The 51,757-nt window shown below is 68.5% G+C and carries 63 protein-coding genes and 1 riboswitch (2 of these 64 only partly in view); of the genes, 40 read left to right on the top strand and 23 right to left on the bottom strand.

Translation table 11 applies throughout. From position 1 onward, the window contains the following. The 3 genes in view from AC07NI_RS21930 to AC07NI_RS21920 are tightly spaced (at most 35 nt apart) and all read left to right on the top strand, a layout consistent with a single transcriptional unit that may run on beyond the window. Window positions 1-1,013 carry the 3' portion of a M16 family metallopeptidase gene (locus AC07NI_RS21930; protein ID WP_494623057.1) on the top strand. It extends 256 nt beyond the left edge of the window, so 1,013 of the gene's 1,269 nt are visible here — the last part of the coding sequence; its start codon lies off the left edge, out of view; its stop codon occupies window positions 1,011-1,013. Between the two features lie 17 nt (window positions 1,014-1,030). Further along, entirely contained in the window at window positions 1,031-1,609 is a 579-nt protein-coding gene (locus AC07NI_RS21925; RefSeq protein ID WP_494623055.1) for a GNAT family N-acetyltransferase, read from the top strand. 35 nt (window positions 1,610-1,644) lie between these two features. Continuing rightward, window positions 1,645-3,312 carry a putative bifunctional diguanylate cyclase/phosphodiesterase gene (locus tag AC07NI_RS21920; protein WP_494623053.1) on the top strand — a complete coding sequence of 556 codons (1,668 nt, stop codon included), beginning with the start codon at window positions 1,645-1,647 and terminating at the stop codon, window positions 3,310-3,312. On the opposite strand, the gene AC07NI_RS21915 is transcribed toward AC07NI_RS21920, so the two are convergent. Then, window positions 3,309-3,893, bottom strand: a complete 585-nt coding sequence (locus tag AC07NI_RS21915) for a YqgE/AlgH family protein (RefSeq protein ID WP_494623341.1) — start codon at window positions 3,891-3,893, stop codon at window positions 3,309-3,311. The genes AC07NI_RS21920 and AC07NI_RS21915 overlap by 4 nt on opposite strands. 127 nt (window positions 3,894-4,020) lie before the next feature. Here AC07NI_RS21915 and AC07NI_RS21910 point away from each other — a divergent pair, with 127 nt between their 5' ends. Continuing rightward, complete coding sequence (locus AC07NI_RS21910; RefSeq protein ID WP_494623051.1) at window positions 4,021-4,503, top strand: peroxiredoxin; 483 nt, start codon at window positions 4,021-4,023, stop codon at window positions 4,501-4,503. A 34-nt stretch (window positions 4,504-4,537) separates the two neighbouring features. Here AC07NI_RS21910 and AC07NI_RS21905 read toward each other — a convergent pair whose 3' ends face one another. Then, window positions 4,538-4,984, bottom strand: coding sequence for a MarR family winged helix-turn-helix transcriptional regulator (locus AC07NI_RS21905; RefSeq protein ID WP_494623049.1), 447 nt, complete (start codon window positions 4,982-4,984; stop codon window positions 4,538-4,540). A 127-nt stretch (window positions 4,985-5,111) separates the two neighbouring features. On the opposite strand from AC07NI_RS21905, the gene AC07NI_RS21900 reads away from it, so the two are divergent. Continuing rightward, window positions 5,112-6,077 carry an alpha/beta fold hydrolase gene (locus tag AC07NI_RS21900; protein WP_494623047.1) on the top strand — a complete coding sequence of 322 codons (966 nt, stop codon included), beginning with the start codon at window positions 5,112-5,114 and terminating at the stop codon, window positions 6,075-6,077. On the opposite strand, the gene AC07NI_RS21895 is transcribed toward AC07NI_RS21900, so the two are convergent. Both AC07NI_RS21895 and AC07NI_RS21890 read right to left on the bottom strand, forming a co-directional pair. Further along, complete coding sequence (locus tag AC07NI_RS21895) at window positions 6,074-6,589, bottom strand: hypothetical protein (protein ID WP_494623045.1); 516 nt, start codon at window positions 6,587-6,589, stop codon at window positions 6,074-6,076. The two genes, AC07NI_RS21900 and AC07NI_RS21895, sit on opposite strands and share 4 nt — an antisense overlap. A 2-nt stretch (window positions 6,590-6,591) precedes the next feature. Beyond that, the gene (locus AC07NI_RS21890) at window positions 6,592-8,349 is read right to left on the bottom strand and encodes an acyl-CoA dehydrogenase family protein (protein ID WP_494623043.1); all 1,758 of its coding nucleotides are present in this window, start codon (window positions 8,347-8,349) and stop codon (window positions 6,592-6,594) included. Window positions 8,350-8,530: 181 nt separating this feature from the next. On the opposite strand from AC07NI_RS21890, the gene AC07NI_RS21885 reads away from it, so the two are divergent. The 5 genes from AC07NI_RS21885 to AC07NI_RS21865 are packed head-to-tail and all read left to right on the top strand — an operon-like array spanning window position 8,531 to window position 13,162. Continuing rightward, window positions 8,531-9,163: a YceI family protein gene (locus AC07NI_RS21885; protein WP_494623041.1), complete on the top strand. Its 633-nt coding sequence runs from the start codon at window positions 8,531-8,533 to the stop codon at window positions 9,161-9,163. 31 nt (window positions 9,164-9,194) lie between these two features. After that, complete coding sequence (locus AC07NI_RS21880) at window positions 9,195-10,478, top strand: YceI family protein (RefSeq protein WP_494623039.1); 1,284 nt, start codon at window positions 9,195-9,197, stop codon at window positions 10,476-10,478. Beyond that, window positions 10,409-11,386: an L-threonylcarbamoyladenylate synthase gene (locus AC07NI_RS21875; protein WP_494623037.1), complete on the top strand. Its 978-nt coding sequence runs from the start codon at window positions 10,409-10,411 to the stop codon at window positions 11,384-11,386. Before AC07NI_RS21880 ends, AC07NI_RS21875 begins: the two co-directional genes overlap by 70 nt. 4 nt (window positions 11,387-11,390) lie before the next feature. Further along, complete coding sequence (locus AC07NI_RS21870; protein WP_494623035.1) at window positions 11,391-11,714, top strand: 1-deoxy-D-xylulose-5-phosphate synthase; 324 nt, start codon at window positions 11,391-11,393, stop codon at window positions 11,712-11,714. A gap of 26 nt (window positions 11,715-11,740) precedes the next feature. Then, window positions 11,741-13,162, top strand: a complete 1,422-nt coding sequence (locus tag AC07NI_RS21865) for an FAD-binding oxidoreductase (protein WP_494623033.1) — start codon at window positions 11,741-11,743, stop codon at window positions 13,160-13,162. On the opposite strand, the gene AC07NI_RS21860 is transcribed toward AC07NI_RS21865, so the two are convergent. Beyond that, window positions 13,137-13,463 (bottom strand): hypothetical protein, encoded by a 327-nt coding sequence (locus tag AC07NI_RS21860; protein WP_494623032.1) that lies wholly within the window; start codon window positions 13,461-13,463, stop codon window positions 13,137-13,139. The genes AC07NI_RS21865 and AC07NI_RS21860 overlap by 26 nt on opposite strands. 9 nt (window positions 13,464-13,472) lie before the next feature. Continuing rightward, window positions 13,473-14,276 carry a hypothetical protein gene (locus AC07NI_RS21855; RefSeq protein WP_494623030.1) on the bottom strand — a complete coding sequence of 268 codons (804 nt, stop codon included), beginning with the start codon at window positions 14,274-14,276 and terminating at the stop codon, window positions 13,473-13,475. A 128-nt stretch (window positions 14,277-14,404) separates the two neighbouring features. Here AC07NI_RS21855 and AC07NI_RS21850 point away from each other — a divergent pair, with 128 nt between their 5' ends. Then, on the top strand, window positions 14,405-15,412 hold the full coding sequence (locus tag AC07NI_RS21850; RefSeq protein WP_494623028.1) for a hypothetical protein: 1,008 nt from the start codon (window positions 14,405-14,407) through the stop codon (window positions 15,410-15,412). Here the strand turns inward: AC07NI_RS21850 and AC07NI_RS21845 are convergent. Together AC07NI_RS21845 and AC07NI_RS21840 are read right to left on the bottom strand one after the other, a co-directional pair. Then, complete coding sequence (locus AC07NI_RS21845) at window positions 15,409-15,705, bottom strand: transcriptional regulator (RefSeq protein ID WP_494623026.1); 297 nt, start codon at window positions 15,703-15,705, stop codon at window positions 15,409-15,411. The two genes, AC07NI_RS21850 and AC07NI_RS21845, sit on opposite strands and share 4 nt — an antisense overlap. Continuing rightward, a complete protein-coding gene (locus AC07NI_RS21840; RefSeq protein WP_494623024.1) occupies window positions 15,702-16,154 on the bottom strand; it encodes a hypothetical protein in 453 nt (150 codons plus the stop codon). Before AC07NI_RS21840 ends, AC07NI_RS21845 begins: the two co-directional genes overlap by 4 nt. Window positions 16,155-16,280: 126 nt before the next feature. On the opposite strand from AC07NI_RS21840, the gene AC07NI_RS21835 reads away from it, so the two are divergent. The 9 genes from AC07NI_RS21835 (at window position 16,281) to AC07NI_RS21795 (ending at window position 22,817) form a co-directional block, all read left to right on the top strand. Beyond that, entirely contained in the window at window positions 16,281-16,679 is a 399-nt protein-coding gene (locus tag AC07NI_RS21835; protein WP_494623022.1) for a DUF1801 domain-containing protein, read from the top strand. A gap of 41 nt (window positions 16,680-16,720) precedes the next feature. Then, a complete protein-coding gene (yaaA, locus tag AC07NI_RS21830) occupies window positions 16,721-17,488 on the top strand; it encodes a peroxide stress protein YaaA (RefSeq protein ID WP_494623020.1) in 768 nt (255 codons plus the stop codon). A gap of 96 nt (window positions 17,489-17,584) precedes the next feature. Then, window positions 17,585-18,382 carry a 3-hydroxybutyrate dehydrogenase gene (locus tag AC07NI_RS21825; protein ID WP_494623018.1) on the top strand — a complete coding sequence of 266 codons (798 nt, stop codon included), beginning with the start codon at window positions 17,585-17,587 and terminating at the stop codon, window positions 18,380-18,382. Between the two features lie 10 nt (window positions 18,383-18,392). Continuing rightward, a complete protein-coding gene (locus tag AC07NI_RS21820; RefSeq protein ID WP_494623016.1) occupies window positions 18,393-19,454 on the top strand; it encodes a patatin-like phospholipase family protein in 1,062 nt (353 codons plus the stop codon). Then, window positions 19,451-19,873: an NUDIX hydrolase gene (locus AC07NI_RS21815; RefSeq protein ID WP_494623014.1), complete on the top strand. Its 423-nt coding sequence runs from the start codon at window positions 19,451-19,453 to the stop codon at window positions 19,871-19,873. The genes AC07NI_RS21820 and AC07NI_RS21815 overlap by 4 nt, the downstream gene beginning before the upstream one ends. Before the next feature lie 32 nt (window positions 19,874-19,905). Then, a complete protein-coding gene (locus tag AC07NI_RS21810) occupies window positions 19,906-20,667 on the top strand; it encodes a site-2 protease family protein (protein WP_494623012.1) in 762 nt (253 codons plus the stop codon). Between the two features lie 61 nt (window positions 20,668-20,728). After that, window positions 20,729-21,511, top strand: a complete 783-nt coding sequence (locus AC07NI_RS21805; RefSeq protein WP_494623010.1) for an SDR family NAD(P)-dependent oxidoreductase — start codon at window positions 20,729-20,731, stop codon at window positions 21,509-21,511. Between the two features lie 135 nt (window positions 21,512-21,646). Next, window positions 21,647-21,784, top strand: coding sequence for a hypothetical protein (locus AC07NI_RS21800; protein WP_494623008.1), 138 nt, complete (start codon window positions 21,647-21,649; stop codon window positions 21,782-21,784). 67 nt (window positions 21,785-21,851) lie between these two features. Next, window positions 21,852-22,817 (top strand): NAD(P)H-dependent flavin oxidoreductase, encoded by a 966-nt coding sequence (locus AC07NI_RS21795; protein WP_494623006.1) that lies wholly within the window; start codon window positions 21,852-21,854, stop codon window positions 22,815-22,817. Here the strand turns inward: AC07NI_RS21795 and AC07NI_RS21790 are convergent. Continuing rightward, window positions 22,814-23,572, bottom strand: a complete 759-nt coding sequence (locus AC07NI_RS21790; RefSeq protein WP_494623004.1) for a Crp/Fnr family transcriptional regulator — start codon at window positions 23,570-23,572, stop codon at window positions 22,814-22,816. The two genes, AC07NI_RS21795 and AC07NI_RS21790, sit on opposite strands and share 4 nt — an antisense overlap. A gap of 110 nt (window positions 23,573-23,682) precedes the next feature. Here AC07NI_RS21790 and AC07NI_RS21785 point away from each other — a divergent pair, with 110 nt between their 5' ends. Beyond that, on the top strand, window positions 23,683-24,225 hold the full coding sequence (locus tag AC07NI_RS21785; RefSeq protein WP_494623000.1) for a hypothetical protein: 543 nt from the start codon (window positions 23,683-23,685) through the stop codon (window positions 24,223-24,225). A gap of 9 nt (window positions 24,226-24,234) precedes the next feature. Here AC07NI_RS21785 and AC07NI_RS21780 read toward each other — a convergent pair whose 3' ends face one another. Then, entirely contained in the window at window positions 24,235-24,444 is a 210-nt protein-coding gene (locus tag AC07NI_RS21780) for a hypothetical protein (protein ID WP_494622997.1), read from the bottom strand. A 176-nt stretch (window positions 24,445-24,620) separates the two neighbouring features. Here AC07NI_RS21780 and AC07NI_RS21775 point away from each other — a divergent pair, with 176 nt between their 5' ends. The 5 genes from AC07NI_RS21775 (at window position 24,621) to AC07NI_RS21755 (ending at window position 28,347) form a co-directional block, all read left to right on the top strand. Beyond that, window positions 24,621-25,037, top strand: a complete 417-nt coding sequence (locus AC07NI_RS21775) for a TIGR02301 family protein (RefSeq protein WP_494622995.1) — start codon at window positions 24,621-24,623, stop codon at window positions 25,035-25,037. A gap of 87 nt (window positions 25,038-25,124) precedes the next feature. Then, a complete protein-coding gene (locus AC07NI_RS21770; protein WP_494623339.1) occupies window positions 25,125-26,066 on the top strand; it encodes an SPFH domain-containing protein in 942 nt (313 codons plus the stop codon). A gap of 4 nt (window positions 26,067-26,070) precedes the next feature. After that, window positions 26,071-26,532 carry an NfeD family protein gene (locus AC07NI_RS21765; protein WP_494622993.1) on the top strand — a complete coding sequence of 154 codons (462 nt, stop codon included), beginning with the start codon at window positions 26,071-26,073 and terminating at the stop codon, window positions 26,530-26,532. Between the two features lie 103 nt (window positions 26,533-26,635). Next, a complete protein-coding gene (locus tag AC07NI_RS21760; protein WP_494623337.1) occupies window positions 26,636-27,589 on the top strand; it encodes an ABC transporter ATP-binding protein in 954 nt (317 codons plus the stop codon). Continuing rightward, the gene (locus AC07NI_RS21755) at window positions 27,586-28,347 is read left to right on the top strand and encodes an ABC transporter permease (RefSeq protein ID WP_494622991.1); all 762 of its coding nucleotides are present in this window, start codon (window positions 27,586-27,588) and stop codon (window positions 28,345-28,347) included. The genes AC07NI_RS21760 and AC07NI_RS21755 overlap by 4 nt, the downstream gene beginning before the upstream one ends. Here AC07NI_RS21755 and AC07NI_RS21750 read toward each other — a convergent pair. Together AC07NI_RS21750 and AC07NI_RS21745 are read right to left on the bottom strand one after the other, a co-directional pair. Continuing rightward, a complete protein-coding gene (locus AC07NI_RS21750) occupies window positions 28,344-28,811 on the bottom strand; it encodes a recombinase family protein (RefSeq protein ID WP_494622989.1) in 468 nt (155 codons plus the stop codon). The genes AC07NI_RS21755 and AC07NI_RS21750 overlap by 4 nt on opposite strands. A 62-nt stretch (window positions 28,812-28,873) precedes the next feature. Beyond that, window positions 28,874-29,719 (bottom strand): SDR family oxidoreductase, encoded by an 846-nt coding sequence (locus AC07NI_RS21745; RefSeq protein ID WP_494622987.1) that lies wholly within the window; start codon window positions 29,717-29,719, stop codon window positions 28,874-28,876. Window positions 29,720-29,798: 79 nt separating this feature from the next. On the opposite strand from AC07NI_RS21745, the gene AC07NI_RS21740 reads away from it, so the two are divergent. After that, a complete protein-coding gene (locus AC07NI_RS21740) occupies window positions 29,799-30,200 on the top strand; it encodes a winged helix-turn-helix transcriptional regulator (RefSeq protein ID WP_494622985.1) in 402 nt (133 codons plus the stop codon). On the opposite strand, the gene AC07NI_RS21735 is transcribed toward AC07NI_RS21740, so the two are convergent. Beyond that, complete coding sequence (locus tag AC07NI_RS21735; protein WP_494622983.1) at window positions 30,156-31,001, bottom strand: LysR family transcriptional regulator; 846 nt, start codon at window positions 30,999-31,001, stop codon at window positions 30,156-30,158. The two genes, AC07NI_RS21740 and AC07NI_RS21735, sit on opposite strands and share 45 nt — an antisense overlap. Window positions 31,002-31,102: 101 nt before the next feature. On the opposite strand from AC07NI_RS21735, the gene AC07NI_RS21730 reads away from it, so the two are divergent. Continuing rightward, the gene (locus tag AC07NI_RS21730) at window positions 31,103-32,059 is read left to right on the top strand and encodes an alcohol dehydrogenase catalytic domain-containing protein (protein ID WP_494622981.1); all 957 of its coding nucleotides are present in this window, start codon (window positions 31,103-31,105) and stop codon (window positions 32,057-32,059) included. On the opposite strand, the gene ftrA is transcribed toward AC07NI_RS21730, so the two are convergent. Beyond that, window positions 32,056-33,012, bottom strand: coding sequence for a transcriptional regulator FtrA (ftrA, locus tag AC07NI_RS21725; RefSeq protein ID WP_494622979.1), 957 nt, complete (start codon window positions 33,010-33,012; stop codon window positions 32,056-32,058). The two genes, AC07NI_RS21730 and ftrA, sit on opposite strands and share 4 nt — an antisense overlap. 87 nt (window positions 33,013-33,099) lie before the next feature. On the opposite strand from ftrA, the gene AC07NI_RS21720 reads away from it, so the two are divergent. Next, window positions 33,100-33,513, top strand: coding sequence for a rhodanese-like domain-containing protein (locus AC07NI_RS21720; protein ID WP_494622977.1), 414 nt, complete (start codon window positions 33,100-33,102; stop codon window positions 33,511-33,513). Here the strand turns inward: AC07NI_RS21720 and rnhA are convergent. The 3 genes from rnhA to ispH are packed head-to-tail and all read right to left on the bottom strand — an operon-like array spanning window position 33,510 to window position 35,912. Further along, the gene (gene rnhA, locus AC07NI_RS21715) at window positions 33,510-33,959 is read right to left on the bottom strand and encodes a ribonuclease HI (protein ID WP_494622975.1); all 450 of its coding nucleotides are present in this window, start codon (window positions 33,957-33,959) and stop codon (window positions 33,510-33,512) included. The two genes, AC07NI_RS21720 and rnhA, sit on opposite strands and share 4 nt — an antisense overlap. Beyond that, window positions 33,956-34,909 carry a homoserine kinase gene (thrB, locus tag AC07NI_RS21710; RefSeq protein ID WP_494622973.1) on the bottom strand — a complete coding sequence of 318 codons (954 nt, stop codon included), beginning with the start codon at window positions 34,907-34,909 and terminating at the stop codon, window positions 33,956-33,958. The genes rnhA and thrB overlap by 4 nt, the downstream gene beginning before the upstream one ends. 43 nt (window positions 34,910-34,952) lie before the next feature. Continuing rightward, window positions 34,953-35,912 carry a 4-hydroxy-3-methylbut-2-enyl diphosphate reductase gene (gene ispH, locus AC07NI_RS21705; protein WP_494622971.1) on the bottom strand — a complete coding sequence of 320 codons (960 nt, stop codon included), beginning with the start codon at window positions 35,910-35,912 and terminating at the stop codon, window positions 34,953-34,955. Window positions 35,913-36,056: 144 nt separating this feature from the next. Here ispH and AC07NI_RS21700 point away from each other — a divergent pair, with 144 nt between their 5' ends. From AC07NI_RS21700 to AC07NI_RS21660, 9 genes are all read left to right on the top strand, one after another. After that, on the top strand, window positions 36,057-36,794 hold the full coding sequence (locus tag AC07NI_RS21700; RefSeq protein ID WP_494622969.1) for a Tat pathway signal sequence domain protein: 738 nt from the start codon (window positions 36,057-36,059) through the stop codon (window positions 36,792-36,794). After that, window positions 36,791-38,593 (top strand): arginine--tRNA ligase, encoded by a 1,803-nt coding sequence (argS, locus tag AC07NI_RS21695; protein ID WP_494622967.1) that lies wholly within the window; start codon window positions 36,791-36,793, stop codon window positions 38,591-38,593. The genes AC07NI_RS21700 and argS overlap by 4 nt, the downstream gene beginning before the upstream one ends. 82 nt (window positions 38,594-38,675) lie before the next feature. Beyond that, a complete protein-coding gene (locus AC07NI_RS21690; protein WP_494622965.1) occupies window positions 38,676-41,183 on the top strand; it encodes a zinc-dependent metalloprotease in 2,508 nt (835 codons plus the stop codon). Window positions 41,184-41,241: 58 nt separating this feature from the next. Then, window positions 41,242-41,331: riboswitch (glycine riboswitch) on the top strand. A gap of 152 nt (window positions 41,332-41,483) precedes the next feature. Next, a complete protein-coding gene (gene gcvT / locus AC07NI_RS21685; RefSeq protein WP_494622963.1) occupies window positions 41,484-42,593 on the top strand; it encodes a glycine cleavage system aminomethyltransferase GcvT in 1,110 nt (369 codons plus the stop codon). Beyond that, window positions 42,571-42,975: a glycine cleavage system protein GcvH gene (gene gcvH / locus AC07NI_RS21680; RefSeq protein WP_494623335.1), complete on the top strand. Its 405-nt coding sequence runs from the start codon at window positions 42,571-42,573 to the stop codon at window positions 42,973-42,975. The genes gcvT and gcvH overlap by 23 nt, the downstream gene beginning before the upstream one ends. A 25-nt stretch (window positions 42,976-43,000) precedes the next feature. Continuing rightward, a complete protein-coding gene (gcvPA, locus tag AC07NI_RS21675) occupies window positions 43,001-44,347 on the top strand; it encodes an aminomethyl-transferring glycine dehydrogenase subunit GcvPA (protein WP_494622961.1) in 1,347 nt (448 codons plus the stop codon). Continuing rightward, window positions 44,344-45,921 carry an aminomethyl-transferring glycine dehydrogenase subunit GcvPB gene (gcvPB, locus tag AC07NI_RS21670; protein WP_494622959.1) on the top strand — a complete coding sequence of 526 codons (1,578 nt, stop codon included), beginning with the start codon at window positions 44,344-44,346 and terminating at the stop codon, window positions 45,919-45,921. Before gcvPA ends, gcvPB begins: the two co-directional genes overlap by 4 nt. Before the next feature lie 132 nt (window positions 45,922-46,053). Beyond that, entirely contained in the window at window positions 46,054-46,473 is a 420-nt protein-coding gene (locus AC07NI_RS21665) for a hypothetical protein (protein WP_494622957.1), read from the top strand. Next, window positions 46,470-46,940, top strand: a complete 471-nt coding sequence (locus AC07NI_RS21660; RefSeq protein WP_494622955.1) for a hypothetical protein — start codon at window positions 46,470-46,472, stop codon at window positions 46,938-46,940. The genes AC07NI_RS21665 and AC07NI_RS21660 overlap by 4 nt, the downstream gene beginning before the upstream one ends. Here AC07NI_RS21660 and AC07NI_RS21655 read toward each other — a convergent pair. From AC07NI_RS21655 to AC07NI_RS21630, 6 genes are all read right to left on the bottom strand, one after another. Then, window positions 46,937-48,019 (bottom strand): 2OG-Fe(II) oxygenase, encoded by a 1,083-nt coding sequence (locus tag AC07NI_RS21655; RefSeq protein WP_494622953.1) that lies wholly within the window; start codon window positions 48,017-48,019, stop codon window positions 46,937-46,939. The two genes, AC07NI_RS21660 and AC07NI_RS21655, sit on opposite strands and share 4 nt — an antisense overlap. A gap of 137 nt (window positions 48,020-48,156) precedes the next feature. After that, complete coding sequence (locus tag AC07NI_RS21650; protein WP_494622951.1) at window positions 48,157-48,666, bottom strand: F0F1 ATP synthase subunit B; 510 nt, start codon at window positions 48,664-48,666, stop codon at window positions 48,157-48,159. Window positions 48,667-48,676: 10 nt separating this feature from the next. Continuing rightward, a complete protein-coding gene (locus tag AC07NI_RS21645) occupies window positions 48,677-49,210 on the bottom strand; it encodes a F0F1 ATP synthase subunit B family protein (protein ID WP_494622949.1) in 534 nt (177 codons plus the stop codon). Window positions 49,211-49,336: 126 nt separating this feature from the next. Continuing rightward, entirely contained in the window at window positions 49,337-49,561 is a 225-nt protein-coding gene (locus AC07NI_RS21640; RefSeq protein WP_035047292.1) for a F0F1 ATP synthase subunit C, read from the bottom strand. Window positions 49,562-49,609: 48 nt separating this feature from the next. Beyond that, window positions 49,610-50,371 carry a F0F1 ATP synthase subunit A gene (locus tag AC07NI_RS21635; protein WP_494622947.1) on the bottom strand — a complete coding sequence of 254 codons (762 nt, stop codon included), beginning with the start codon at window positions 50,369-50,371 and terminating at the stop codon, window positions 49,610-49,612. Window positions 50,372-50,376: 5 nt separating this feature from the next. Beyond that, entirely contained in the window at window positions 50,377-50,757 is a 381-nt protein-coding gene (locus AC07NI_RS21630; protein ID WP_494622945.1) for an AtpZ/AtpI family protein, read from the bottom strand. Between the two features lie 359 nt (window positions 50,758-51,116). On the opposite strand from AC07NI_RS21630, the gene AC07NI_RS21625 reads away from it, so the two are divergent. Together AC07NI_RS21625 and AC07NI_RS21620 are read left to right on the top strand one after the other, a co-directional pair. Beyond that, window positions 51,117-51,509, top strand: a complete 393-nt coding sequence (locus AC07NI_RS21625) for a DUF6481 family protein (protein WP_494622943.1) — start codon at window positions 51,117-51,119, stop codon at window positions 51,507-51,509. A 65-nt stretch (window positions 51,510-51,574) separates the two neighbouring features. Then, window positions 51,575-51,757: the 5' end (the start) of a TSUP family transporter gene (locus AC07NI_RS21620; protein ID WP_494622941.1), read on the top strand. 609 nt of this gene lie beyond the right edge of the window; the window shows 183 of its 792 coding nt (coding positions 1-183); the start codon lies at window positions 51,575-51,577; its stop codon lies beyond the right edge, outside the window.

The raw sequence follows: 51,757 nt of genomic DNA, 5'->3' as shown, positions 1-51,757 counted from the left end.
GCTTCCAGGTCCGCGCCCTGAAGGGCGGCCTCGACCTGGGCATGGACGTCATCGCCGACCTCGTCCGGCGTCCGACCTTCGACCCCGCCGACCTGACCCGCGAGAAGCAGGTGGTGAAGCAGGAGATCGCCGAGGCCGCCGACGCGCCCGACGACTATGTCTTCGACCTGATCCAGCGCGCCGCCTGGGGCGACCACCCGGTGGGCCGTCCGATCCTGGGCAGCGACGCCACGGTCGAGGCCGCCACGGTCGAGGCCCTGTCCGACTGGCGCGGCCAAGTCTACGCCGCCGACCGTCTGGTGGTCAGCGCCACCGGCGCGGTCGACGAGGCCGAGCTGATGGCCGCCGCCGAGCGCGCCTTCGGCGACCTGCCCGCCACCCCCGGCGCAAGCGTTCCGGAGGCGGCGGCCTTCATCGGCGGTCCGCAGGCCGAGACCCGCAAGCTGGAGCAGGCGCATCTCGTCTTCATGCTGCCGGCCTGTGGCGCGCGTGAACGGGACTATTTCGCCCTGCGCATCTTCGCCGAGACCCTGGGCGGCGGCATGTCTTCGCGGCTCTTCCAAGAGGCGCGGGAAAAGCGCGGCCTCGCCTACAATATCGACGCCTATGCCGACACCTATGCCGACCACGGCGCGCTGGGCATCTATGCCGGTTGCGCGGCCGGCGACGCGGTCGAGACCGCCAAGGTCTGCGCCGAGGAGCTGGTCAAGCTGGCCGAGCGCATCGACGACGCCGAACTGGCCCGCGCCAAGGCGCAGCTGAAGGCCCACATGTTCATGGCCCGCGAGCAGCCGCTGTCGCGGGCGGAGCAGGGGGCGGGGCAGGTGCTGCTGTTCGACCGCCTCTATCCGACGACCGAGCTGGCCGCCGAGGTCGATGCCGTGACCCCCGCTGACGTCGCGCGCCTGGGTCAGCGGCTGCTGAGCGGCCAGGCCGCCACCGCCGTGCTCGGCGCCAAGTCGTCCCTGAAGGCCGGCGAGGCGTTCAGCAAGGCGTTGTCCTCCAAGGCCTGACATCCGAAGGTGCGGTCGTGAGTGCTTTGCTGCCGTTCCTGAAAGCCCGCCCCCGTCTCCAGCTGGAGGGGCGCCAAGTCTATCTGCGGCCGCCGCGTCCGCAGGACCATCGCGCCTGGGCGGCCCTGCGGGCAAAGTCCCGTCCGTTCCTGGAGCCTTGGGAGCCGGCTTGGCCCGAGCATGACCTGACCCGGGCCGCCTTTCGCGCCCGACTCGGGGCCTATGCCCGCGAGCTTGAGCTGGGCGAAGCCTATCCGTTCTTCATTTTCCGCCGCGAAGACGACGCCTTCGTCGGCGCCGTGCGGCTTTTCCACGTGCGACGTGGCGTCGCTCAGACCGGATCGATCGGATACTGGATCGGCCAGTCCTATACTCGGCAAGGCTTGATGAGCGACGCCGTCCAGACCTTGATCCGCTTTGCTTTCACGGGTCTGAACCTTCACAGACTTGAAGCCGCGTGCATGCCGCAGAACGCCGCTTCGGCCGCCCTGTTATTGAAATGTGGGTTTTCTGAGGAAGGATATGCGCCCGCTTATTTGAAAATTAACGGCGGTTGGCGAGATCATCGTCTGTTCGGCATGGTCGCGCCCGAGTAGGCGCCGCGACCCGACCGACGATTTTTGGGACGGGCATGTCTTTCAAGACGAGTGAGCGACGGATCTGGGACACGACCGCCACGCTGGAAGCGTTGGGCGGCGCCGATGTCGCGCTGTGGATCTGGGAGCCGGAAGCCGACCGTCTGCGCCTGAACGGCGCCGCGCGCGCCTTGGGTCTGGGCCCGTTGGCCCCCGAATGTTCGTCCGCCGCCTTCCGCGCTCTGGCCCTGCCGCAAGATCGCGCCCAGGCCGAGGAAGTCCTGAAGCTCCGCGAACCCGGCCATGAGGTCGTCGCCCGCTTCCGCGTGCGCGGCGGCGAGACCTGCCTGTGGCGGGGCGTGTGGCTGGAAGAGGGCGTCCGCGCCGCCGGCGTCGTCGCCCCCGAAACCAAGTTCACCGCTTCGGAGCGCTGCGAGCTCACTGGGCTCCTGGATCGCCGCAGCTTCATCGCCCGCGCTCGCGAGCGCCTGCACCAGGACGGCATGCACGAGCTGGTCGTCGCCGACCTGGATCGCCTGCGCCGCCTGAACGAGGCCCTGGGCCACGAGCGCGCCGATTTGGTCCTGGCCGCCCTAGGCTCGCGCCTGGCCGCCGCCTTCCCGGGCGACGCCATCCTGGGCCGCATCGGCGAGGACGAGTTCGCCGTGCTGTGCGAGCCGCAGGGCTACGAGCCGTCCGAACTGCTGCGCCAGGCCCTGGAGCAGCCGCTCCGCGTGGCCGGCTTCGATATCCACCCGACCCTGTCGATCGGCGCGGTCTCGGCCGAAGGCGGGCTGGACGCCCCCGACGCCGCCGAGCTGCTGCGCCGCGCCGAGCTGGCCGTCGAGGCCGCCGCCGCCGCTGGCCGTGGCGGCGCTGCCGCCTATGGCCGCTCGATGGAGACCGACGGCCTGTCGCGCCTGGCGCTGGAGGCTGACCTGCGCGGCGCCATCGCCCGTGGCGAGATCAAGCCCTACTTCCAGCCGGTCGTGCGCCTGTCGACGGGCGCGCTGTCGGGCTTCGAGGCCCTGGCCCGCTGGATCCACCCGCGTCGCGGGATGCTGCCGCCCGACGAGTTCCTGCCGCTGATCGAAGAGATGGGGCTGATGAGCGAGCTGGGCGCGCACATGATGCACACCGCCGCCAAGCAGCTGGCCACCTGGCGCGACGCGCACCCGGCGATGGGCGCCCTGACCGTTTCGGTGAACCTCTCGACCGGAGAGATCGACCGCCCCGGCCTGGTGGCCGACGTGGCCGAGACCCTGCGTGTCAACCGCCTGCCGCGCGGCGCCCTGAAGCTGGAAGTCACCGAAAGCGACATCATGCGCGACCCCGAGCGGGCCGCCGTGATCCTGAAGACCCTGCGCGAAGCCGGCGCGGGCCTGGCGCTCGACGACTTCGGCACCGGCTTCTCGTCGCTGTCGTACCTGACGCGCCTGCCGTTCGACACGCTGAAGATCGACCGCTACTTCGTCCGCACCATGGGCAGCAACGCCGGCTCGGCCAAGATCGTCCGCTCGGTCGTCAAGCTGGGCCAGGACCTGGACCTGGAAGTCGTGGCCGAGGGCGTCGAGAACGCCGAGATGGCTCATGCCCTGCAGTCGCTGGGCTGCGACTACGGCCAGGGCTTCGGCTACGCGCCGGCGCTGTCGCCGCAGGAAGCCGAGGTCTATCTGAACGAGGCCTATGTCGACGGCGCGGCCCCGGTGAAGGCGCGCGGTTAGGCTCTGCCCGCCGTCGCCGACAGGTGGTCGGCGGTGATCCCCAGCTTGGCCAGCGCCCGGGTCCACTTGTGCTCGTGGTCCTCGTCGAACAGCAGGCCTTCGTCGGCGTCGCAGATCAGCCAGACGTTCTCGCGCAGCTCCTGCTCCAGCTGTCCCGGACCCCAGCCGGCATAGCCCAGGGCCAGCATCGCCTTGCGCGGACGCTTGGCGCTGGCCATGGCGTCCAGCACGTCCCGCGTGGCGGTCAGGCCGACGCCGTCGGCCACCGGCAGGGTCGAGTCCGGCGAGGTGAAGTCGTCGGTGTGCAGGACAAAGCCGCGCTCGCGCTCCAGCGGACCGCCTAGCAGGACGAGGTCGCCAGGGGCCTGGATTTCGGACTTCACGCCCAGCCGTTGCAGCAACTCGAACACGGTCAGGCCGTCGACCGGGCGGTTGACCGCCAGACCCATGGCCTGGTCCTCGTCGTGGGCGCACAGATAGAGCACGGTGCGCTCGAAACGCGGATCCTCGATGCCGGGCATGGCCACCAGGAGCCGCCCGATCAGGAACTCGCCGTCTTCATCGTCGGTGGTGCTGTCCATCATGAGAGCATTGGCACGAGGTGTGACGGTTTCAAGTCGCAGAACGTTTTAAAGCGTGCTTGGCGACCGCCCTCGCGAGGGATATTCGAGCAGGCGCAATTCAAACGCACACGAGGAAATACGGCCCATGGCGATCAAGGTTGGCGACACGCTGCCCGCGGCGACTTTCATGACCAGCACGGCCGAAGGGCCGGCGCCGATCAGCACCGACGACATCTTCAAGGGCAAGACCGTCGCCCTGTTCGCCGTCCCCGGCGCCTTCACCCCGACCTGCTCGGCCAAGCACCTGCCGGGCTTCAAGGAGAAGGCCGACGAGCTGAAGGCCAAGGGCGTCGACACGATCGCCTGCGTCTCGGTCAACGACGTCTTCGTGATGAAGGCCTGGGGCAAGGACCAGGGCATCGACGGCGAAGTGCTGCTGCTGGCCGACGGCAACGGCGCCTTCACCAAGTCGGTCGGCCTGGACTTCGACGGTTCGAAGTTCGGCATGGGCGAGCGCTCGCAGCGCTACTCGCTGATTGCCAAGGACGGCGTCGTGACCCAGCTGCACGTCGAGGAAGCCGGCCAGTTCAAGGTCTCGTCGGCCGAGTACCTGCTGGAACAGCTGTAAGACCCGAAGGGCGCGGCGGCAGCCGCCGCGCCCTTTATTCCTTCACGATCGCTTCGTGCAGCGCCTGGATCCGCTTGTTGAGCGCCCCCAGGTCAGCGCCTTCCATGCCGGACCGCTCCAGCAGCGTGTCGTTCAGGCATCCCGAGCGGCCCAGCAGGGCGCGCCCGGCTTCCGTCAGTGTCACCTCGACCTTGCGCTCGTCCTCGAGCCCGCGCCGCCGCGCGACCAGGCCGGCGGCTTCCAGGCGTTTGACCAACGGCGTCACGGTGCTGGACTCCAGGTCCAGGCGTTCGGCGATGCCGCCGATCGTTATCCCTTCACCAGCCTCGCCCAGCACGTTCAGCGTCAGGTACTGCGGATAGGTCAGGCCCAGCGCGTCGAGCAGGGGCTTGTAGGCGCGCGTGATCGCCATGCTGGTGGCGTACAGGGTGAAGCAGAGCTGCTGGTCCAGCGGGTACGGGGGCGGGGGCTTGGTCGTCATGCATCCTTCATACCACGAAAAATGATATCGCGATAAACAAAATGCTGGACAGAGTCGCGGTGGCGCTTTAGATCGCTTCTCGTTATCGCGATAATCATTATCGCGGTTAAGAAATGAGGGTTGATCCATGAGCCAGTCGAACCAAGCTTCCCGTCGCGGCGTGATGACCGCCGGCTTCGGTCTCGCCGCCGTGGCGGCCGCCTCGCTGGGCGCTTCCGCCCAAGCCGCGACCCCGAAGGCTACCGCCGCGAACCGCGCCCAGAGCGGTTTCGTCACCGTCCAGGACGGCGTCCAGATCTTCTACAAGGACTGGGGCCCCAAGGACGCCCAGCCGATCGTCTTCCACCACGGCTGGCCGCTCAGCGCCGACGACTGGGACGCCCAGATGATGTTCTTCCTGGGCAAGGGCTATCGGGTCATCGCTCATGACCGTCGCGGTCATGGCCGCTCGACCCAGACCGACACCGGCAACGAGATGGACACCTACGCCGCCGACGTCATCGCCCTGGCCGACCATCTGGACCTCAAGAACGCCATCCACGTCGGCCACTCGACGGGCGGCGGCGAGGCGATCCACTACGCGGCGCGCGCCAAGCCGGGCCGGCTGGCCAAGGTCGTGCTGATCGGCGCCGTGCCGCCGGTGATGCTGAAGTCGGCCAAGAACCCGGGCGGCCTGCCGATCGAGGTGTTCGACGGCTTCCGCACAGCCCTGCTGGCCAATCGCGCCGAGTTCTACCGCGCCATCCCGGCCGGGCCGTTCTTCGGCTTCAATCGTCCGGGCGCCAAGGTCAGCCAGGGCCTGATCGACAACTGGTGGCGCCAGGGCATGACGGGCGGCATCAAGGCCCACTACGACTGCATCACGGCCTTCTCGGAGACCGACTTCACCGACGACCTTAAGAAGGTCGATGTGCCTGTGCTGATCATGCACGGCGAGGACGACCAGATCGTGCCGATCGCCGACAGCGCCCACCTGGCCATCAAGCTGGTCAGGAAGGGCACGCTGAAGACCTATCCGGGCCTGCCGCACGGCATGGCGTCCACCCACCCGGAAATCATCAACGCCGACCTGCTGGCCTTCTTCAAGGCCTAGGGATAGGTGGGTTCCTCGTCGCGCCAGCAGGGCTCCAGGGCCGTGTTGGCGCGTCCCCACCAGGCACCGACCGTTCGACCGCTAAGGTCGTTGAGGGTCACGCCCATCATGTCCGGGCCCGACATCGACAGGCTCCAGCTGCCGCTGTGGACGGGCGGGGCGGCGATAAAGGCGTCCTTGATCTCGCGCCAGCGGTACGGCTTGACGGGCGGCAGGGCGTCGATGCTGTCCAGCACCTTGGCCAGGGCAGAGCATGTCCGGCCGTCGGCCCACTTCACGACCCTCTCCGTCTGGCCCGCGCGCTGGCCCATGGTCCAGCTCTGCATGGTCTCGCGGCGGACGACCCAGATCGGCGGCGGATCGGCCAGCACCTCGCCGTGCGCACCCACCGTGGTCCGGCGGCTGAACATGACCCGCACGCTGTTCGACCCATATGGGCCGCCGCCGCTGTTACTGACCGCGAACCACGGCGCGGACGGATGGGCCATGTCGAACGGCAGGTCCGCCAGCATGTCTAGGCGCCCAGCACTTCGGGGGTCATCGCCTCCAGATCGGCCGCGCCCAGCATGACGCCGGCCGCCGCGCCCGGGACCTGGGCCAGCACCGACTCGGCGAAGACCCGGGCCAGAGCCCGCTTGCTCTCGGCCCAGGCCGCATCAGCCTCGCCGGCAGCCGCCAGCGCGCCCTTGGCCAGCATCCAGCCACCGACCACATCGCCCAGCAGCTTCAGATAGGCCGTGGCGCCGCTCAGCGCGTCCGGCATGGATTTCGTACGACGCTCGATCAGCCAGGCGGTGGCCGAGGCGGCGGCGTCGAGGGCGGCCTCCAGGCGCAGCCCGACGGCCTTGAGATCGCCGGCAAGCAGCACGTCGATGGTGTCGCGGATGTCGTCCATCAGGTCGCCGACCGCCTGGCCCTCGCCCATCATCAGCTTGCGGCCGACCAGATCGATGGCCTGGATGCCGTTGGTGCCTTCGTAGATCGGGGCGATGCGGGCGTCGCGATAGTGCTGGGCCGCGCCGGTCTCCTCGATGAAGCCCATGCCGCCGTGGATCTGCACGCCCTGCGAGGCGACCCAGACGCCGACATCGGTCGACCAGGCCTTGGCGATCGGGGTCAGCAGCTCCTCGCGTAGCTTGGCGGCCGTGCGGGTCGCTTCGTCGGCGGCGGCGCGCGACAGGTCGGCGGCGACGGCGGTCGACAGGCAGATGCCCCGCGCGGCCTCGATATGGGCCTTCATCAGCACCAGCGAGCGGCGCACGTCCGGATGGTCGAACAGGCGGGCGGGGTAGGCGCCGGTCCAGGCCGAGCGGCCCTGGACGCGCTCCTGGCTGAAGTTCAGGGCCTGCTGGTAGGCGCGCTCGGCGATGGCCACCCCTTGCGCGCCCACCTGCAGGCGGGCGGCGTTCATCATCACGAACATGTTCGGCAGGCCTTGGCCCAGGCCCCCGACCAGCTCGGCCTTGGCGCCCTCGAACAGCATCACGCAGGTGGGCGAGCCGTGGATGCCCAGCTTGTGCTCCAGCCCGCCCACGCGCACGGCGTTGGCCTCGCCCAGCTTGCCGTCGGCGTCGACCAGCACCTTAGGCGCCAGGAACAGCGAGATGCCCTTCACGCCGGGAGGGGCGTCGGGCGTGCGGGCCAGGATCAGGTGGACGATGTTGTCGGTCGCGTCGTGGTCGCCCCACGTGATGAAGATCTTCTGGCCGGTGATCTTCCAGCCGCCGTCGCCATCGGGCGTGGCCATGGTCGTCAGGGCGGCCAGGTCCGAACCGGCCTGCGGCTCGGTCAGGTTCATGGTGCCGGTCCACTCGCCGGAGACCAGCTTCCCCAGATAGGTGTGCTTCTGGCTGTCGGTGCCGCACAGCTCCAGAGCCTCGATGGCCCCCAGGCTCAGCATCGGGCAGAGGCCGAAGGCCATGTTCGAGGCCTGGATCATCTCCAGCACCGCCACTTCCAGCGTCTTGGGCAGGCCCTGGCCGCCGTGCTCGACCGGCGCGGCGAGGCTGGCCCAGCCGCCTTGCGCGAACTGCTTGTAGGCGTCGGCGAAGCCGGGGGCGGAGCGGACCACGCCGTTCTCCAGCCTGGCGCCGACCAGGTCGCCCTGGCGGTTCAGCGGGGCCAGCACGTCCGCGGCGAAGGCGCCGGCCGCTTCCAGCACCGCGGCCACCGTGTCGGCGTCGGCTTCTGGGAAGGCGTCGGCCAGCCGCCCGAAATCCGCCGCATGTCGCAGCGAGAAGGTGAGGTCGCGAACAGGCGCGCGATAAGTCATGCCGGCTTACTCCAAAGGGACGCCGATCTGTTTAGGCGGGGTGACGCAGCGTCGCCAAGGCGTCTTTATGAGGGTGGATCACGGGCTCGTGATCAGCTGGGCCTTTAAAGCCGTGTTGGACTACTTAGATCGGGGAACTGCAACCAGTGCTGTTGTAATTCCTTTCCTGGAGCCCTCCCCGATGTATCGTCCTTACGCCTATGCCGCGCTCGCCGTGGCCCTCTTCACGGCCCCCGCCGCTCTGGCCGCCCCGGGCGTCTCGTCGGTGAAGCCGACCGACCTGCCCGCCGGCCACTACGTGCTCGACAAGACCCACGCCTCGGTCGTGGCCAAGCTCAAGCACATGGGCTTCTCGAACTACCAGTTCCGCTTCACCAAGGTGGACGCCGAGTTCCACTATGATCCGAAGACCCCGGAAGCCGCCAAGATCAACGTCACGATCGACCCGGCGTCGGTCGACACCGCCACGGGCGCCGACGCCTTCGGCCTGAAGTTCAACAAGGAACTGGCCGGCGACGGCTGGCTGGAAGCCGCCAAGTACCCGACCGTGACCTTCGCCTCGACCGCCGTGAACGTCGGCGACGGCCAGCACGGCACGGTGACCGGCGACCTGACCCTGCACGGCGTCACCAAGCCGGTGACCCTGGACGTCACCTTCAACGGCGTCGGTTCGGGCATGATCCCGCTGCAGACCCGCACGGGCTTCTCGGCCTCGACGACCATCAAGCGTTCGGACTTCGGCGTCAGCAAGTACGTGCCGCTGGTCGGCGACGACGTGACGCTGAACATCGAAGTCGAGTTCGAAAAGAAGTAAGCCAGAGCACTAGGGAATCTGGGAGATGTCCATGGCCGCGAGCCGTACGCGCTACACGACGGTGGCGATCGTCATCCATTGGCTGATCGCCGCGGCCATCATCTTCCAGATCATCCTGGGCTGGCGGATGGGCGACGGGCCCAAGGGCCCGACGACCTACGCCCTGTTCCAGCTGCACAAGTCGATCGGCATCACCATCCTGCTGCTCAGCCTGGCGCGGCTGGCCTGGCGGCTGTTCAACACGCCGCCGGCCCCGCCCGAGGGCCAGCCGAGGTGGGAGCGGACCGCCTCGCACATCGTGCACTGGGGCTTCTACCTGATCATGATCGGCCTGCCGCTGACCGGCTGGCTGATCGTCTCGACCAGCCGCGTGCCGATCCCGACCCTGCTGTACGGGGTGATCCCGTGGCCGCACATCCCGGGCCTGCCCGAGCTGGCCGCCGCGCCCAAGCACGCGTGGCATCAGGTCGGCGAGCTGGGCCACGGCCTGCTGGTCAAGACCACCTACCTGCTGCTGGCCCTGCACCTGGGCGCGGTGGCCAAGCACCAGATCCTCGACCGCGACGCGGTGTTCGGCCACATGGCCGCCGGCGCCAAGCCGGGGATCAAGGAGCCGCGCCTGTGGCTGGCCGCCGCCGGCCTCGCCGCCGTGGTCGCCGCCGGCTACCTCTACATGCCGGCCACCAAGGCCAAGCCCGTTGCGCCGGCTCAGGTCGCCGATCCGGCTCCTGCGGAAGCGCCGGCCCCAGCCGCCGCCCCGTCCGCCGAAGCCGCCCCGCCCGCCGTCGAGGCTCCCGCGCCGGTCGCCGAGTTCAAGGACCCCGTCGCCTGGGCCGTCCAGAAGGGTTCGACCCTGGGCTTCTCCGCCACCTGGTCGGAGAACGCCATCGAGGGCCGCTTCAAGACCTGGACCGCCGACATCTTCTTCTCGCCCGAAGCCCTGGATCGCTCGAAGCTGACCGTGGCCATCGACACGGCCTCGGTCGATACCGGCGACGCCCAGCGCGACCAGAGCCTGCCCAGCGGCGACTTCTTCGACACCGCCGAGCATCCGAAGGCCACCTTTACCGCCACGAAGTTCCGCAAGACCGGCGAAGGCAAGTTCATCGCCGACGGGACCCTGGACCTGCGCGGCGTGAAAAAGCCGCTCAGCCTGCCCTTCACCCTGAAGATCGACGGCGACACGGCGACCGCGCGGGGTGTAACGACCCTGGACCGGACGACGTTTGGAGTTGGGCAGGGCGAATGGGCGTCGACGGACGAAATCGCGGCGAAGGTGAAGGTCAGCTTCAGCCTGACCGCCAAGAAGAAATAGCAGCCGCCGCCGACGCCTTGCGCGCCGGCGGTCTGGTCATCCTGCCGACCGAGACGGTCTATGGGCTCGGGGCCGACGCCTCGAACCCGGCGGCCGTGGCGGCGATCTTCGAGGCCAAGGGCCGGCCGCGCTTCAACCCGCTGATCGCCCACGTCGCCGACCTGGAGACCGCCGCGCGGATCGCCAATTTCGACGACCGCGCCTGGGCCCTGGCCCGCGAATTCTGGCCGGGCCCGCTGACCATCGTCGCGCCGATCAAGGACACCGCCGTCGTCTGCGACCTGGCTCGCGCCGGGCTCGACACCGTGGCCATCCGCGTGCCGGGCCATCCCGTATCGCACGCGGTGCTGGAGGCGTTCGGCGGCGCCGTCGTCGCGCCCTCGGCCAACCGCTCGGGCCGGCCCAGTCCGACCACCTATGCCGACGCCGTCGCCGAGACCGGCGACAAGGCCGCCGCCGCCCTGGATGGCGGCCCCTGTGCCGTCGGCCTGGAATCCACCGTGGTGTCGGTCCTCGGCGGCGAGGCGCGTCTGCTAAGGCCCGGCGCTGTCACCCGCTTCCAGCTGCAACGGATCGTCGGTCCGCTGGCCGAAGCCGAGGACGACGCCAAGCGCTCGCCGGGCCGCCTGGCGCTGCACTACGCCCCGGACGCCCCCGTGCGGATCAACGCTAGGACCCCGGAGGCCGGCGAGGCCTATCTGGCGTTTGGCGACTGGCCGCAGAGCCCGCGCGTTTTCAACCTGAGCCCGGCCGGCGATCTCGCCGAAGCCGCCGCCAACCTTTTCGCGTACCTACGCGCCGCCGACCGTCTGCGCCCCTCGGCCATCGCCGTCGCGCCGATCCCGGAAGACGGCCTGGGCGAAGCGATCAATGACCGGCTGCGTCGCGCCGCCGGCTTCGTAGGATAGACCAATGAAGAGCAAGTCCCGGATCATGTATGTCGAGGACAAGTCCAAGGGCATCAACGGGCCGGCGCGGATCGGGCGGGTCGTCTCGTCCAAGAGCGGCGAAACCCTGCACTATGCCGGCCAGACGTTCTTCGCGCTGCGCCATTCGGGCCTGAAGGCCAATTTCCAGGACAGCGTCACCGGCCATCCGTACTGGATCGCCCGGGCGCGCAAGGACGGCGCTGACCGCCTCTTCAAGGGCGCGGGCGATCCGGCCGTGATCGACGACAATGTCCGCGAGGAATATTGGCGCGACATCCGCGGCATCCCTGACCCGGCCTTGGGCTAGGACCGCGCGAGGCCTATAGTCCGCCCATGACCAAGCCCGTTCCCCCAAAAGACTTGGAAAGCGTCGTCTCCCGGATCAAGGCCGTCCTCGGCGAGGGCGGTTGGAGCCAGGACCCGCAGGTTCTCGCGCCGCATCTGGTCGAGTGGCGCGGTCGGTGGAAGGGCGAGACGCCGCTGCTGGTGACACCGCGCACGACCGCCGAGGTCGCCGCCGTGGTCGGCATCTGCGCCGCCGAGGGCGTGGCGATCACGCCCCAGGGCGGCAATACCGGCCTCGTCGCCGGCCAGATCCCGCACGGCGAAATCCTGCTCTCGACTACGAAGCTGAAGGCGATCCGCGACGTCGATCCGCTGGACGACGCCATGGTGCTGGAGGCCGGCGTCACCCTGTACGAAGCCCACCAGCAGGCTGCCCGCGTGGGTCGCCGCTTCACGGTCGGCGTGGCCTCGGAAGGCTCGTGCACGATCGGCGGTTTGATCTCGACCAATGCCGGCGGCACGGCCGTATTGCGCTACGGCATGATGCGCGAGCAGGTGCTGGGCATCGAAGCCGTCCTTCCCAATGGCGAGATCTGGAACGGCCTCAAGCGCCTGCGCAAGGACAACACCGGCTACGACCTCAAGCAGCTGTTGATTGGGGCCGAGGGCACGTTGGGCATCGTCACCGCCGCCTCGCTGAAGCTGCATGCGCCGCTGGCCTCGCGGGCCGTGGCGGTCGTGGGGCTGAACTCGCCGGCCGATGCGATCCAACTGCTGGCCCGCGCCAAGGACGAGACCGGCGGCGCCGTCGAGGCGTTCGAGCTGATGGGCCTGCTGGGCTTTGCCCTGACCATCCGCAACGTGCCGGGCCTGCGCGATCCGCTGCCGACCGAGCATCCCTGGTACGTGCTGATCGAGATCGCCAGCGGCGAGCCTGGGACGGCCGAGGCGGCGCTGGAGCGGCTGCTGGCCAAGGCCCTGGGCGACGGCCTGATCGCCGATGCCGCCGTGGCCCAGACCGAGACCCAGATGAAGACCTTCTGGCACATCCGCGAGGGCCACTCGGCCGGCCAGAAGCCCGAGGGCGCGGTGTGGAAGCACGACATCTCGGTGCCGGTCTCGAAGATCCCGGCCTTTATCGAGCAGGCCGACGCGGCGCTGGAAGAGGCTTTCCCGGGCGTGCGCATCATCGCCTTCGGCCATGTCGGCGACGGCAATGTCCACTACGATGTGCTCAAGCCCGTCGGCGCGGACGACGACGCCCATGACACGCTGCGCGAGCAGGGGGCCAAGATCGTCCACGACATCACCGCCGGTTTCTCGGGCTCGATCAGCGCCGAACACGGCCTGGGGGCGATGAAGACGGCCGAGGCCCTGACCTACAAGGACCCGATTGAAGTCGCGGCCCTGCGCGCCATCCGAGGCGCGCTGGACCCCAAGCGGATCATGAACCCGCGGATTCTGTTCTAGCCAACTCGCGCCGCTTGCGGGCCCGCAGGGTCTGCAGCACCAGCACGGCGATCGCGCCAGCCGGGATCACCGCCTTGTAGAAGCCCGGCTGCGAGTTCGGACCCAGCACGTTGATGGCCAGCGGGATAAAGCCCCAGTGGCCGGTGCTCTGCTCCATCCAGAACGCCCCGACCCCGACGAAGCACAGCAGCGCCCACACGATGCGGAACCGCAGGGTCCGGTCGCGGGCGACCATGAACAGCGCCACGATCATCGGCAGCGGCCAGGTAAGGGCGGCCACGAGGCCAAGGGTCTGGGTCATCCGGCGTTCCTAGGCGCCGGCGGCGGTCTCGTCCAGCGTCAGAAGGGCCTTGGCTTCGCGCCGAGCCTTGGCGACGCGCCAGAATGCCACCAGCGCGCCGATCGGCAGGGTGAACTTCACGATGTACGGGAAGAAGCCCAGGAAGCCCTGCGTGGTCGCCCCGACGCCGATCAGGGCCAGGGTCAGGGGATTGAAGAGGACCTGTCCGGTCGACCAGTCCATGGACACCGATCCCATGCCGGCCAGGGCCACGATCGCCCACAGCCATTTGCGCTTGAAGCGCGGCGCCCTGACGACCGCCACCAGGGCGGCGAGCATGGTCACGGGCGACAGGAGGGTCAGGGCCAGGAACAGCCAGTGGCCGGGCGGCTTGGCGAGCGTGAAGCGGTTCGGGGTCAGCTGGGCATCGGTGGCCCGCTGCAGATGGACATACTCCGCCCGCCAGGCGCCGCCCTTCGGCCGCTTCAGGCGGATGTCGTAGAGCACGCCCTCGCCGGGATAGGTCAACTCGTACTGGAGCGACAGCGACTCGGTCTGGCCGTACCCGTGAAAGAAGTTGATCAGCCGGCGGTGGCTGGGCTCGCCAGGTGGCGTGTAGGCGCGGAGCTGCCGAAACTGGCTAGGCGTGATCACGGCGGAGGCCTCGGGTGTCAGCCTGGCCCGCATGGCGCCTTCGTTGGCGTCCCTGACGGCCCGGAGCACGTCCATGGCCACGGCCTCGGCCGCCGGGTCGGTCTTCAGCGTGACGCAGGCCGTCAGCAGGCTGGCCGCCGCCAAGACGGCGATCGTCGCCACGATCTTGAGCACGCGCATCAACTCATCCCCCGATTGGGCGGAAAGCTCGCCAAAGCCACAGGTTTTGTCCAGAGGCTTCACCGTTGCTCAACCCCTGGGCGGTCATAAGCGAGCTCAGGGTCGGTCAGGGGACCGAGGGGAAGATCATGAAGCTCGGTTTGGTCGCGACGGTGTCGGCTTGCGTCCTGCTCAGCGCTTGCGCGTCGGTGACGCGCGGCTCGACCGACGCCTGGGAGGTCAACAGCGACCCGATCGGCGCGCGGGTCGAGACCTCCAACGGCTTCTTCTGCGACGCCACGCCCTGCGCCATGCGCATGAAGCGCAAGAGCGAGTTCGTCGCGACGGTGACCAAGCCGGGCTACAAGCCGGCCACCATCTCGGTCACCCACAAGACCGCCAAGGCCGGGGCCGCCGGCATGGCCGGGAATGTCCTGGTCGGCGGGCTGATCGGGGTCGTCGTCGACTCCTCGACCGGCGCCACCCAGGACCTGGTGCCCAACCCGGCTTTCGTGAAGCTGGAGCCGGCGGGGCCCTACGACCGCTTCGCCGAGGCGCCGCCGCAGGACGCCCTGCCGCCGCCCGAGCCGATCCGGCAGCCGGCCTATGCACCGCCACCGCCGCCCGCGCCCGTCTACACGCCCGCGCCGCCTCTGCCTCCGGTCTATGCGCCGGCCCCGCCTCCGCCGCCGATCTACACGCCCACGCCGCTCGCCGGCGCTCCGGTCGCGGCCCCGCCGCCGCCTCCGCCGCCGGTGGTCAGCAGCAGCAACATCATCAAGGGCACGGCCTATCTGCGCACGCGCAACGGCCTGACCCGCAGCTGCGCCGGCTCGCCGGTGCGGTTGTTCCCGCGCGGCCCATCGACGGTCGCCTTCGTGCGTCAGGCCTATGGCTCGGAGACGGGCGGTTTCGCCCGCCGGACGAGCTGGGAGTCGCAGCCGTTCGATCCGGTGGTGACGGTTCTCACCTGCGACGCCCAGGGCGGCTTCGCCTTCGACCGCCTGCCCGACGGCGAGTACTACGTCGCCGCCGTGGTCAGCATCGAGACCCAGGCCGGCAATGGCGGCAACTACATGGTCCAGGAAGGCGGTACGATCGTCAGCCTGGTCTCGGTCTCGGGCGGTTCGGTCAAGCCGATCGTTCTGACGCGCTAGGCTTCAGGTACTCCGGCCATCATCGCTTTCAGCGCCGCCAGGTGGCCCTTCAGCGCCTTGCGGCCGTGGGGCGTCAGCGACAGCCAGGTGCGCTGGCGACCGTCGGACGCGGCCTTGCGGACCTTGACGTAGCTGGCTTCCTCCAGGGTCTTCACGTGCTTGGAGAGCACCGACTCCGAGACGTCCAGCGCCTCGCGGACGGTGGCGAAGTCGATGGTGTCGGCCTGGGCCAGCATGCAGCACATCTGCAAGCGGTTGGGGGCGTGGATCACCGGGTCCAGCTCGGCGCTCACAGCCCGGTCCCGTCGCGCAGGTCGGCGCGGAAGGCCGCTTCCCAGACGAAGCCGCCGGCGGTGGCCGCCACGGCAATGATCGCGCCCGCCAGGAACGGCGCATTGGTCACGTGCTTCATGTGGAAGAGCCAGCCGGACACCGCCGCCAGGCCGCCGCAGAGGGTCGCCAGCCCCACGGCCACGATCCGGGTGCGGCCCGAGCGATAGCCATAGATCCACATCCCGGTCTTGCGGATATAGGCCTTGACCAGCAGCCAGCACCCCAGGCCGAAGAGCGCGAAATAGGCGTATTGCCAGGGCAGTGGCGCGGCCTGGATCGCGGCGAGGCCGCCCATCAGCAGGCCCAGAACCGAGTGGTACCAGATCGGCGCCTTGGCGCGTTCGGCCAGGTCCGCATTGGCGGCTTCGACCTCGGCCAGCATGCGCAGGGCGTCTTCGTCTCGGGTCACGGGGACCTCCTTACTTTCCATTGCGGAAAGTCATATCGATTCACTTTCCGAATTGGCAAGTGAAAACTTTCCATCACGGAAAGTGATGGACTCGACAACGACGTCAGGCGGAGGCCTGATGGCGGCATGAGCACGCTGTTCCGCTTCTCCAGCGCCGTGCGGCGCCACCCCGAGGTCGAAGCCTGGTTCTCCGGCCACGAGCCGATGCGCCAGCGGGTGCAGCCGTGGTTCGAGCGGCTGCGCGAGGCTGGCGAGGATGTCCGCGAGCTGCTGCATGACGGCCATCCGACCGCCTGTGTCGACGAGGCCGCCTTCGCCTATGTCGACGCCTTCACCGCCCACGCCAATATCGGCTTCTACGAAGGCGCGTCGCTGCCTGACCCGGCCGGCCTGCTGGAGGGCACCGGTAAGCGCATGCGGCACGTCAAGCTCCGGTGGGGTCAGCCGGTCGACGAGGCGGCGCTGGCCGCGCTGATCGTCGCCGCCCATGGGGACATGCGCCGGCGTGTCGACTCCGGGGAATGACTAGCTGGCGCCGCCGCGCTTAAGTCTCTATCTCCCCGGCCATGCTGATGGTCATTTCGCCCGCCAAGTCGCTGGACTTCACCGCCCCCACGGCCGTGCTGCCCCTCACCACGCCGGCGCTGAAGCCCCAGATCGCCGAGCTGGCCAAGGTCACGCGCAAGCTGACGGCCGCCGATCTGAAGCGGCTGATGCACATCTCCGACGCCCTGGCCAAGCTGAACCGCGAGCGGTTCCAGGCCTTCGATTCCGAACTCGAGGACGGCCTGCAGGCGGTCATCGCCTTCAACGGCGATGTCTATGGCGGCCTGGCCGCGCGTGAACTGGATCGCCCGGCCCTGGAGTGGGCCCAGGATCACCTGCGGATCCTGTCGGGCCTCTACGGCGTGCTGCGCCCGTTCGACGCCCTGCAGCCCTACCGCCTGGAGATGGGCACGCGCCTGAAGACCAAGCGCGGTTCGAACCTCTACGACTTCTGGGGCGAGACGATCTCCAAGACCCTCAACGCCGCCGCCGAGGGCCACGAGGACCCGACCCTGGTGAACCTGGCCAGCCAGGAATATTTCGGCGCCGTCGACGCCAAGGCCCTGAAGCTGCCGGTCGTCACCTGCCACTTCAAGGAAGAGAAGGCCGGCGAGCTGCGGGTGCTGGGCTTCTTCGCCAAGAAGGCCCGGGGCCGCATGGCGCGCTACATCATCGACAACCGCGTCGACCGCGCCGAGGGGCTGAAAAGCTTCGACCTGGACGGCTACGCCTTCAAGCCGAGCCTCTCGACCGAGTCCGACTGGGTTTTCGCTCGCCGGCAGCCCTGAATTCATCTACTGGTGAATTTATAAAGGCTCGCTCTTCGCAATGGCGAGTTATATGTTGCGCCGCAACATTATTAGGGCGTCATCAGGAGCGTTCCCATGGCCGTCGACTTCGGTTTGCAGGGGCAGGTCGCCATCGTCACCGGCTCGACCAGCGGCATCGGCCACGCCTTGGCCGACGCGCTCGCGGCCCAGGGCGTCAACATCGTCATGAACGGCCTGGGCGAGATGAACGCCATCGAGCGGGCCCGGGCCGAGATGGCCGAGAAGCACGGCGTCGAGGTGCTGTATCACGGCGCCGACATGACCAAGCCGATCGAGATCGCCGACATGGTCCGCGCCGCCAAGGCCGAGTTCGGTGAGCTGGACATCCTGATCAACAACGCCGGCGTCCAGCACGTGGCCCCGATCGAGGACTTCCCGGACGACAAGTGGGACCTGATCATCGCGATCAACCTGACCTCGGCCTTCCACGCCACCAAGGCGGCGGTGCCGATCATGAAGGACCAGGGGCGCGGGCGGATCGTCAACATCGCCTCGGCCCACGGCCTGGTCGCCTCGCCGTTCAAGTCGGCCTATGTCGCCGCCAAGCACGGTATCCTGGGCCTGACCAAGACGGTGGCTCTCGAGGTCGCCGAGCACGGCATCACCTGCAACGCCATCTGCCCGGGCTTCGTGAAGACCCCGCTGGTCGAGGCCCAGATCGCCGACCAGGCCAAGGCCCGCGGCATCTCGGAAGAGGCCGTGATGAAGGACGTGATCCTGGCCGCCCAACCGACCAAGCAGTTCGTCACCTTCGAACAGCTGGGCGGCATGCTGTTGTATCTGGTCTCCGACGCCGGGGCTTCGGCCAATGGCGCCGCGTTCCAGATCGACGGCGGCTGGGTGGCGCAATAGGCTGGGCCCCGTGCCCATCCCGCCCTTCACCAAGAAGAAGTCCGGCCCCCGGACGCTGAGCCTGGCCCTCCAGGGCGGCGGCTCGCACGGCGCGTTCGAGTGGGGCGTGCTCGACCGCCTGCTGGAAGAGGACGACCTGGAGATCCGGGCGGTGACCGCCGCCTCGGCCGGGGCGATGAACGCTGTCTGCCTGGCGCAGGGCCTGATCGACGACGGCAAGGCGGGCGCCCGCAAGCGGCTCGACTCGTTCTGGCGGCAGGTGAACCGTCAGGGCGGCCGCAACGTGTTCGGCGACACCTCGATCTGGACCAGTGCGTTCGGCGGCGGGGCGGACTGGCTGAAGAACACCCCCGGCTGGCGGATGGCCGAGACCTTCGCCCTGTCGCTCAGCCCCTACGAGTTCAACCCGTTCAACCTGAACCCGCTGCACGACGCGCTGGAAGGCGAGATCACCTTCAGCCAGATCCGCGAGAAGAGCCCGATCAAGCTCTATGTCGCCGCCACGGCGGTGCGGACCAGCAAGTCGGTGATCTTCCGCGAGACCGTGCTGACGGCGCGCCACATCATGGCCAGCGCCTGCCTGCCGCAGGTGTTCCAGGCGGTGGAGATCGACGGCGAGCCCTACTGGGACGGCGGCTTCCTGGCCAATCCGCCGCTATGGCCGCTGTTCTATGACGACACGCCGGACGACATCCTGATCGTCAGCCTCAACCCGTTCGTCCGCGACGAGACGCCCAAGACGCCGGGCGAGATCATGGACCGGCTGAACGAGATCACCTTCAACGCCTCGCTGGCCTCGGAATTGCGGGCCATCGGCTTCGTTCAGAAGCTGCTGGACGAGGGGCTGCTGAAGGACAACGCCCGGGGCCGCTATCGCCGGATGCTGGTCCACGCCATCACCGCCGACAAGCCGCTGGCGGACCTGTCGCTGTCGACCAAGTTCGACACCGAATGGAGCTTCCTGACCGACCTCAAAGAACGGGGACGGAAGGCGGCGGACGCGTGGCTGGCCGACTGCGGAAACTGTATCGGTGTGAAGTCCTCGGTCGACCTGAAAGTCGGATTCCCATGAGCAGCAACCCCGTGCCGACCGTCGGCGTCGTCTGCCTGCGCGGCGACGAGGTCCTGCTGATCCGGCGCGGCACCCCGCCCAGGCTGAACCAGTGGAGCCTGCCGGGCGGACGGCTGGAGTGGGGCGAGACCCTGGCGGTCGCCGCCCTGCGCGAGCTGAAGGAAGAGACCGGCGTCGAGGCTCAACTGCTGGGCCTGCTGGACGTGGTCGATGGCGTCTTCCCGGCCCGTCCGGGCGGCGAGATCACCCGCCACTACGTGATGATCGACTACGCCGCCCGCTGGACCGGTGGCGAGCCGGTGGCCGGGGATGACGCGGCCGAGGCGAAGTTCGTGTCGCGGGATGAGGCCATGGCGCTCGTTGAGTGGGACGAGACGCGGCGGGTGATCGCGGAAACGTTCGAGAAGTTCGGGGTCTAGTATCCCGAGGTTGCGCGTGCTCAATCGCAACCATGACCCTCGTCGAAGCCCGCGCCCCGCGTACGTCCCTCAGTCCCAACGCCCTGATCCTGATCGCCGCCGTGGTCGGCCTTGGCTGGGCGGTGGCCGCTGAGTTGCCGCCGGCCGGCCCGCTGACCTTCGCCTTTGTCGCCGCCGCCTGGATCCTCAGCGTCGGCATCCACGAGTTCGGCCACGCCTTCGTCGCCCACAAGGCCGGCGACACGACGATCGTCGAGAAGGGTTATCTGACCCTCGACCCGCTGAAATACACCGACCTCGTCACCACCATCATCTTCCCGCTGATCGCCCTGGCGCTGGGCGGCATCGGCTTCCCCGGCGGCGCGGTCTATCTGCGCGAGGACCTGATGCGCTCGAAGGGCTGGCGCTCGCTGGCCTCGCTGGCCGGGCCGCTGGGGACGCTGGCGGTGCTGATCGCCCTGGCCGTCGCCCTGCCGTTCGTGGTCTCCGACGCCCTGCGCGATGCGCTGTCGCTGCTGGCCCTGCTGCAGGCCAGCGCCCTGGTCCTCAACCTGCTGCCGATCCCCGGCCTGGACGGCTACGGCGTCATCCGGCCGTTCCTGCCCGACGGGGTGCGGGCGAAGATGGTCAGGATCGAAAAGATCGGCTTCCTGATCCTGTTCGCCCTGATCTTCTGGGTCCCCGGCGTCAGCAAGTTCATCTTTGGCGCGGCCTTCGTGATCACCGACCTGATGGGCGTGGCGCGGCCGGCGATCGGGGCCGGCTGGCAGGCCTTCCATTTCTGGGGCTCTTGACCTTCCGCGCCTGACCGCTTCTCCTTCAAACAAATGTTTCAAGGATAAGAGGGAGGTTCGCATGGCCTACGCGCCGTTCAATCTGTCGGGCAAGGTGGCCCTGGTCACCGGCGGCAACCGGGGCATCGGTCTCGGCATGGCCAAGGCGATGGCCCAGGCCGGGGCCGACATCGTCATCTGGGGCTCGAACCTCGAGCGCAACCTCGCCGCCGAGCAGCAGCTGACCACCCTGGGCGTCCGCGTGAAGGCCCAGACCGTCGACGTCTCCGACGAGGATCAGGTCCGCGAAGGCATGGAAGAGGCCGTGGCCGCCATGGGCCGCGTGGACAGCGTCTTCGCCAATGCCGGTATCGGCTACGGCTCGCCGTCGTTCGTCGAGATGAAGACCGAGACCTATCGCAAGGTGCTGTCGGTCAATCTGGACGGCGTGTTCTTCACCCTGCGCGAGGCCTGCCGCCACATGGTCGAGCGGGCCAAGACCGGTGATCCAGGCGGCTCGCTGGTCGGCATCGCCTCGCTGGCCGCCATCGAGGGCGCGGCGCGCAACGAGGCCTATGCGGCCACCAAGGGCGCGGTGATCTCGATGATCAAGTCGGTCGCCGTCGAGCATGCTCGGTATGGGGTACGCGCCAACGCCATCCTGCCGGGCTGGATCGCCACCGACATGACGGCCGGGGCGCAGGAGAACGCCGCCTTCGCCGAGAAGGTCATCCCCCGTGTGCCGGCCCGCCGCTGGGGCGAGCCCGAGGACTTCGGCGGCATGGCCGTCTATCTGGCCTCGGACGCGTCCAGCTACCACTCGGGGACGACCCTGGTGATCGATGGCGGATACTCGATCTTCTAGAGATGCGTTTCTTGGACTCTGAAGTCCAATAAAAACCTATGTAAAACAGCCTCTTGCGGAACCGCGCCGGCGGTGAGACAGTTTCTTGAAGGCAGTCCCGACATCAGATCGGGACGCCGACGAGGAAACAACAAGATGACGCCTCAAGACGTTGTCAGCCTGGCGCCGCCGCGCGGCTTCCTGACGCTGATTGCCCTGGTCCTGACGGCCATGGCCAGCTGCTTCTGGACCGCCGAGTCGGACGTCGAGGCCGAGCTGGTGAAGCGCGGCTAACCTCGCGGCAGGCTTGCGGGCCTGGGCGTGGCGCGAAACCCTCCCTGAAACAACGGGAGGAACGGTTATGGGCCTGCGCACGCCGCTCTGCGATCTTCTGCATATCGAGCATCCGATCCTTCTGGCCGGCATGGGCGGGGTTTCGTACGCGCCCCTGGCGGCGGCCGTGTCGAACGCGGGCGGCTATGGCGTGTTGGGCATGGCCGGGACCTCGCCGGACTTCATCCGTCAGCAGATGCGCGAGGTGCGGAGCCTCACCGACAAGCCGTTCGGCGTCGATCTGCTGGCCGCCACGCCCGACGCCCTGACCGCCAGCGTCGAGGTGATCATCGAAGAGGGGGCCTCGTCCTTCATCGCCGGCCTGGGCGTGCCTCTGCCGATCATCGAGCGGCTCAAGGCGGCCGGCCTAAAGGTTATGGTCGTCTGCGGGGCGGTGAAGCACGCCGTGAAGGCCGAGCAGGCCGGTTGCGACGCCGTCATCTGCCAGGGCGGGGAGGGCGGTGGTCACACCGGCCTCGTAGGCACCCTGCCGCTGGTCGCCCAGGCGGTCGAGGCCGTGAAGATCCCGGTGATCGCCGCCGGCGGGCTGCACGACGGCCGAGGTCTCGCCGCCTCTCTGGCCCTAGGTGCGCAAGGCGTCTGGATGGGCACCCGCTTCATCGCCAGCCATGAGGCCCATGCCGGCGACCTCTATCGCCAGGCGGTGGTCGAGGCGGCCGACGAGGACACCGTCCGCACCCGCTGCTACTCGGGCAAGCCGATGCGGGTGCGCAAGAACCCCTATGTCGATGACTGGGAGGCGAGGCCGGCCGACATCCAGGGCTTTCCGCAGCAGGCCATGGTCTCGATCCGGGCCGGAGCCATGGGCGGCATCGGCGGACAGATCGAAGGCCTCGATCCGGAGAAGTCCTGCTTCGCCATGGGCCAGAGCGCCGGCGGCGTGCGCGAGGTGCTGCCGGCCGGCGAGATCGTGGCGCGTCTGGTCAGCGAGGCCGAGGCGGCGCTGGACCGCGCCAGCGCCTTCCGCACCTAACGTTCGTGCGCCGGCAGGATGCGCTTGAAGTGGGCCTCGACGGCGTCGTGGCACTCGCAGGCGCGTTTCTCAAGGCCCGGGCGATCGAGGATCTCGACCTTGCCGCGGCCGATATGGATGACCCGGGCGTCCTGCAGCGCGCGGGCGACGGCGCTGATGGTGGTGCGCTGCACGCCCAGCATCTGGGCCAGGGTCTCCTGGGTCAGGCGGATCGGCTCCCGGCCCGAGCGGTCGTGGGCGAACAGCAGCCAGCGGCAGACGCGCTGTTCGATCGGGTGCAGGGCGTTGCAGGCGGCGACCTGCATCATCTGGGCGATGAACACGTCGGCGGCGCGATCGAACAGGTCGCCGACGGCGGCATGGCGCAGCTTGACCTCCTCCAGCTTGGCGGTCGGCAGGCAGAAGGCATGGCCCGGCACACGGACCACGGCGCGGCCGTAGGCCGGCTTGAAGCCGGCGCTGACGACGCCGCCGATCGCGCCCTCGAAGCCGATGCTGGCGGCCTCGATCTCCTGGCCGTCGGACGTGACGACCAGCAGCGAAGCCTGGGTCGGGCCGCAGGGCAGGTAGGTGTGTTCGACGTCGTCGCCGACATCGAACAGCACCGCGTCGGCCGGCAGGTCGACCAGCACCAGGTGCGAGATCAGCTCGGCCAGGGCGTCGGGGCGCAGGGCGGCCAGCAGGCGATTGGACTCGTAGGACGGCGCGGCGTCGCCCTCGGCGGTGCTGCGGACGATGCGGGTGATGGCGGTCATGCTTACCTCCCGTGAAGCTCGACTGCTTAAGCGCGTGGGGCACGGCTTAGTTTCCCGTGGACGGCGAGACTCTTCCGAAGCACCCTCCCGCCGGGCCTGGGAGAACCAAGATGATCGCCAAGCGACACCTGCGGAAAAGGCTGAGCCAGTATGGCGCGCTGTGGCTCGGATCGTTCGTTCTTACGCTCTTCGTCATGGCCGCCATGGTCTTCGGCGTCAGGATGCCGCTGGCCGATACCGCCGACCTCGTCCTGCCGATCGCCCTGGCGCTGCTGGGCCTGGCGGTGATCACCGGCGTCGGGATCACCGTGGCCACGGACGTCAGCCTGTCGACCAAGTCGCTGATCACGGCTCTCGCCCTGCTGCTGGTCCTGCCGCTGCTGTGGGCGCCGGTCCTGGCGGTGGTGGTCACCGCCGCCATCGCCGGGGCGTCGGTGGAGTATTCCGCCGCCTACGCCCAGTTCCGGATCACCGTCAGCCACCTGATCTATCCGCTGGCGGCCATGCTGGGTGAAGATCCGTTGATCGGCCTCATCTGGCAGGCGTTCCAGGTCGTCGCATCCGTGGTGGGCGCGGTCGCGTCGGCGCTTCAGGTGTGGCGCGTCATCAAGCCGTTCCTGTACGGCGAGGACGAGGAAATTGCCGAGGCCTAGCTCAGCCCCTTAGCTGAGAGTCGTCGGGCTGAGCGGCGCCCAGTCCTCTTCCTGCTCGTACAGCATCACAGGCAGGCCCAGGCCGGCCGGGTGTTCGGCCAGGCGTCGGGCCGCGGCGCGGGCTTCGCCGCGCGTCTCGTAGGCGCCAAAGCGCAGGTTGTCGCCGATGATGGACCAGCGATCGCCGACCCGCACGACACCATAATGCACCTCAGTCATGGCTAGACCTCCTTGCAGTATCCACAGGGAAACCCCGATCTGTGGCGATCGCAAGGCCTTTATGACTCAAGCTTTTTTGACACCGAGAGACATTTCATCCCCAGATCGGCCGCAAACCGTTCGCCCGTCAGGCGCGGGACGGTGACAGGTTCGCGCGCATTGGCGATAACAGGCTCATGTCGCGTCCGTTCCTTATCGGCGTTCTCCTCAGCGCCCTCGTCGCTGCTCCGGTCCTGGCTCAAGAGCGGGCCGCGGACGAGCGTCAGCGCCTTCTGGACCTGGCCTATACGCTGGGCGAGAGCCACGCCCTGCGCCAGGCTTGCCAGGGCGAGACCGACCAGTTCTGGCGCTCGCGCATGGTCCGCCTGACCGAGGTGGAGCAGGCCGACCAGGCCTTCGACGCCCAGCTGCGCGAGCGGTTCAATACGGGCTTCGCCTCGCGCCGCAGCGAATATCCGACCTGCGACGAGGCCAGCCACAAGGCCGAGCAGGCCGCCGCCCGCAAGGGCCAGGCCCTGGCCCACAAGCTCTCGCAATCGGTCCGCCAGGCCCAGGCGCCGGATTCCGTGGCGGACGACGAGGGAGCGCGCTAACCTCTACCGGAAGTTAGTGGAGGAGCGTCGCTCTTGGGCACGTCCATCGTGGTTCTGGTCCTGCTGATCCTGGCCTTCGTGCTGGTGATGAGCGTCATCAAGATCGTGCCCCAGGGGCGCGAGTTCACCGTCGAGCGGTTCGGCCGCTACACCCGCACCCTCAAGCCCGGCATCAGCATCCTCACGCCCTTCGTCGAGACGATCGGGCGCCGGGTCAACATGATGGAACAGGTGCTGGACGTCCCGCAGCAGGAGGTCATCACCAAGGACAACGTGTCGGTGAAGGTCGACGCGATCGTCTTCATCCAGGTGATGGACGCCGCCGCAGCCGCCTATCGGGTCGACAACCTGATCTACGCCATCACCCAGCTGGCCCAGACCAACCTGCGCACCGTCGTCGGCTCGATGGAGCTGGACGAGGTGCTGAGCCAGCGCGACGCGATCAACACCCGCCTGCTCTCGACCATCGACCACGCCACCGGTCCGTGGGGCGTGAAGGTGGCGCGCATCGAGATCAAGGACCTGACGCCGCCGCCGGACATCACCAACGCCATGGCTCGCCAGATGAAGGCCGAGCGCGAGAAGCGCGCGGTGATCACCGAGGCCGAAGGCGAGAAGCAGTCCCAGATCGCCCGCGCCGAAGGTCAGAAGCAGTCGGCCATCCTGCAGGCCGAGGGCCGCCGCGAGGCCGCCTTCCGCGACGCCGAGGCCCGCGAGCGCGAAGCCGAGGCCGAAGCCAAGGCGACGACCTTCGTCTCGGAGGCCATCGCCAAGGGCGACGTCAACGCCATCAACTACTTCATCGCCCAGAAGTACGTCGAAGCGTTCGGCGAACTCGCCCGCAGCCCGCAGCAGAAGACGGTCATCGTCCCGGCCGATTTCGCCGGCCTGACCGGTACGGTCGCCGGCGTCAGCGAGCTGATCAAGAGCCTGGGCGCGGATACGCCGAAGGCTCCTCCGCCGTCGCGGTCCGCTTCGACCGCCTCGACCGCTACGCCGACCAGCCCGCCTCCGAAGCGCGGAGCGTAAGGTCATGGGCGCGCTCGCCGGCTTCTACGTCCTGCATCCGTTCTGGCTGTGGCTGGCCATCGCGGCCATCTGCCTGGCCATCGAGGTCTCGACCGGCACCGGCTGGCTGCTCTGGCCGGCCGCCAGCGCCTTCGTGGTCGGGCTGATCGCCCAGGCGGTCCACCCGGGCGCGGTGTTGGAGATCGGGCTCTTCGCGGTGCTGACCATCGCCTTGACCTATCTGGCCCGGCGCTTCCTCCGGCCGGTGCTGGAGCCGAAGAACGCCGACCTCAATGACCCGCTGCAACGGCTGATCGGCCAGCGCGGCCAGGTGCTGTCGACCTTCGAGCAGGGTCGCGGCCGGGTGTTCGTCGACGGCAAGGACTGGGCGGCCGAGACCGAGGAGCCGATCCCGGCGATCAGCCAGGAAGTGGTGGTCACGGGCATCGACGGCGCGGTGCTGAAGGTCCGCAAGCTGCCGACCTGACCGGCGGCTGCTGACAGAAGTCAGCGCTTGCCCCTGTTATCCCGCTTGGGCGACACCATTTACGGCCCGCATCAGCCACCTAGCAGGGCACGCGCGACGCTGCATCGTCGCGTTTAGGGGAGACGGCGTGACTTCAATCATATCGGTAAAGGGTCTGACCAAGACCTATGCGTCCGGCCATCAGGCCCTCAAGACGATCGACCTCGACATCCGGCAGGGTGAGATCTTCGCCCTGCTGGGCCCGAACGGGGCGGGCAAGACCACTCTGATCAGCATCATCTGCGGCATCGTGAACCCGAGCCTCGGCGTCGTGCTGGCCGACGGCCACGACGTGGTGAAGGAATACCGCGCGGCCCGCTCCAAGATCGGCCTGGTGCCGCAGGAGCTGAACACCGACGCCTTCGAGACGGTGTGGGCCACGGTCAGCTTCTCGCGCGGCCTGTTCGGCAAGCCGCGCAACGACGCCCTGATCGAGAAGATCCTTCGCGACCTGTCCCTGTGGGACAAGAAGGACAGCAAGATCATGGCGCTGTCGGGCGGCATGAAGCGCCGGGTGATGATCGCCAAGGCGCTGAGCCACGAGCCGACCATCCTGTTCCTAGACGAGCCCACCGCCGGCGTCGACGTCGAGCTGCGCCGCGACATGTGGGAAATGGTCCGCCAGCTGCGCGAGAGCGGCGTCACCATCATCCTGACCACCCACTATATCGAGGAGGCCGAGGAGATGGCCGACCGGATCGGGGTGATCAACAAGGGCGAGATCATCCTGGTCGAGGAGAAGTCTGTCCTGATGCGCAAGCTGGGCAAGAAGCAGCTGACCGTGCACCTGCGCGAGCCGCTGACCGCCTTGCCGACGGGCCTGGCTGCCGACGCCTCGCTCAGCCTGATCAATGACGGCGCCGATCTGGTCTACACCTTCGACGCCCAGGCCGACGACACCGGCATCGCCGACCTGCTGCGCCGCCTCTCCGAGAACGGCGTCGACTTCAAGGACCTCAAGACCGACCAGAGCTCTCTGGAAGACATCTTCGTCAGCCTGGTGAGGGCCCCGCAATGAACCTCTACGCGATCAAGGCCATCTACCGCTTCGAGATGGCGCGGTGGTTCCGCACCCTGTTGCAGAGCATCTTGGCGCCGGTCATCTCGACCTCGCTGTATTTCGTGGTGTTCGGCTCGGCGATCGGCTCGCGCATGCAGTCGATCGACGGCGTCAGCTATGGCGCCTTCATCATCCCGGGCCTGGTGATGCTGTCGCTGCTCAGCGAGAGCATTTCCAACGCCTCGTTCGGCATCTACATGCCCAAGTGGGCCGGCACGATCTACGAGCTGCTCTCGGCCCCCGTGGCCTGGTTCGAGGCCGTCACCGGCTATGTCGGCGCCGCCGCCACCAAGTCGATCTGCCTTGGCCTGCTGATCCTGGCCACCGCCCGGATCTTCGTGCCGTTCGAGATCGCCCACCCGTTCGTGATGCTGCTGTTCCTGGTCCTGACCTCGGTGACCTTCAGCCTGTTCGGCTTCATCATCGGCGTCTGGGCCGACAACTTCCAGAAACTGCAGATCGTCCCGGCCCTGATCGTGACGCCGCTGACCTTCCTGGGTGGCAGCTTCTACTCGATCAAGATGCTGCCGCCGATCTGGCAGAAGGTCACCCTGTTCAACCCCGTGGTCTATCTGATCAGCGGCTTCCGCTGGAGCTTCTACGGCCAGTCGGACGTCGGCGTCGGCGTCAGCCTGGCCATGACCGGCGTGTTCCTGGTCATCTGCCTGACGGCGGTGGGCTGGATCTTCAAGACGGGCTACCGGCTGAAGGTCTAGTCCTCGGACTCGTCCTCAAGGGGCGGCGTGCCGGCTTTCAGGCCCTGCACGCCGCCGCCCTTCACGCCCTTGCTGACCAGGGCCGCTTCGGCGGCCTTGACCATGGCGCGTTCGCCATTGAAGGCCGTCAGGGTCTCGACCGTGGCGAAGAAGCCGGGATCGGTGTTGGTGTCGATCTCGGGCTGGGCCACGACCAGGTGCAGGCCCAGGCTCTTGAGCTTCAGCACCGCCTCCATCAGGTCGGTCGTCGTGCCGGCTAGCGAATGCAAGCTGAGCACCGCCAGGGTCCCGCCGGGCTCCAGCGCCGCCAGGGCCTTGTCGAGGCCCGGGCGGATAATGGCGTTGGTCAGGCACCGGTCGCTGAACACTTCCTGGCAGCCCAGGAGCAGCAGGCGCTCCTCCTGGACCGGGCTGAAGAAGACGCCCCTGACGGGCGGCAGGCGGTAGTAGCCGACGCGGTTCATCGCGCCGGCTTGGCAGTCCCGGCGGCCCTTGGCGAGGACTTTCCGGGACCACCCACAGCTTCTTAGGCCAGCAGGCTCGCGACCAGTGCCGAGATCGGCGTGGTCGGACGGCCGATCAGCCCCGATAGCTGCTTGCCGTCGTCGAACAGCCCGCCTTGCGATGCGCCGACGTCCGACTGGGCCAGGATCGCGGCGAAGGCGGCGGGCAGGCCGTGGCTCTCCAGCGCCTTGGCGTAGTCGGCCTCGGGCAGGTCGTTGTACGGGATGGTCTTGCCGGCCTTTGCGGAGATCTCGGCGGCGAGGTCAGCCAGGGTGAAGGCCGTGTCGCCGGCCAGCTCGTAGGTCTTGTTCTCGTGGCCATCCGTGGCCAGCACCACGGCGGCGGCCTCGGCATAGTCCGCCCGGGCGGCGGCCGAGATCTTGCCAGTGCCTGCGCTGCCGATCAGCGCGCCCGACGCCACCGCGCCCTGGATCGCACCGGCATAGTTCTCGGTGTACCAGCCGTTGCGCAGCAGGGTGTAGGCGAGGCCCGAGGCCTTCAGCAGCGCCTCGGTGGCCTTGTGCTCGTCGGCCAGGCCGATCGGTGTCGTGTCGGCGCGCAGGATGCTGGTGTAGACGATCCGCTTCACGCCCGCGGCCTTGGCGGCCTCGATGACGGCGCGGTGCTGGGCCAGGCGCTGGCCGACCGCGTTGCTGGAGATCAGCAGCAGGGTGTCGACGCCGGCGAGCGCCGGACCCAAGGTCTCGGGCTTGGCGTAGTCGGCGGCGCGGGCGGGCACGCCCAGGCCGGCGGCCTTGGCCGGGTCGCGAACCAGGGCGACGATGTCGCCGGCCGGAACGCGGGTCTTGAGGCTTTCGACGACGAGGCGGCCCAGCTGGCCGGTGGCGCCGGTGATGGCGATGGTCATGATCGTTCTCCCGATTTGAATGACAGGAGCGATCTGGGCGCCTTGCTTACTTTCCGTAAGTACCCACATGAATGTAAGTATGAAAGAAACTCCCGTCCCCCTTTCGGAGAAGCTGGCGCGCGGTGACCTGATGGCCCGCGACTGCCCGTCGCGCGCGGTGCTGATGCGCGTCACCAGCCGCTGGGGCGTGCTGGTGCTGATGACGCTGGAGACCGGCATGCACCGCTTCAGCGAACTGCGCCGGGCGATCGAGGGCGTCAGCGAGCGGATGCTGGCCCAGACCCTGCAGCAGCTGGAAGGCGACGGCTTCGTGCGCCGCGTGGCCTATCAGGTCGTGCCGCCGCACGTGGAATACAGCCTCACGCCCCTGGGCCTGGAGGTCGCCGAGAAGGTGCGCGGCCTCGCCGACTGGATCGAGCTGAATATCGAGCGGATTTTAGTTCGCGAGCATGTCGAGGGCGACGTCGAGGAACGCGCGTAGGCGGGCGTTGCGGCGCAGGTCGCGGTGGTAGCCCAGCCAGGTGTCGCGGCCAGGCGGGCCTTCGCCCAGGTCGATCCGCTCCAACCCTGAGAGACCCTCGCCCAGCGGACGCGGCAGGACGGCCAAGCCCGCGCCCAGTTGGCAGAGCCGCGCCTGGACGTCGCGGTTGTTGCTGCGCGCGCCGATCGTGGCCTTGGGCAGGGTCTTCCGCAGCCAGGTCACGTCCGGCAGGCCGTCGAAGGCGGTGTCCATGGTGATCAGCCGCACGCCCTCGCCGTCGCCGGGATGCGGCGCGCCCGCCGCTTGGTAGAGGCCATACGGCATGTGCAGCAGCTTGCGGACCACGACGTCCGGCTCGTCGAACGGCCGGATGCGGAAGGCCAGGTCCGCTTCGCGCCGGGCTAGGCTGTAGGGGCGGGTGTCGGTTAAGAGCTCGACCGTGACGCTGGGATGCAGGGCGCCGAACCGCGCCACGACGGGCGCGAGGATATGGACGCCGAACCAGTCCGAACACGCCACCCGCAACAAGCCCGACAGGCCGCGCCCGGCGTCCAGGGTGCGCTGGATGGCCAGGGCTTCCTCCTCCAGCCGCTCGGCGTGGGGTAGGATCGCCTCGCCCTCGGCGGTCAGGACGAAGCCCTCGGCGGTGCGCTGGAACAGGGTCTGGCCGAGGGCCTCTTCCAGCGCGCGGACCCGACGGCCCATGGTCGGCTGGCTCTGGCCAAGCGCGCGGCCGGCCGCGCCGAGGCCGCCGGTGCGGGCCACCGCCAGGAACACCTGCACGTCGCTCCAGTCCATCATCGGCGCATCCATTCAAAACTGAATGGAAGTGATGCGATATCGTTGGATTTCAAACAAGCAGTCAGGGTCTATCTGGAGGGCGCTTTCAACGGAGGTCTTCCATGACCCAAGCCCCTTCCACGATGCGCGCCGCAGTCCTCGAGGCCTATGACGCGCCGTTCCGTCTGACAGAGATCGCCAAGCCCGTCGCGGGCGCTGGCCAAGTCCTGGTCCGTGTCACCGCCGCCGGTCTGAACCCGCTGGACGGCAAGATCCGCGTCGGCCAGGCCGCTCACGCCCGTCAGCCGGCCCCGGCCGTGCTGGGTCTGGACATGGCCGGTGTGGTTGAAGCCATCGGTCCCCGTGTCGAAGGTTTCCGGGTTGGGGACGCGGTCTACGGCCTGACCGGCGGCGTCGGCGGCCATCAAGGCGCGCTGGCCGGTTTCCAGGTGGTCGACGCCCGCCTGCTGGCCAAAGCTCCGGCCAACCTGACCGCCCGCGAGGCCGCCGCCCTGCCGCTGGTGGTGATCACCGCCCGGGAGGGTCTGGTCGATCGCGCCAAGGTCTCGGCTGGCCAGTCGGTGCTGGTGATCGGCACCGGCGGTGTCGGCCTCGCTGCCATCCAGATCGCCCAGGCGCGTGGCGCGAGCGTCACCGCCGTCGACACTGCCACCAAGCGCGAAACCGTCGAGCGCCTGGGCGCGCGGTTCATCGACCGCGAGGCGGCGATCAGTGAGACCTTCGACGTCGTCTACGACACGGTCGGCGCCCTGGACGTCGCCTTCGGGGCCGTGGCCCGCAACGGCCACGTGGTCTCCAGTCTCGGCTGGGGTTCGGTCGCCTTGGGTCCGCTGTCGTTCAAGGCGGCCAGCTATTCGGGCGTCTTCACCTTGCTGCCGCTGCTGACCGGCGAGGGCTTGGCCGCGCACGGCGAGATCCTGCGCCAGGCGACAGTCCTGGTCGAAGCCGGCCGCCTGGTTCCGCGCCTCGACCCGCGTCGTTTTACCCTGGATCAGGTCGACGAGGCCTTCGCGGCCCTGGCTGGCCCGACCGACGGCAAGCTGGTCGTCGAGATCTAGGCTCTGGCGAACCGCGCCCGGTATGCACCGGGCGTGGTCGAGAACTGCCGGCGGAAGTGGTGCCGCAGCGCTGGCGCGCCCAGGCCCACGGCCTCGGCCACCTGCTCGATCCCGGCTGGCGAGGTCTCCAACAGGTCCCGCGCGCGGTTCAGGCGTTCGGCCAGCAGCCAGCGGGCCGGGGTCTCTCCGGTGGCGGCCTCGAACCGGCGCAGGAAGGTCCGCTCGCTCATCCCCGCCGCGCCGGCCAGAGCCTTGATCGTGTGGCCGCCCGTGAGGTCGGCCCGCATCCGGTCGAGGATCGGCCCCAGCCGCGAGGCCTCGTGCGCCACGGGCACTGGTCGCTCCACGAACTGGGCTTGGCCGCCGTCGCGATGCGGCGGCACCACCAGCCGGCGGGCGACGGTGTTGGCGGCCTCCGGCCCGAAGTCGCGGCGGATCAGGTGCAGACCCAGGTCGATCCCCGCCGCGCTGCCGGCCGAGGTCAGCAGGTCGCCCTCGTCGACATAGAGCACGTCCGGCTGCACCGCGATCGCCGGATACCGCTCGCGCAGGGCGTCGGCATAGCGCCAGTGCGTCGTCGCCCGCCGTCCATCCAGCAGGCCCGTCGCCGCCAGCACGAACACCCCCGAGCAGATCGACATCAGCCGCGTGCCGTTGGCATGGGTCTTCCGCAGCGCCTCGATCAGCGGCGCAGGCACGGGCTGGTCCATCCCCCGCCAGCCCGGCGCGACGATGACACTGGCCTGCTCCAGCAGCTCCAGCCCGCCGTCGCCGACGATCCGCACGCCGCCCAGACCCCGCAGGTCGCCCGGCTCCACGGCGGCGGTGGCGAAGCGGTACCAGTCCGCGCCCATCTCCGGCCGGGGCAGGGCGAACAACTCCACCGCCACGCCGTATTCGAACGTGCAGAGGCCGTCATAGGCGAGGGCGACGATGAAAGGCTGGTTTGGCATGATCTTTACGGTCGCTGTCGATCTTGCCAGCTAACGCGACCGCGACCGAGCGGGCAAGTCTCTAGGCGTCAACCGCTGGAGACCCCCATGAGCACCGTGTCCGAAATCCCCGCCGCGTCCTTCCGCGACGCCGCCGCCCACTTCGCCGCGCGCCTGTCGCTGGAGACCGACTGCTCTGACGTTGGCGCCGCCCTGAAGGCCGGCGACGTCGATTTCGTCCTACTGCACGTGGTCGGCTCGTCGGAGGCCTATGCCCGCCGCCACGTGCCGGGCGCGCTGCACCTGCGCCACGCCGACATCAACGCCGAGCGGATGGCGGCGTGGCCTGCGGATACCCTGTTCGTGGTCTATTGCGCCGGCCCGCACTGCAACGGCGCCGACCGCGCGGCGCTGAAGCTGGCGCGCCTGGGCCGTCCGGTGAAGCTGATGATCGGCGGCATCACGGGCTGGGAGGATGAGGGCCTGCCGTTCGCGACGGGTCCCGAGCCGGGTAGCCTCTAGACGAAGCGCGGATTGGCCTTGCGCAGGCCTTCGTTGGCCAGCGCGTCGGCGCGTTCGTTCAGCGGATGGCCGGCGTGACCCTTGACCCAGCGCCAGTCGACGTCGTGCCGCTCGCGCGCGGCGTCGAGACGCTTCCAGAGGTCGTCGTTCTTTACGGGGCTCTTGTCGGCCGTCCTCCAGCCGCGGGCCTTCCAGCCCTTGATCCACTCCTGGATGCCCTTCATCACGTACTGGCTGTCGGTGTGCAGCTCGACCTTGCAGGGGCGATTGAGCAGCTCCAGCGCCGAGATCGCGCCCATCAACTCCATGCGGTTGTTGGTGGTCGCCGGCTCGCCGCCGCAGATCTCTTTCTTCTTGTCGCCGTAGAACAGGATGGCGCCCCAGCCACCCGGGCCGGGATTACCCTTGCAGGCGCCGTCGGTATAGATCGTGACCTTGGGCGTCATGCGAACAGCACGAGCCCTTCGCGGTGGACGGCCAGCTTGCGCTCGTATTCCAGCGGGTCCTTGGGCCGGACCAGCGCGCCGGCGGGCGTCGAACCCCAGTCGGCCAGCCGGGTCAGGAAGAAGCGGATCGCCGCGCCGCGCGCCAGGATCGGCAGGGCTTCCTTCTCGGCCGGGCTCAGCGGCCGGCGGCGCTCATAGCCGTTCAGCAGCGCCTTGGCGGCGGTGATGTTGAAGCTGCCGTCGGCCTCGAAGCACCAGGCGTTCAGGGTTACCGCCACGTCGTAGGCGTAGCTGTCCTCGCAGGCGAAATAGAAGTCGATCGCCGCGGCGAACTTGCCGTTCGACTGGAAGAAGACGTTGTCCGGGAAATAGTCGGCGTGGATGACGCCCGACGGCAGGTTCCGGGGCCACATCAGCGACAGCTGCGCCAGGTCGTTGTCGATGGTCGCCGACAGGCCGGGCTTGAGGTCCTCGGCCGCCTTGCGGTGCTTGGAGAACAGCGGCGACCAGGACGCCTGGCCCAGGTCGTTGGCGCGGCGGCCGGGATAGCCCTCGCCGGCCAGGTGCAGCCAGGCCAGGCCCTCGCCGGCCTCGCGGCAGTGGGCGACCGTGGGCTTGCGCACCGACAGGCCGGGCAGGAACTCGACGATGGCGGCGGACTTGCCGCGCAAGGTCGCCAGGGTCTTGCCGTTGCGGTCGGCGATCGGCCGGGCGCTGGGATAGCCCTTGTCGGCCAACCAGGTCAGCAGGTTCAGGAAATAGGGCAGCTCCTCGGCCTTCACCCGCCGCTCGTAGACGGTCAGGATGTAGCGGCCCTTCTCCGTCTCCAGCAGGAAGTTGGAGTTCTCCACCCCCTCGGCGATGCCCTTGAACGCCAGCGGGGCGCCCAGGTCGTATCCGCCCAGGAAGGCTTCGAGTTCAGCGTCGGTGATGTCGGTATAGACGGCCATGGCGTCGGGATGCTCGACGCGAGGCTGGCGGTCAAGACAGCTCTTAGGCCGTCAGCAGCCTCGGCAGCTTGAAGGTGATGGTCTCGCGGGCCTCGACCAGTTCCTCGACGGTGGTGTCGAAGCGGGCCGAGATCGCGTCGATGACGCCTTGCACCAGGTCTTCCGGAGCCGAGGCGCCGGCGGTCAGGCCCACGCGGGTGACGCCGTCGAACCAGGCCCAGTCGATGCCGGTGGCGTCATCGATCAGATGGGCGGCGGTGGCGCCGGCCTTCAGGCCGACCTCCATCAGGCGCACCGAGTTGGACGAGTTCTTCGAGCCGACCACCAAGACGAGCTCGGCCTGTTCGGCCAGGTGCTTGACCGCGTCCTGGCGGTTGGTGGTGGCGTAGCAGATGTCTTCCTTGTGCGGGGCGGCGATGCCCGGGAAGCGCTCGCGCAGCAGGGCGACCATGTCGGCGGTGTCGTCGACCGACAGGGTGGTCTGGGTCAGGAAGGCGACGTTGGCGGCGTCCTTCGGCTCCCAGGCGGCGGCGTCGTTGATGTCCTCGATCAGGGTGACCGAGCCCTCGGGCAGCTGGCCCATGGTGCCGATGACTTCCGGGTGGCCGGCGTGGCCGATCAGCACGATCTCGCGACCGGCGTCGAAGTGCTTCTGGGCCTCGACATGGACCTTCGAGACCAGAGGGCAGGTGGCGTCCAGATAGATCATCTGGCGGGCCTTAGCCTCGGCCGGCACCGACTTGGGCACGCCGTGGGCCGAGAACACCACCGGACGATCGTCGGGGGCTTCCTCGAGTTCCTCGATGAACACCGCGCCCAGAGCCTTGAGGCGGTCGACGACGTGGCGGTTGTGGACGATCTCGTGACGGACATAGACCGGGGCGCCGAACTTCTCGACGGCGCGCTCGACGATCTGGATGGCGCGATCCACGCCGGCGCAGAAGCCGCGCGGGCTGGCCAGCACGAGCGAGATCGGGCGACGGATCGGGGTCTGGGCGTTCATGGCGCGGAAACTAGTCTCTCAGGCGGCCCGGCGCCAGGAGTCTGCGTCGTTGCGACGTCACGCATATGCCTTTATCAGGCTGCATGACGCCGAAGGGTCCGCATGGTCCCGCTTGGCTCTTCTTTTTCTCGAACCGGACGTTTCATGCGCCGCATTCTTCCGATCGCCATCAGCGCCCTGATGGCCGTCTCGTTCGTCGCGACGGCGACGACTGTTCACGCGCAGATGGGACCGGGCGGCGGCCAGGGCGGCCAAGGCGGCCCTGACGATGACGGCGCCGCGGCCAAGAAGAAGAAGCGCGACGAGGAGTGGAACCAGCCCAAGGCGCCGCTGCAGCAGCTGCGCAACGCCGGCCCGTGCCCCTATGTGAAGGTGCTGTACGACGCCAGCCGCTATGTCGAGTTCAAGGACGGCAAGGAAGCCGCCAACCAGGCCGGCTTCACGGGCGAGATCCAGAGCATCGCCTCGGGCTGCGCCTACAAGACCAACGAGCCGATCAAGATCCGCATCGAAGCCCTGTTCCAGCTGGGCCGTGGTCCGCAGGCCGAAGGCGACAAGCACGTCTACCGTTACTGGGTCGCCGTCACCGAGCGGAACCAGTCGGTGATCGCCAAGGAATATTTCGACCTGCCGGTGTCGTTCGCGTCCGGCCAGGATCGCGCCTACGCGACCGAGACCATCGAGCAGATCACCATTCCGCGCGCCGACGACAAGGTCAGCGGCAGCAACTTCGAGGTCCTGCTCGGCTTCGACGTGACCCCGGAAATGGCCGCCTTCAACCGTGACGGCAAGCGCTTCCGCGTCAACGCCGGCCAGACCGTACAAGCCCAGCAGGCTGGGCAAGCAGGCCAAACCCCAGCAGGGACGACCACCAAGCAATGAACGATTTGAAGCGGTCCCTGAGCGAGGCGGCCGCGGCCGCTTTCCAGGCCGCCGGACTGCCTCCCGAATTTGGACGCGTCACCGCCTCCGACCGTCCCGACCTGGCTGACTTCCAGTGCAATGGCGCCCTCGCGGCCGCCAAGAGCGCCAAGCGCAATCCGCGCGAGATCGCCGTGCAGGTCGTCGATATCCTCAAGGGCGACCCGCGCCTGGCCTCGGTCGAGATCGCCGGCGTCGGCTTCATCAACATGCGCGTCAGCGACGAGGCTTTGTCGGCCCGCGCCCGCGAGATCGCCTCGGACGACCGCGCCGGCGCCCAGCTGTTGGACGCGCCGCGTCGGGTGCTGATCGACTATGCCGGCCCGAACGTGGCCAAGCCGATGCACGTGGGCCACCTGCGCGCCTCGATCATCGGCGAGTCGGTCAAGCGCCTGTACCGCTTCCGCGGCGACGAGGTGGTCGGCGACGCCCACTTCGGCGACTGGGGCTTCCAGATGGGCCTGCTGATCAGCGCCATCATGGACGAGGACGCCTTTATCAACGCCCTGATGCAGAAGCTGCCGGAAGCCCCGCGCGGCTTCTCGTCGGCCGACGAGGCCAAGGTGATGGCCGAGTTCGAAAGCCGCATCACCCTGGCCGACCTCGACCGCATCTATCCGGCCGCCTCGGTGCGCCAGAAGGAAGACCCGGCCTTCAAGGAACGGGCCCGCAAGGCCACCGCCGAGCTGCAGAACGGCCGCTTCGGCTACCGCCTGCTGTGGCGTCACTTCGTCAATGTCAGCCGCGTGGCCCTGGAGCGCGAGTTCCACGCCCTGGGCGTCGACTTCGACCTGTGGAAGGGCGAGAGCGACGTCAACGACCTGATCGAGCCGATGGTCCATCAGCTGGAGGCCCAGGGCCTGCTGGTCGAGGACCAGGGCGCCCGCATCGTCCGCGTGGCCCGCGAGGGCGACAAGCAGGACGTGCCGCCGCTGCTGGTGGTGTCGTCGGAAGGCTCGGCCATGTACGGCACGACCGACCTGGCCACCATCCTGGATCGCCGCAAGTCGTTCGACCCGCACCTGATCCTCTACTGCGTGGACCAGCGCCAGGCTCTGCACTTCGAGACCGTGTTCCGCGCCGCCTATCTGGCCGGCTATGCGGAAGAGGGCTCGCTGGAGCATATCGGCTTCGGCACCATGAACGGCACGGACGGCAAGCCCTTCAAGACCCGCGCCGGTGGCGTCCTGAAGCTGCACGACCTGATCGAGATGGCCCGCGAAAAGGCCCGCGAGCGCCTGCGTGAAGCCGGCCTGGGCGCCGAGCTATCGGAAGAGGCCTTCGAGGAGACGGCCCACAAAGTCGGCGTCGCGGCCCTGAAGTTCGCCGACCTGCAGAACTTCCGCGGCACCTCGTACGTCTTCGACCTCGACCGCTTCACCAGCTTCGAGGGCAAGACCGGCCCGTACCTGCTGTACCAGTCGGTGCGCATCAAGAGCGTGCTGCGCCGCGCCGCGGAAGCCGGCGCCGTCGGTGGCCGCATCGTGATCCACGAGCCGGCCGAGCGGGACCTGGCCATGCTACTGGACGCCTTCGAGGGCGCCCTGCAGGAGGCTTACGACAAGAAGGCCCCGAACTTCGTGGCCGAGCACGCCTACAAGCTGGCTCAGTCGTTCTCGAAGTTCTACGCGGCCTGCCCGATCATGAGCGCCGACACCGAAGAGCTGCGCGCCTCGCGCCTGACCCTGGCCGAGACCACCCGCCGCCAGCTGGAACTGGCCCTGGACCTGCTCGGCATCGAAGCGCCGGAGCGGATGTAGATCCCGAGCCCCTCGCGGCGGTTGCAATCGCCGCGAGGGCGCACGACAGTCCCGGCCGCGCTTGTGTGCGTCGGGAGGGGTCATGAAGAAGTCCGTGGTCGCCATGTTGATGGCGAGCGTCTGTGTCAGTGCGATCGCCGCGCCAGCCTTCGCCGAGAAGGCCAAGTCCCCCGACAAGAAGACCGACAAGTACGCCGACGCCACCGCCGGCCTCGAGCGCAAGGACGGCTTGCTGCCGGTCTTCGTCGACAAGAAGGACGGCAAGATCCTGGTGCTGCTGCCCAAGCCGGGCGCGAACGGGATCGCCGGGCGCTACATCTACCAGACCTATCTGCGCTCGGGCCTGGGCTCCAACCCGACGGGCCTGGACCGTTCGGCCCCGGGCGACACTCAGATCATCGCCTTCCGCCGCGTGGGCGGCAAGGTCATCGCCCAGTTCGAGAACTGGGGCTTCTCGGCCGCGCGCGGCTCGGTCGACGAGCAGAAGGCGGTGGCCGACTCGTTCCCGATCTCCAGCGTCTGGTCGAACACCATCGAGGCCGAGAGCGCGGACGGCGGCCTGCTGGTCGATGTCACCAGCTTCCTGACCCGTGACGCCCAGGGCGTCGCCAAGACCCTCAAGCGCAGCAAGCAGGGCGACTTCCGCCTGAACGACGGCCTGTCCTATGCCGATACCGGGGCGGTGAACGTCTTCCCGCTGAACGTCGAGCTGGAGGCGGTCGAGACCTTCGTCGGTGACGATCCGGGTTCGGAGGTGCGTGGCATCGTCCCCGATCCGCGCAACGTCACCCTGGCCCTGCACCACTCGTTCGTGGCCTTGCCGGAGCCTGGCTACACGCCGCGCCAGAACGACCCGCGCGTCGGCGTCATCGACCATACCGTGGCCGACTATTCCGCGCCGCTGAGCGAGCCGGTCGTCTATCGCCTGGTCCACCGCTTCCGGCTGGAAAAGACCGACCCGACCGCCGCCCGCTCGCCGGTCAAGAAGCCGATCGTGTTCTATGTCGACCGCGCCGCGCCCGAGCCGGTGCGCTCGGCCCTGATCGAGGGCGGCCGCTGGTGGAACCAGGCGTTCGAGGCCGCCGGCTTCATCGACGCCTTCAAGGTCGAGCTGCTGCCCGAGGGCGTCAGCCCGCTGGACGCCCGCTACAGCGTCGTCAACTGGGTGCACCGCCAGACGCGCGGCTGGTCGTATGGCCACGCGGTGGTCGACCCGCGCACGGGAGAGATCATCAAGGGCGACGTGCTGCTCGGCTCGCAACGGGTCCGCCAGGACCGGCTGATCTTCGAGGGGTTGGAAGGCGCCGACAAGACCGGCCAGGGCGGTCCCAACGATCCGATCGAGATTTCGCTGGCCCGCCTGCGCCAGCTGGCCCCGCACGAGATCGGCCACTCGATCGGCCTGCAGCACAACTTCGCCGCCAGCACCTATGGCGACCGCGCCTCGGTGATGGACTATCCGGCGCCGCGCATCGCCATCAAGAACGGCCAGCTCGACTTCTCCGACGCCTATGGGCGTGGCGTGGGGGCCTGGGACAAGTTCGTGATCGACTGGCTGTACGGCGTCGCCCCGGCAGGAACCGACGAGAAGGCCTGGCTGAAGGCCAAGGCCGACAAGAGCCAGGCCGACGGCCTGCGCTACGTCTCCGACGAGGACGCCCGCGCCGCCGACACGGCCCAGCCGATCGGCGCGGTGTGGGACAACGGCTCGGACCCGGTCGTCGAGCTCGACCACCTGATGGCCGTGCGCAAGATCGCCCTGGACCGCTTCGGACTGCCCAACCTGCCCAAGGGCGCGTCGGTGGCGGACCTGCGCCGCATCGTCGTGCCGATCTACATCTTCCACCGCTACCAGGTGGACGCGACGGCCAAGCTGGTGGGTGGGATCGACTTCACCTACGGCGCCGAGGGCGATGGCCGCGAGGCCAGCAAGATCGTCCCGGCCGCCCGCCAGGCCGGCGCCATCGACGCCCTGCTGCGCACGCTCAGCCCGGCCGCGCTGGACCTGTCGGACAAGACCCTCGACGTCCTGACCTCGGGCCAGTCGCAGGGCAACGACAAGGCCAACGACATCGAGACCTTCGGCCAGGGTCCGGTCTTCGACCTGCCGGCGACCGCCGACGTGGCCGCCGACCTCGTCTGGGGCGACCTGTTCGCCCCGGCGCGCCTCAACCGCCTGATGGAGGCCAAGCGCCGCGACGCCGCCCAGCCGGGCGTCGAGGGGCTGCTGGACAAGACCCTGGCCTTCGCCGCCTTCGACGGCAAGGCGACCGGGCGTCAGGCCGAGCTGGCCCGCCGCGTTCGCCAGCGGATGGTGGTCAATCTGGCCAACGCCCTGGGCGACAAGGACCTCTCGCCGACCGCCGCCGCCGTGATCCGCGCGCGCCTGGCCGACTGGGGCAAGGGCCTGAAAACCGTCGCCGCCGGTGACGCCGCCGACCGCGCACAGGCCCGCGCCCTGGCCGGCGTGGTGTCCGACGAAAGCGGCGGCCGTCTGGCCGCGCTGGTCGAGGACGGCAAGGCCAAGGTCGCCATCCCGCCCGGCCCGCCGATCGGCGAGGACGACTGGTTCGGGGGCTTCTGGCTCTAAGGCGAACGGCGCCGGCAGGCCGTGCTTGACTCGCACGGCCTGCTCCCGCACTACGCCGACGACCCCAGCGGGAGACATCGGGATTCGTCCCGAGGCCGAAGGCGCAACCGCCCCGGAAACGCTCAGGCAAAAGGACCGCGCGGGTTTAGGAACGCTGGAAAGTAGTCTCCCGAAAGGGCGGCTCGCCGAAGGAGCAAGGCTGTCTCAACAGCCGGAATCTCTCAGGCCTAAGGGACAGCGGGGGCGCGACCAGTCGGCGAGAGCCGACCGTCTCGCCGACCCCGCTTGGAGCCCGCGCCAGTGACCGAAGATCTCAAGAAGACCCCGTTGTACGACGCCCACGTGGCGCTGGGCGCGCGCATGGTGCCGTTCGCGGGCTATTCCATGCCGGTGCAGTACAAGGACGGCGTGCTGAAGGAGCACCTCTGGACACGTGAGCACGCAGGCCTGTTCGACGTCTCGCACATGGGCCAGGCGCGCCTGCGCGGCGACAACCCGGCCAAGAGCTTCGAGAAGGTCGTCTCGGCCGACTACCAGGGCCTGAAGGCCGGCAAGCAGCGCTATGGCGTGCTGCTGAATGCCGACGGCGGGATCATCGACGACCTGATGACCGCGCGTCCGGACGACGACGGCCTGTTCGTCGTGGTCAACGGCGCTTGCAAGGACAACGACTACAAGATCATCGCCGACGCCCTGGCCGGCGAGGCCACCGTGACCCGTCTCGAGGATCGCGCGCTGCTGGCGCTGCAAGGTCCCGAGGCCGCAGCCGTGCTGGCCGCCCATGTGCCGCAAGCCGCCGGCATGGTGTTCATGGACACCGTCGCCCTGACCGCCTTCGGCGTCGACGCGATCATCTCGCGCTCGGGCTATACCGGCGAGGATGGCTACGAAATCTCGGTCCCGGCCGAGGCGGCCGAGCGCATCTGGAACACCCTGCTGGCGGACGAACGCGTCAAGCCGATCGGCCTTGGCGCGCGCGACAGCCTGCGTCTGGAAGCCGGCCTGCCGCTGTACGGCCATGACCTGGACGAGACCGTCTCGCCGATCGAGGGCGGCCTGAACTTCGCCGTCGGCAAGTCGCGCCGCGAGGCCGGCGACTACCTGGGCGCGGCCCGGATCGCCAAGGAACTGGCCGGCGACCTCGGCCGCGTCCGCGTGAACCTCAAGGTGCTGGAAGGCGCTCCGGCCCGTGAAGGCGCCGAGATCGCCGACGAAGCGGGCAATGTCATCGGCAAGGTGACCAGCGGCGGCTTCGCCCCCAGCCTGGGCTTCCCCATCGCCATCGGTTTCGCCCCGCCGGCCTATGCGGCCGTGGGCACGAAGCTCAAGGTCATCGTTCGTGGCAAGCAGGCGGCCGCCGAAGTCGTGGCTACCCCGTTCGTCGCCAATCGTTACGTCCGCAAACTCTAATCAAGGGCCGACAGAGATGCGTTTCACCAAAGATCATGAATGGGTCATCGTCCAAGGCGACGTGGCCACCGTCGGCATCACCGCCTACGCCGCCGAACAACTGGGCGACGTGGTGTTCGTGGAAGTGCCGGAAGCCGGCAAGACCGTGAAGCAGGGCGACAACCTCGCCGTCGTCGAAAGCGTCAAGGCCGCCTCGGACGTCTACGCCCCGGTGTCGGGCGAAGTCGTCGAAGGCAATGCCGAGCTGGGCGATGCGCCGGAGACCGTCAACGCCCTGCCGGAAAGCGGCGGCTGGTTCGCCAAGATCAAGCTGTCGAACCCGGCCGAGGTCGACGCCCTGATGGACCGCGACGCCTATGAAGCTTTCCTGAGCACCCTCTAACTTTCGACCCGACGAAAGCAGATCAATGCGTTACCTCCCCCTGACCCCCGAAGACCGCGTCGAGATGCTCGGCGCGATCGGCGTGACGTCGATCGACGACCTGTTCATCGACGTGCCGGCCTCGGCCCGCCGTAGCGGAACCGTCGACCTGCCGCTGCACGCCGGCGAAATCGAAGTCGAGCGCGAGATGGCGGGCCTGGCCCGTCGCAATCGCGCCGCGGGGGAGGGACCGTTCTTCTGCGGGGCCGGCGCCTATCGCCACCATGTGCCGGCCACGGTCGACCACATCATCCAGCGGTCGGAATTCCTGACCAGCTACACGCCCTACCAGCCGGAAATCGCCCAGGGCACCCTGCAGGTGCTGTTCGAGTTCCAGACCCAGGTCGCGGCCCTGACCGGCATGGAAGTGGCCAACGCCTCGCTCTATGACGGCTCGACCGGCGCGGCCGAGGCCGTGATGATGGCCCAGCGCGTCACCCGCCGGAATAAGGCGGTGATGTCGGGCGGTGTCCACCCGCACTACATCGAGACCATCGAGACCCTGGCCCACGCGGCCGGCGTCACGACCCAGGCTATGCCTGCGGCCATCGACGCCGAGGACGCGGTGATCGCCGCCATCGACGCCGACACCGCCTGCGTCGTCGTCCAGACCCCGAACGTGTTCGGCACGGTCACCGACGTCACCAAGATCGCCGAAGCCGCCCACGCGGCCGGCGCGCTGCTGATCGTGGTGACGACCGAGGCCGTCTCGTACGGCCTGCTGAAGTCGCCCGGCGAGATGGGCGCGGACATCGCCGTGGCCGAGGGCCAGTCGATCGGCAACGGCCTGAACTTCGGCGGCCCCTATGTCGGCCTCTTCGCCTGCAAGGAAAAGTTCGTTCGCCAGATGCCGGGCCGCCTGTGCGGCGAGACGGTTGACGCCGACGGCAAGCGCGGTTTCGTGCTGACCCTGTCGACCCGCGAGCAGCACATCCGCCGCGACAAGGCGACCTCGAACATCTGCACCAATAGCGGCCTGTGCGCCCTGGCGTTCTCGATCCACATGAGCCTGTTGGGTGAGACCGGCCTGCGCCAGCTGGCCGCCCTGAACCACCAAAAGGCGGTCGCCCTGCGCGACGCCCTGAAGGCCGTGCCGGGCGTCGAGATCCTGACCCCGCGCTTCTTCAACGAGTTCGCCATCCGCCTGCCGCGCAACGCCGCCGACACGGTCGAGACCCTGGCCAACAATGGCGTCATCGCCGGCGTGCCGTTCTCGCGCCTCGACGCCGACGCGGGCCTGGACGACGTGCTGCTGGTCGCGGCCACCGAGACCACGCTCGACATCGACATCACTTTCTTCGCCAAGATCCTCAGCAAGGCGGTGGGCCAATGAGCATGAACAACGTCGGCCGCCCCACGCGCCCTGAAGCCGCCGCTAACGATGCCGGTGGTCACGAGACCCTGACGGGCAATCGCGGCCTGCTGCAGAACGAAGCGCTGATCTTCGAACTGGACGGCTGGAACAAGACCGGCGTCGACCTGCCGCAAGCCGCCGCGCCGTCGAGCGATCTGGCCGGCCTGCTGCGCGCCGAGCCGATCGGCCTGCCGGGTCTGTCGGAGCCCGAGGCCGTCCGCCACTACGTGCGCCTCAGCCAAAAGAACCACGCCATCGACCTGGCGCTGTATCCGCTGGGCTCGTGCACGATGAAGCACAATCCGCGCCTGAACGAGAAGATGGCGCGCCTGCCGGGCTTCTCGGACATCCACCCGCTGCAGCCGCAGTCGACCGTGCAGGGCGCCCTGCAGCTGATGGACCGCCTGGCCCACTGGCTGAAGACCCTGACCGGCATGCCCGCCGTCGCCCTGAGCCCCAAGGCCGGCGCCCACGGCGAGCTGTGCGGCCTGCTGTCCATCCGCGCCGCCCACGAGGCGGCCGGCAACGGCCACCGCAAGACCGTCCTGGCCCCGACCAGCGCCCACGGCACCAACCCGGCCACGGCGGCCTTCGTCGGCTACACCGTCGTCGAGATCGCCCAGACCGAGGACGGCCGGGTCGACCTGGCGGACCTGGAGTCCAAGCTCGGCGACCACGTGGCCGCGATCATGGTCACCAACCCCAACACCTGCGGCCTGTTCGAGCGCGACGTCGTCGAGATCGCACGCCTGACCCATGCGGCGGGCGCGTACTTCTACTGCGACGGCGCCAACTTCAACGCCATCGTCGGCCGCGTGCGCCCGGGCGACCTGGGCGTCGACGCCATGCACATCAACCTGCACAAGACCTTCTCGACGCCCCACGGCGGCGGCGGTCCGGGCGCGGGTCCGGTGGTGCTGTCCGAGGCCCTGGCGGCCTTCGCGCCCACGCCGTGGCTGGTCCACGACGACAACGGCTTCTCGATGGTCGAGCACGCCGGCGAGGAGGGGGCCGCGACCGCCTTCGGCCGGATGAGCGCCTTCCATGGCCAGATGGGCATGTACGTCCGCGCCTATGCCTACATGCTGAGCCACGGGGCCGACGGCCTGCGCCAGGTGGCCGAGGACGCCGTCCTCAACGCCAACTACATCAAGGCCCAGCTGAAGGACGTGATGAGCCCGGCGTTCCCGGACGGCCCGTGCATGCACGAGGCCCTGTTCGACGACGCCTGGCTGGAAGGCACCGGCGTCACCACGCTCGATTTCGCCAAGGCGATGATCGACGAGGGCTTCCACCCGATGACCATGTACTTCCCGCTGGTCGTCCATGGCGCGATGCTGATCGAGCCGACCGAAACCGAGAGCAAGCAGGAGCTGGACCGCTTCATCGAGGCGCTTCGCCTGCTGGCCGGCGCGGCCAAGGCCGGTGATGCGGAACGCTTCAAGGGCGCGCCGTTCCACGCCCCGCTGCGTCGCCTCGACGAGACGTTGGCGGCCCGCAAGCCCCGGTTGAGGTGGAAACCTGTGGCAGCGGCGCCACTAGCTGCTGAATAGCAAATTCCATACCCCCTTGCGACCAGAGGGCGCCTTTACGGCGCCCTCATCGGTCCACATATCGGGGTTGCGCATCCGGGCTGACTGGCTTTTCCAGGGAGCAAGTGGCGCGCAGGCCCGTTCCGTCCACCCATGACTGCTCTCGCACTCGCCATGCCGCGCGCCCGACGCACCGCCGATGACCTCGCCCGTGAGCTCATCGCGCGATTCCTGCGCGTCATTCTGGTGACGCTGGGCGTGCTGCTGGTCATCGGCGGCATACTGATCGCGCCGCTGCCGGGCCCGATGGGCCTGCCGCTGACCGTGGTCGGCCTGATGCTGGTGCTGCGCAATTCGTTCAAGGCCCGCAAGCAGTTCGTCCGCTTCCAGCACGCTCACCCCAAGCTGATCTTCCCGCTGCGCCGCCTGCTGCGCCGCGAGCCGGAAGTGGTGCTGGTGGCCTGGCAGCAGGCCCTGCGCGTCGAGCGCCTGGTCGTGCCGCGCAAGTGGCGCATGGCCGTCCGCTGGCGCAAGTCCTTCAAGCTCCGCGCCCTGAAGCGCAACGCACGGTGAACGCGGTCGCCACCATCGACGACATCAAGCACAGGGTTCGGCGCCGCGCGCGACTGGCCTTGCTGCTGCGCGAGTCCGCGGCCCGCGCCTTCCGCTGGATCGCCATCGGCTTTGGCACGCTGGTGATCCTGGCCGGCGCGGTGCTGACGCCGCTGCCGGGGCATCTGGGCCTGCCGCTGCTGGTCATCGGTCTGATGATCGTGCTGCGATATTCGTTCGCCGCCCGGAAGACCTTCATCCGTTGGCAGAAGCGCCACCCCAAGCTGGTCTTCCCGATCCGCCGCCTGATGCGCCGCGAGCCGGAAGTGCTGCTGGTCGTCTGGCAGCAGATGCTCCGTACCGAGAAGCTCGTTTTGCGCCGGGCCCGCTGGCGGCTGCTGAAGAAGACCCGCAAGAGCGTCAAGAAGTACGTCGTGCGGAAGATGGCTCAAAATTCCGCCAAGAAGGCGCCCGCCAAAGCCGCCTAGGACGCCGTCTCCGCCGGCTTGCCGGCCGTGTAGCGATAACCCTCGATCCCGACGTGCTCGACGTTCTCCTCGCGCACCTGCGCGGCCGCCTCGTCATAGAGGAACGGCAGGAAGGCGTAGCGCTTGCCGCGCGTCACCGGCCGCGCCTCGTGCAGCAGCGAGCACGAGAACACGACCGCCCCGCCCGTCGGGGCGCGGTAGGTCTTGGCCCCGAACTCCGGGAAGCACAGGTCGCCGCCCTCGTAGTCCTCGGCGTTCAGGTTGATGGTGACGGCGAAGCGGCGGTGGGCCGTGCCCTTCGTCGTGTTGTCCCGGTGTGGCCGGAAGAAGCCGTTGTCGGCCGCGTCGTAGCAGGCCACCAGGTCGCGCTCCATGCGGGTGGGCAGGAACTGGAAGACGCGGACGATCTGCGGGGCCAACCGGCGCTGGATGCGGGCTCGGACGGCGTCGCGCAGCTCGCCAGGCGGCAGCATCAGGTCGCGGCGGACCTTGTGGCTGGGGTCGCGGATCTCGACGGTCTTGCCGTCCACCTCGCGCATGAAGCCCGAAGCCGTGCCGCCGTCGGCCTCATAGGCCGCGATCAGGGCCTGGCAGATTTCCGGCTCGAAGAGGCGCGGCACGACCAGCACGGGGGCCATCAGCTCGACGCCGGCATGGACGGCGGGCGGGGGCAGGGCGGGCAGGATCTGGCGCAGCCGGTCGGTCTGGTCCGCCGGCAGGGTCAACAGCACCCGGAAGTTCGGATCGATCAGCACCCAGCCCGACCACGCGCCCAGGCCCAGGGCGGCGGTCGCCGAGCCGTCCTGATCCAGCATCCAGCGCGCGCCAGGGAGGGTGTCGGTGCGCGCGGCCCAGCGGTCGGGATCGCGCAGCAGGCCGAAGGCCGCCAGGTCGTCCCCAGTCAGTAGCGCGGCCTGGTCGGCCATCAGGGCTTCGGCCGCCCCGATGAACGCGTCGTCGCCGTCCGCGACCAGGGCCAGCAGCAGGTAGCGGCCGGCCACGGTGTCCAGCGTGTAGCGGGGATTGGCGCGCGTCGCGGCGCGGAACATCGGCGCGGGATCGCCGGGCGCCAGCAGCATGTCGTCGTCCTTCGGTCGGTCTTCGAAAGGAGAGTCTACACAACCGGGCGTGGTCGGCGCCATGGCGACAAACCCAAAAAGAAAGGGCGCGGACCTCGCGGCCCGCGCCCTCTTTTCTTGTCCGATGGAGCCGGCTGCTATTGCAGCTTGGCGCCCATCTGGCCGATGGCCTGATCGACCAGCGGGTCGCTCTTGGTCACGGCGAGGCGGGCGGCCAGGACGGTCTCGGCGGCTTGCGCGGCCAGATCGACCGCGGCGGCCTTCACGTCGGCGGCGGCTTGAGCCTCGGCCTGGGCGATCTTGCGTTCGGCCATCTCGGCGCGGCGCTTGATCTGCTCGTCGAGCTTTTCCTTGGCTTCCTCGGCCAGACGCTTGGCGTCGGCCTTGGCGGCTTCCAGCATGCCCGTCGCTTGACGTTCGGCTTCCTCGCGCTGGGCCTTCACGTCCGCGAGCAGGGCCTGGGCCTCTTCACGCAGTTGCTGGGCTTCGTCGAGCTCGGCCTTGATCTTGGCGGCGTAACCGTCGAGGGCGCCGAACAGCGCGCCCGGCAGGACCTTCAGGAAGACCAGCAGGCCGAAGAAGATCACCAGGGCGACCAGAACCCAGAATTCCGGGTTCGAGAGGCTGAACAGGGATTCGTGTTCCATCTTCAGCTCCTTAGGCCAGGGCCGACTTCAGCTCGGCGGCGGTGGCCACCTTGCCGGTCAGCTTCTCGACGATCGCGCTGGCCGTGTCCTGGGCCACTTCGCGGACATGGCTCATGGCCGTGTCGCGGGCGGCCTGGATCGAAGCTTCGGCCGCGGCCAGCTTCTCGGCCAGGGCGGCCTCTTCCTTGGCCTGACGCTCGGCGGCTTCGGCCGAAGCCTTGGCCTTCGCATCGGCAGCCGTCTTCTGGGCCTTGGCGCGAGCCTCGGCCACTTCGGCGGCGGCGGCGCGAGCCTGGGCTTCAGCCTCGTCCTTCATGCGACGGGCGTCGGCGATGTCGCCGGCGATCTTGCCGCCGCGCTCGTCGATCGCGCCGCTGACGCGGGGCAGGAGCACCTTCGACAGCACGACGTAGAGAACGGCGAAGATGAGCAGCAGCCAAACGATCTGGCCCGCCCAGTGCTCGAACTGCAGCTGCGGAAGGCCGCCGCTTTCGTGCTTGGGGGCTTCAGTCGTCTCGACCGTGCCGTGATGTTCCGTCGCCATGGGCGAAGGCGCCTCTCAGCTAGTGCGCTTGGAGCGGGCCGTGATCCGGCCCGCTCCAGGAAGCGCGAGAAAACAAAAGCATGGAGCGCGTCGCTTCCGGTGAAGCGCCGCGCCCCAGGGATCCGATTACGAGAACAGGATCAGGAAGGCGATGACCAGGGCGAAGATGCCCAGGGCTTCCGTCAGAGCCATGCCGAGGAACAGCATCGGGCGCTCTTGAGCGGCGGCGGTCGGGTTGCGCAGGGCGCCTTGGAAGTAGTTGCCGAACATCACGCCCAGGCCAATGCCCGCGCCGATCATGCCGAGCATGGCCAGGCCAGCGCCGATGTACTTAGCTGCAGCAGCGTCCATGATAGAGACTCCTTGAAGAGGGTATTTGTTGGAAAGACTAAAGGTTGATCAGTGGCTGTCGAGGTGCACGACGTCGTTGATGTAGACGCATGCGAGCACCGCGAACACGAAGGCCTGCAGGAAGGCCACCATGAACTCGAGGGCCGTCAGGGCGACGACCGAGGTCAGGGCCAGGGCCGAACCGGCCCAGCCCAGCACGCCGAGACCGCCCAGGGCGATCACGAAGCCGGCGAAGATCTTCAGCACGACGTGGCCGCCCAGCATGTTGCCGAACAGACGAAGGCCCAGGGTGATCGGACGGATCAGGAACGACAGGATCTCGATCGGCACCAGCAGGAAGTACAGCGGCCACGGCACGCCCGACGGGGCGAACAGCTTGAAGAACTTCAGGCCGTTCTTGGCGAAGCCGACGGCGACCACGGTCAGGATGACCATCAGGCCCAGCGTCAGGGTCACGGCCAGTTGCGACGTGGCGGTGAACACCAGAAACATGCCCTGGAGGTTCATGAACAGCACGAAGGCGAACAGCGTGAAGATGAAGGGCAGGAACTTCTTGCCGTCGTGGCCGATGATCGACTCCGCGAGCCCATCGACCAATCCGTAGAGCATCTCGCCCACCGACTGCAGTCGGCCCGGGATGACCGCCTTGCGGGCGGCCAGGCTGTAGAACGTGACGACCAGCAGGGCGGCCAGCATCATCGCGGCCACGGAGTTCGTGATCGACAGGTCGATCGCGCCGAGGCCGGGAACGGTCACGGTGGGCAGTTCCACGATCTTCTGGATCTGGAACTGGTGCATCGGATCGGCCATAGGCCCTAGTCTCTCTTCTGCTTGGGGACGGTTGGCCCGTCTCCCGTGTCTCCGTCGGCATTCCCTTGAGGGGACGGCGCCGACGCCTGCGCGCTCAGTTTCATCGCCTTGCGGACGATGGAGAATATCGCGAGCCCAAGACCGATCAGCAGACCGCCGACCATGCCCCAGGGGCTCGTGTGGACGTAATGGTCGAGAAGCCAGCCGAAGCCGATACCCACCAATACGCCCCCGATCAAATCCGCCAGGAGGCGATAGCCGTCCTGGTTGGCCTTTTCGGACGCGGCTTTCACCGGCTTCTCCGCCGCCTTCCTCGCCTCAAATGCGTCGAGCCGAGCGTCGAGGCTAGTCAGAGCCTTGTCGTTCGGTTCGTCGGCCTTGGGCATGGGAGCGGCAGGTCCGAAAACGCCGCGGGCGCGCCAAAACAAGGCGCAATTCCGGCCGGCTTGATCGGCGCGGAACCTATAGACCTCGCTGCGGTGCGTCAAGGCGAGCGCTTCGCGGGCCAAGTGACGGGAATACTTAAGGATTTAGCCGTCCGTTTCAAGGAAGGGCAAAACCATCCCCTTTTCATTCGATCGGTTATTCCGCCGCGCCCCTACCGAAAGCGGGAACGGCTTCCTACATCGAGCGCGTTCTCTTGGCGCCACACCCCCTAGGCAAGGTGGGGCGGAACCCGATGACGCATTGATTTTTTCGTCGATCTGGGGTTTAGAGCCGCCGCCTCCAAACAATACGAAGATTCATGTCGCACCTGAAGAACACCGGATTCGCCGATCGCATTTCCTCGCAGCAGGAAGCCAAGAAGGCCATGCTGGCTAAGTTCAAGGCCAAGCCGACGGTCCAGGACCCCGATTTCGACAAGCGCGAAGAACAACGCGCCGCCGAACTCGAAGCCGTCCGCGCCGCTCGCGCTGAAGCCAAGGAAAAGGCCCGTCTCGAAGCCCTGGCGCGCGAAGAAGAAGTCGCCGCCGTCCGGCGCGCCGAGCGCAAGGAGCGCAAGGCTCTGGAAGCCGCCGAGCAACGCGTCCGCAAGGAAGAGAAGGCTCAAGCCCGCGACGAGCTCCGCGCCCTGGGCAAGACGACCAACTCCAAGCAGGACCGCGCTCACCAGTGGGCCAGCCTCTGGACGAGCTGAGTTAAGGGGTCCTTCGGGGCCCTTTTTCTTTGCCTGACGTCCTGAAAGGGACCAATGAGCCGCTCATGGTCCATCTCGATGTCATCGCCAGTCTGTTCGTGGTCGCCGCCCTGGCGGGCGCGCTCGACGCCATAGCCGGCGGCGGCGGACTCGTGACCCTGCCCGCCCTGCTGCTGGCCGGCCTGTCGCCGGTCCAGGCCTTGGGCACCAACAAGCTCCAGGGCTCGATGGGCGCGCTGTCCTCGACG

Source organism: Caulobacter sp. GW821-FHT10E02, assembly GCF_059415225.1.
The sequence above is the reverse complement of the archived record's forward strand: the minus strand, read 5'-3'. Positions and strand labels throughout refer to the sequence as shown.

Excerpts from the sequence above, each read along its gene's own strand:
- AC07NI_RS21870 (WP_494623035.1), top strand. The coding sequence starts at position 11,391 with ATGAAGAGCAAGTCCCGGATCATGTATGTCGAGGACAAGTCCAAGGGC.
- ftrA (WP_494622979.1), bottom strand. The coding sequence starts at position 33,012 with ATGCCAAACCAGCCTTTCATCGTCGCCCTCGCCTATGACGGCCTCTGC.
- AC07NI_RS21890 (WP_494623043.1), bottom strand. The coding sequence starts at position 8,349 with ATGACTTATCGCGCGCCTGTTCGCGACCTCACCTTCTCGCTGCGACAT.
- rnhA (WP_494622975.1), bottom strand. The coding sequence starts at position 33,959 with ATGACGCCCAAGGTCACGATCTATACCGACGGCGCCTGCAAGGGTAAT.
- AC07NI_RS21810 (WP_494623012.1), top strand. The coding sequence starts at position 19,906 with ATGACCCTCGTCGAAGCCCGCGCCCCGCGTACGTCCCTCAGTCCCAAC.
- AC07NI_RS21905 (WP_494623049.1), bottom strand. The coding sequence starts at position 4,984 with ATGACGACCAAGCCCCCGCCCCCGTACCCGCTGGACCAGCAGCTCTGC.
- AC07NI_RS21720 (WP_494622977.1), top strand. The coding sequence starts at position 33,100 with ATGAGCACCGTGTCCGAAATCCCCGCCGCGTCCTTCCGCGACGCCGCC.
- AC07NI_RS21650 (WP_494622951.1), bottom strand. The coding sequence starts at position 48,666 with ATGGAACACGAATCCCTGTTCAGCCTCTCGAACCCGGAATTCTGGGTT.
- AC07NI_RS21665 (WP_494622957.1), top strand. The coding sequence starts at position 46,054 with ATGACTGCTCTCGCACTCGCCATGCCGCGCGCCCGACGCACCGCCGAT.
- gcvPA (WP_494622961.1), top strand. The coding sequence starts at position 43,001 with ATGCGTTACCTCCCCCTGACCCCCGAAGACCGCGTCGAGATGCTCGGC.
- AC07NI_RS21780 (WP_494622997.1), bottom strand. The coding sequence starts at position 24,444 with ATGACTGAGGTGCATTATGGTGTCGTGCGGGTCGGCGATCGCTGGTCC.
- AC07NI_RS21750 (WP_494622989.1), bottom strand. The coding sequence starts at position 28,811 with ATGAACCGCGTCGGCTACTACCGCCTGCCGCCCGTCAGGGGCGTCTTC.
- AC07NI_RS21690 (WP_494622965.1), top strand. The coding sequence starts at position 38,676 with ATGAAGAAGTCCGTGGTCGCCATGTTGATGGCGAGCGTCTGTGTCAGT.
- AC07NI_RS21910 (WP_494623051.1), top strand. The coding sequence starts at position 4,021 with ATGGCGATCAAGGTTGGCGACACGCTGCCCGCGGCGACTTTCATGACC.
- AC07NI_RS21645 (WP_494622949.1), bottom strand. The coding sequence starts at position 49,210 with ATGGCGACGGAACATCACGGCACGGTCGAGACGACTGAAGCCCCCAAG.
- AC07NI_RS21825 (WP_494623018.1), top strand. The coding sequence starts at position 17,585 with ATGGCCGTCGACTTCGGTTTGCAGGGGCAGGTCGCCATCGTCACCGGC.
- AC07NI_RS21915 (WP_494623341.1), bottom strand. The coding sequence starts at position 3,893 with ATGGACAGCACCACCGACGATGAAGACGGCGAGTTCCTGATCGGGCGG.
- AC07NI_RS21640 (WP_035047292.1), bottom strand. The coding sequence starts at position 49,561 with ATGGACGCTGCTGCAGCTAAGTACATCGGCGCTGGCCTGGCCATGCTC.
- AC07NI_RS21885 (WP_494623041.1), top strand. The coding sequence starts at position 8,531 with ATGTATCGTCCTTACGCCTATGCCGCGCTCGCCGTGGCCCTCTTCACG.
- AC07NI_RS21785 (WP_494623000.1), top strand. The coding sequence starts at position 23,683 with ATGATCGCCAAGCGACACCTGCGGAAAAGGCTGAGCCAGTATGGCGCG.
- AC07NI_RS21635 (WP_494622947.1), bottom strand. The coding sequence starts at position 50,371 with ATGGCCGATCCGATGCACCAGTTCCAGATCCAGAAGATCGTGGAACTG.
- AC07NI_RS21800 (WP_494623008.1), top strand. The coding sequence starts at position 21,647 with ATGACGCCTCAAGACGTTGTCAGCCTGGCGCCGCCGCGCGGCTTCCTG.
- AC07NI_RS21895 (WP_494623045.1), bottom strand. The coding sequence starts at position 6,589 with ATGCTGGCGGACCTGCCGTTCGACATGGCCCATCCGTCCGCGCCGTGG.
- ispH (WP_494622971.1), bottom strand. The coding sequence starts at position 35,912 with ATGAACGCCCAGACCCCGATCCGTCGCCCGATCTCGCTCGTGCTGGCC.
- AC07NI_RS21920 (WP_494623053.1), top strand. The coding sequence starts at position 1,645 with ATGTCTTTCAAGACGAGTGAGCGACGGATCTGGGACACGACCGCCACG.
- thrB (WP_494622973.1), bottom strand. The coding sequence starts at position 34,909 with ATGGCCGTCTATACCGACATCACCGACGCTGAACTCGAAGCCTTCCTG.
- AC07NI_RS21795 (WP_494623006.1), top strand. The coding sequence starts at position 21,852 with ATGGGCCTGCGCACGCCGCTCTGCGATCTTCTGCATATCGAGCATCCG.
- argS (WP_494622967.1), top strand. The coding sequence starts at position 36,791 with ATGAACGATTTGAAGCGGTCCCTGAGCGAGGCGGCCGCGGCCGCTTTC.
- AC07NI_RS21770 (WP_494623339.1), top strand. The coding sequence starts at position 25,125 with ATGAGCGTCATCAAGATCGTGCCCCAGGGGCGCGAGTTCACCGTCGAG.
- AC07NI_RS21755 (WP_494622991.1), top strand. The coding sequence starts at position 27,586 with ATGAACCTCTACGCGATCAAGGCCATCTACCGCTTCGAGATGGCGCGG.
- AC07NI_RS21735 (WP_494622983.1), bottom strand. The coding sequence starts at position 31,001 with ATGATGGACTGGAGCGACGTGCAGGTGTTCCTGGCGGTGGCCCGCACC.
- AC07NI_RS21740 (WP_494622985.1), top strand. The coding sequence starts at position 29,799 with ATGAAAGAAACTCCCGTCCCCCTTTCGGAGAAGCTGGCGCGCGGTGAC.
- AC07NI_RS21850 (WP_494623028.1), top strand. The coding sequence starts at position 14,405 with ATGAAGCTCGGTTTGGTCGCGACGGTGTCGGCTTGCGTCCTGCTCAGC.
- AC07NI_RS21880 (WP_494623039.1), top strand. The coding sequence starts at position 9,195 with ATGGCCGCGAGCCGTACGCGCTACACGACGGTGGCGATCGTCATCCAT.
- AC07NI_RS21700 (WP_494622969.1), top strand. The coding sequence starts at position 36,057 with ATGCGCCGCATTCTTCCGATCGCCATCAGCGCCCTGATGGCCGTCTCG.
- AC07NI_RS21805 (WP_494623010.1), top strand. The coding sequence starts at position 20,729 with ATGGCCTACGCGCCGTTCAATCTGTCGGGCAAGGTGGCCCTGGTCACC.
- AC07NI_RS21815 (WP_494623014.1), top strand. The coding sequence starts at position 19,451 with ATGAGCAGCAACCCCGTGCCGACCGTCGGCGTCGTCTGCCTGCGCGGC.
- AC07NI_RS21790 (WP_494623004.1), bottom strand. The coding sequence starts at position 23,572 with ATGACCGCCATCACCCGCATCGTCCGCAGCACCGCCGAGGGCGACGCC.
- AC07NI_RS21730 (WP_494622981.1), top strand. The coding sequence starts at position 31,103 with ATGACCCAAGCCCCTTCCACGATGCGCGCCGCAGTCCTCGAGGCCTAT.
- AC07NI_RS21900 (WP_494623047.1), top strand. The coding sequence starts at position 5,112 with ATGAGCCAGTCGAACCAAGCTTCCCGTCGCGGCGTGATGACCGCCGGC.
- AC07NI_RS21875 (WP_494623037.1), top strand. The coding sequence starts at position 10,409 with ATGGGCGTCGACGGACGAAATCGCGGCGAAGGTGAAGGTCAGCTTCAG.
- yaaA (WP_494623020.1), top strand. The coding sequence starts at position 16,721 with ATGCTGATGGTCATTTCGCCCGCCAAGTCGCTGGACTTCACCGCCCCC.
- AC07NI_RS21745 (WP_494622987.1), bottom strand. The coding sequence starts at position 29,719 with ATGACCATCGCCATCACCGGCGCCACCGGCCAGCTGGGCCGCCTCGTC.
- AC07NI_RS21860 (WP_494623032.1), bottom strand. The coding sequence starts at position 13,463 with ATGACCCAGACCCTTGGCCTCGTGGCCGCCCTTACCTGGCCGCTGCCG.
- gcvPB (WP_494622959.1), top strand. The coding sequence starts at position 44,344 with ATGAGCATGAACAACGTCGGCCGCCCCACGCGCCCTGAAGCCGCCGCT.
- AC07NI_RS21865 (WP_494623033.1), top strand. The coding sequence starts at position 11,741 with ATGACCAAGCCCGTTCCCCCAAAAGACTTGGAAAGCGTCGTCTCCCGG.
- AC07NI_RS21630 (WP_494622945.1), bottom strand. The coding sequence starts at position 50,757 with ATGCCCAAGGCCGACGAACCGAACGACAAGGCTCTGACTAGCCTCGAC.
- AC07NI_RS21655 (WP_494622953.1), bottom strand. The coding sequence starts at position 48,019 with ATGCTGCTGGCGCCCGGCGATCCCGCGCCGATGTTCCGCGCCGCGACG.
- AC07NI_RS21775 (WP_494622995.1), top strand. The coding sequence starts at position 24,621 with ATGTCGCGTCCGTTCCTTATCGGCGTTCTCCTCAGCGCCCTCGTCGCT.
- AC07NI_RS21835 (WP_494623022.1), top strand. The coding sequence starts at position 16,281 with ATGAGCACGCTGTTCCGCTTCTCCAGCGCCGTGCGGCGCCACCCCGAG.
- AC07NI_RS21855 (WP_494623030.1), bottom strand. The coding sequence starts at position 14,276 with ATGCGCGTGCTCAAGATCGTGGCGACGATCGCCGTCTTGGCGGCGGCC.
- AC07NI_RS21625 (WP_494622943.1), top strand. The coding sequence starts at position 51,117 with ATGTCGCACCTGAAGAACACCGGATTCGCCGATCGCATTTCCTCGCAG.
- AC07NI_RS21765 (WP_494622993.1), top strand. The coding sequence starts at position 26,071 with ATGGGCGCGCTCGCCGGCTTCTACGTCCTGCATCCGTTCTGGCTGTGG.